This is a genomic window from Sinorhizobium sp. NG07B (genome assembly GCF_002532005.1).
Lineage (GTDB): Bacteria > Pseudomonadota > Alphaproteobacteria > Rhizobiales > Rhizobiaceae > Sinorhizobium > Sinorhizobium fredii_C.
Genome location: NZ_NWTD01000003.1, coordinates 398,605 through 456,275, shown reverse-complemented (window position 1 = coordinate 456,275; position 57,671 = coordinate 398,605). Strand labels below are relative to the sequence as shown.

The window sequence follows — 57,671 nt, the reverse complement described above, 5'->3', positions numbered from 1 at the left end:
GTCGCCGCGTGCCAGGCGAGAAGGGCTTCGAGCAGGTGCATGTGCGGGTTCGTGCGGCGCAGCTCGGTGCCGTCGGAGGTTTCCAGGAATCCAGTCAGCCGTTCGTCCTCCAGATGGGCGTCAAGGAAGGCGAAGGTCTCCTGGCCAAGGCGCAGCGCTTCCGGGTGTCCGGCCTGATGGGCATGAGCAAGCGCCAGGAGCACGCAGGCATGATCATAGGTGTCTTCGCAGCCATCGGCGATGGCGCCGTCTTCCTGGAGCACCCTTGCCCAGCCGCCCCGCTTCGTGCGGCCTTTCTCCATGAATGCGATGCCGTGCGCGATCAGCCGGTCGGCATCGCCGTCCCAACCGCGCAGCTTTGCCACGGAAAAGGCGTAGACCTGACGGGCCATGGTGCGCATGCGCTTCGGCTTGATCAGCGGCGCGCCATCGAAGCTCAGCGCTTCGTGAAATCCGCCATTCCGCTCGTCGACGCCCGCCGTCGACCACAGCGGCAGGGTCTCTTCGAACAGCCAATGGGCGACCCGCTGCCGCCAGGCCCCTGGCAGCAACACGCGGTCGTGCGCCGGCGTGAACTTGGTCTCCAGCCGCCCGCTCTTCTCCAGCTGTTCGACGATGCGTTTGACCTCCTGGCTCTTAGCCACCGGCGCTACGAAGGTCGCGTCGGCCGTCGCCACGATCGCGATATCCTTCAGCCCGATAACCGAGAGCAGGCGGCCCTGGCTGCGCAGGTAGGAGTGCTCGCAGTCGATGGCGACGACGTCGCCGATCGCAACATTGCCGGTCGCATCGGTCGCGCTGACGTCAAGCAGCGACTGCCAGGAGCCGAGGTCGCTCCAGCGGAAGCTTGCCGGCACCATGGCGATGTCGCCGGCATGCTCCATGATCGCGTAGTCGATCGACACCGAAGGAATTGCCGAATAAAGCCCCTGCGGCAGATACGCGCCCGACACCTCGCTCACTGCCGCAGCATGGGCGCGCTCCGCCTTCTCCCAAATCTCCGGCTGAAGCATGCGGAATGCCGCGCGCATGGCGCTCGCGCGAAACAGGAAGATGCCTGCGTTCCAGAAAAAGGTGCCGGCCGCGACATAGGCCTTTGCCGTTTCCAGGTCGGGCTTTTCGACGAAGCGCGCGACATCGCGGACATCGCCCTCCCCAGTCGCCTCGATGTAGCCGTAGCCGGTCTCCGGCTGGCTTGGCTGGATCCCGAAGATGACAAGCCTGCCCGCATCGGCAGCCGGCATTCCTCTTTCCACCGTTTTCCAGAATTGCTCCTCAGTTGAAATTTCGTGGTCCGAAGGCACGACCAGCACCAGCCCGTCACCGTGGGCAGCGATCGTCTCGAGCGCGGCCACCGCCACCGCGGCCGCCGTGTTGCGGGCGACGGGCTCGAAGACGGCGCGACCGCCCGCAAGATCGATGCCGGCCATGTCGGCGCGCACTCGCTCGGCATGGCGTTCGGAGGCGATCAGATGGATCGGCGTATCGCCCGCTGGGCGAGCTTTGAGCCGCCGGATGGTGCCGAGCAGCATCGAGCCATGGCCGGAAAGGTCATGGAATTGCTTGGGATTGTCCTCGCGCGATAGTGGCCAAAGCCGCGAGCCGACGCCGCCGCTCATCACGAAGCAGGAGATCCGTTCCGCCATTCTCTCGTCCCCTTCCCTTGCCCGCCAGCCGGGCGGAATGCCGCACACGTCTTGCCGCTCAGAACGTCTGGTTATAGGGGCCGACCTCCGCATGCTCCCTGAGAACACGGTCGACCGCCGCAAACATGGCCCGCTGCTGTGCTTCCGACACCGGGCTTTCCACCACGACGACAAGCTCCGGCTTGTTGGAGGAGGCCCTCACCAGACCCCAAGTGCCGTCCTCGATCACCACACGAACGCCGTTCACGGTGACCAGGTCGGCGATCCTCTGACCGGCAATCGGCAGACCGTCGCGCTGCATGGTCCTGAAGCGCTCCAGCACGCGCTCGACGACTGCGTATTTCACCTCGTCGCCGCAATGCGGCGACATCGTCGGCGATCCCCACGTCACGGGAAGAGCGCGATAGAGCTCGGCCATGCTGCTGTCGGGATTGCGGTCGAGCATTTCGCAGACAACGATCGCGGTGATCAGCCCGTCGTCATAGCCGCGCCCGAGAGGCGGGTTGAAGAAGAAGTGACCTGATTTTTCGAAACCCGCGATGGCGCCGAGTTCGGCGACCCTGCGCTTGATGTAGGAATGGCCGGTCTTCCAATAGTCGGCGCGAGCACCGTTCGCCTTCAACACCGGATCGGCCGCGAACAGCCCGGTAGACTTCACATCGACCACGAACACCGATTGGGAATGCAAGGCGGACAAATCCCGGGCCAGCATCACCCCGACCTTGTCGGCGAAGATCTCGCGGCCCTCATTGTCGATCACCCCGCAGCGGTCGCCGTCGCCGTCGAAGCCCAGCCCCACATCGGCGCCGCTTTCAAGCACCTTTTCCCGGATGGCATGGAGCATCGCCAGGTCCTCGGGATTGGGATTATAGCGCGGGAAGGAATGGTCGAGCTCGCAGTCGAGCGGGATTACCTCACAGCCGATCCGCTCCAGCACCTGCGGCGCGAAGGCGCCGGCGGTGCCATTTCCGCAAGCCACCACCACTTTCAGCTTCCGGGCGATCCGCTTTCCACGGGTCAGATCGTCGATGTAGCGCTGGCGGAAGTCCGGGACGAATTCATAGGAGCCGCCGCCGGCGAGGTCGAAGTCGGCCTCCAGCACTATCCTTTTCAACTCGGCCATCTCGTCCGGACCGAAAGTCAGCGGCCGGGCCGTGCCCATTTTGACGCCGGTCCAACCGTTCTCGTTGTGCGAGGCGGTCACCATCGCCACCGACGGCACGTCGAGCGCGAATTGCGCGAAATAGGCCATCGGCGACAGCGCCAGGCCGATGTCCCTGACCCGTGCGCCGGCGGCCATCAGCCCACTGACCAAGGCCAGCTTGATGGCAAGCGAATAGGAGCGGAAGTCATGCCCCGTCACAATGTCGGGGCCGGCGCCCGAGCGTCGGATGAAGGTGCCGAGCCCCATGCCCAGAGCCTGCACCCCCATCAGGTTCAGCTCCGGAGCCTTCCCGTCGTCCGGGCGCCCGAACCACCACCGCGCGTCGTACTCCCGAAAGCCTGTCGGCCTGATCAGCGCGCTCGTCTCGAGAGCAAACCGGTCGGATTCGGCCTCACGCGGGGAGCCTGGTTTGAAGGAAGCAAGATCCATCTGCATCATCTCGCATGCCGCTGGCTGTTGAAAACGGGAAGAGCGTCGCCGCGGCAACCACGGCTAACCTGCGGCACGAGGATACTGTTCGCCTGAACGGAAGATCCCCGGCCGAAATGTCGGGATCGGCAACTTCTACGCGTATTACTGACATAAAATCCAATGAATTACTTTGGTCTATCTGTCCAATAGATGCTAAGAGGAAGGTCTACTCTCTCCGATGCAGAAGTAGACTTTTGCTAAACATTTATACAGGCCTAAGCTACTCGAAATTAACAATAACAGATGCTGGACCGCGAATGAAGTATCACATTCTAGTAATCTATGTAGCGATTTAGTATTAACGCGATAGCATTACAGGCCAGCATGTTCGCCCGCCGCGCTTTTGGCAGCGCAAGAGCACACTGTTCCCCGGCTGGCAGTCAATGAAAGGGCGTCAGGGCTTCGGCATCATGCGTCGAGAACCCGGCGAGCGCATACTTGCCATCGGCGAAGGGTAGCGAGCGGCGATGCCGCAGTTCCTCATCGACGACAGATTGGATGCCGGACCTGAACCGCCTCACACTGAATTGCGCTGCATGCGTCCTGATGACATCTGCCCGGAAGGAATCCTCCCTGGCCTCAAAGGAATAGATGGCCTTGATCAACCCTTCGACTGTCTGGTTCTCGAACAGAATGCCTGTCAGTCCTGGCACGACCGTTTCGACCGCGCCGCCGCCGCCGTAGGCGACGACGGGACGGCCGCTCGCCATCGCCTCGACTGGAACGATGCCGAAGTCTTCCTCACCGGGAAAGACAAAGGCACGGCATTTCGCGAGCTTCTCCTTGAGCACGGCGAACGGCGCACGCCCCAGAAAGGTAACGGTCGGACCGGCCATGCGCTTCAGCCTGGCAATGTCCTGCTCCTTGCCGCCGCCGATCACCACCAGGTTCTTGCCCATTTTGGTGAACGCCTCGACGGCGAGGTCGATCCGCTTGTAGGAGACGATCTGCCCGGCGCAGAGATAGAAATCCTCGACCTCGGCCGAAGGCGAGAAGTCCTCGATGCCGACAGGCGGATACACCACGGTGGCAGGTCGGCGGTAATACTTGCCGATGCGGGCCGCCACATGGTGTGAATTGGCGATGAACCGGTCAACGCGAAGGCTGGTGTTGACGTCCCATGTGCGCAACATCGGCGCCAGCACCGGCATCATCATGCGCGACAGGATACCCGCACTCGAGCGGTAGGCGTGATAATGATCCCAAAGATAGCGCATCGGAGAATGGCAATAGCAGATATGGGCGGCATGCGGCGGCGGGATGATACCCTTGGCCGGACCGGATTCGCTTGAGATGATCAGGTCGTAGCCGCTGAGGTCGAGGCTTTCGAGCGCAAACGGCATCAGTGGCAGCAAGGATTGATAGTGGCCGATGGCCCCGGGGACTCGCTGCAGAAAGGATGAAGTCACCTTGTGCTTCTTGATCGTATCGGAAACCTGTGCCTCGTCGTAGACTAAGGTGAAGATATCCGCTTCCGGATAGAGATCACACAACGCCTCGATCACCTTCTCGCCACCGCGCATCGAAACCAGCCAATAATGTACGATTGCGACGCGCATAGCTGTCCCTCGCTTTCAATACCCCAGCTCAGCATGCGTCAGACGGGCATGTCGTTGATAGCGCCAAGAACGGTTCGTGCCCGCATCCGAGCGAACGATGTCCCTGATCGAAAGGGTTAGGTCGGGCTGGGGTCCGGCGCAGCGCTAGGGCATTGGGCAGGTGTCGCCTATACGATAGTTTCCCTGGTTTAGGCAGCTTCCCCAAAAGGGATTAGCCGCGTTTAGGCCGCAGTCAATTTTATCTCGAACGTTTTGAGCCGACAATCAGGGCGGGTTTTGCGTTCGGCCGCTCGGCGGATCGCGACCTTCTGAGAAATTTGCGAGGTCCCATGCGAACTGCCGGTCAGAGCCTGCCGAAGCTGATGCGTACCCTCGGACGCGCATCGACGTTTTGCTCCGCAATCGGTCTGGTGGCCTTCGGCGCCCTTGCGTCGGCCCATGCCGATTCCGCCTTTCGCCTGCAGCCGCAAACGAGAGTTAAGGTGGCGATCGTCGAGTGGATGGCGTCTACCGGCGAATACAAGGAATGGACCGCCCTCAACGGAGAATACAGCGTGTCGCCGTCCGGCACGATCTCCGTGCCCATGGTCGGGGAGATCACCGCCAAGGGCCGCACACCGGCCGAGCTGTCTTCAGCGATTGCCGATCTGCTGAAGCAGCGTACCGGGCTAATGACGGCACCGCAGACGACTGTAGAGGTCATCCGATATCCGATGATCTATGTCACCGGCCTGGTGGATCGCCCGAGCGAACTCGAATACAGGCCGGGCCTGATGGTCATGCAGGCCGTGACCATGGCAGGCGGGAGAGAGCGGCGGACAAACCCGGCCGGCGGATACTCCGACATGGAGCAGATCCGCTACACGGGCGAGCTCAATCGTGTGGAACTGGAGTTGCTTCAATTGGCGGCCCGCCGCGCGCGGCTGCGGGCCGAATTCGGCGAGAGCCCCAAGGTGGAGTTCCCCCCGGTGCTGACAGGCGCCAAGGGCGCCGCGATCCAACAGATGATCCGGGACGAAACCACGCTCTTCGATGCCCGGCGTGAGGCGTTGCGTCGACAGATCGAGTCTCTCAACGAACTCGCCACCCTGCTGAAGAACGAGATCGATGTCCTTGAGGAAAAAAGGGTTTTCAAGGAACGGCAGGTCGTGATCGCCCAGGATGAACTGAAGGGCGTGTCGAAGCTGCTTAGCGACCAGACAGTGACGAAGTCGAGGCAGACCTCGCTTGAACGGATACTTGCCGAACTCCAAAGCGACAACCTCGACCTGCAGATCGCCGCCATGCGTGCCAGGCAGAAGCTCAGCGAAACCGAACGTGATGTGGTCACGCTCCAGGGACAGCGCCGCACCGAGGCGGGACGCGACCTGCAGACGACGGAAGCTTCGATCGAGGATCTGAAGGTCAAACGTAATACCTATCTGCAACTCCTTCAGGTGAACGGCGCCTCGCTCTCGCGCATCGCCAGCCTCAAGACGTTCGATCAGCAACCCCTGGAATACTGGATCACGCGCGCCGGCCAGGACGCACCATTCAGGGTTACGGACTCAACACTGCTCGTGCCCGGCGACGTTCTGGACGTGCGCTCGCCGCTGCCGGAGGCGGTCGACATGCAACTCCTGTCATCCGTCGGAATCGAACAGTCACAATAACCACAAGCGCATGAGCGCCGCACCTTCGATAGGGAAGCACAATGGTCGTGCATGACATCTCGAAAATCGTACTGGACGAGAACTTCGAGGCGCGCCGCGCCGATCGGCAGGAGAATATATCCTTTCGTGACGTGACCGATTTCCTACGCCGGCATACGGCACTCATCGGGTCATTCGGGGCGATCGGGCTTGCACTCGGCGTGTTCTACATCCTAAACACCTCGCCCTCGTACACAGCCACGGCGCGGCTTGTCATCGATCCGGAGCAAGGACGCATCGCCTCACAGGACGCATCAACCGGCACGATCATCATCGAGGCGGCCGAAATCGCCAGCCAGGTGGAGATTGTCAAGTCCGAGGCGATCGCGCGCGCCGTCATCGAGCAACTGAACCTCACGAAAGACCCGGAAATCGTCAGCACCTCCTCCTGGATCTCCTCCATCAAGGAAACGGTGAAATCCGTCTTCACGCTCGGCGCCAAAGATGAAGCCGACAACGTGCCGGACGAGGAGTATCTCATGCGACGCACCATGGCGACGTTCCTGTCGCGCATGACGGTGCGCCGGGTTGGCCAGTCCTACGTGCTCGAAATAGGGTACACTTCGCTTGACCCTCAGAAGGCGGCAAAAACCACCAACGCCATCGCGATGGCTTATATTAAGACAGGCTTGAACGAGCGGGCAGAAGCGGCCCGCAGCGGCGCCCGCTGGCTCGAAAGCCGGCTGATGGAAATTGGCGAACAGGCGCGTGCCGCGGCAATGACCGTCGAAGATTTTCGTGCCATGAACGACATCACGACGATCGGCACGACTTCGACGCTCGAGCAGCAGCAGCTCTCAGAGCTCAGCAGCCAAATGCTAGCAGCGCGGGCAGCGACCGCGGCCGAATCCGCCAAGCTGATGACCTTCCAGGAGGTGATCGCGAGCGGTTCGATAATGGCGGATATCGACGAAGGCGCCGACAACCCGCAACTCCAGAAGCTGCGCGACGAGATGCGCGCCGCAACCAGCAAGCTCGAGAATCTCAAGGCCCGCTACCACGAAGGCAATCCGGCCATCGTCGCCGCCAAGGCCGAGATCGAACGGCTCGAAGCGGCCATGCGCGCCGAGTTCCAGCGGATCGAGCGGCTCTTGCGGTCGCATGTCGACATCGCCCAGACCCGCGAAAAGCTCCTGGAGACGGAGCTTGCCAAACTTACTGCGGCCGGCGCAGGCAAGAACGTTGCCCGCGTGGAACTCTCCGAAATGGAAAGCCGAGCCACGACCTACCGCAACATGTACGAGGGTGTCCTGCAACAACTCATCGGTGCGCTACAGACGCAATCCTTCCCGCTCGGCAAGGCTCGCATCGTGATGGCGGCTACCGCCCCCCTCGGCAAGACCTGGCCGAAACCCTCGACGGTCCTGCCGCTTTCGCTGGCCCTCGGTTTGGGAGCGGGACTGGTGATGGCCCTGATGCGCGATGGTCTCGACCGCCGCGTCAGTTCGAGCGAGCGCCTCCGCGCCGAACTCGGCATCGCATCGCTCGGACACGTTCCGGTCTACCGAGGCGGACCGCGGCCGCAGCAGCCGGCCATTGCGTCCACGATGCTGCCGCTGCGCTCGGTGCTTGACATGCCTTATTCGCGCTTCTCCGAGGCATTGCGCGGTGTCAAGAATTCCATTGATTCCGCCTTCCCGGCCAATGCCACAGCCGTGGTCGGCGTAACGTCTGTCGGCCCCGGGGAAGGCAAGACGACCATCGCTGCCAATCTTGCGCAGCTCTACATGAACGAAGGCACGTCCGTTCTACTGGTCGACGCGGATTTCATCGGCTCCCGTCTCAGCCGCGTCACGAGCGAGGACGGCGCGAACTTCGGCATGGAGAGCCTGCGGCTCATCGGCATATCGGGACAATATTCGAAACGGAGATCGAGCGGCGAGACACCGAACCCCGAGGACTTCGACGGCAAGGCGGTATGCTGCGTGCCGGTGCTGACGGTCGACCAGACCCGCAAGGCTGCGGTCGCGCATCAGCGCTACGGCCACCTGCCGGCGTTGAAGGCTGAGCTCGAACTCTTGCGGCAGCGCTACAAGGTGATCATCGTCGACATGTCCGGCTTCGAGGATTCTGCCGACACGCGGGTGATTTGCACCTATCTCGACGGTATCGTCGTCGTGCTCGGGCAATCCGACAAGATGACGGTCGAGCGTCTTGCCGAAGCACTTTCGACCTTTGGCAAGTCGCGCGTGGCGCTGCTCGGCGTCATCTCGAACCGCAGTGAAGGTCCGCGTCGTGCCAAGATGAAGGATCGGAAGCCATGGCGCCCGAGCAGCACGTGATTCCGTCCGCCGTTCGGCCCGAAAGCACCAAGGCGTCGCCTTCGACAGGCGACTCCACGACCAGGATCGCCATCGGCATCGCCAGCGCCGGGCGACGGGAGGTTCTTTCGGCGGTTCTGCCGCTGATTGCCCGTCAGACGCGCAGGCCAGATGAGGTGATCGTCTGCCTGTGCTCGACGGCCGACATCGACCAGCACAGCATCGACATGCTCGACTGTCCCGGCAAGGTCATCCTGTCACAGCGGGGTCTCTGCCGTCAGCGTAACGCGATCCTGACGGCCGTGACAGCGGACGTCGTGCTCTTTCTCGACGACGATTTCCTGATGGCGCCGGACTACCTCGGGGAACTCGAGCGCCTCTTCGAGGAGAACCCCGGCATCGCGATGTCCACGGGAACCGTGGTCGCCGACGGCATCATCGGACCAGGCATTTCGATCGAGGTCGGGCTCGAGACTATCGACGCGACCAAAGGCAAGCCGCGCCCGGCGGAAAGGCTGGAGCCGGTCTACAACGCCTATGGCTGCAACATGGCCATCCGGATGGCGGCCGTCAGGCGCGGGCAGCTGCGATTTGACGAGAACCTGCCGCTATACGGCTGGCTCGAAGACGTCGACTTCAGTCGGCTGGTTGCGGCCCACGGCAGCATCGTGCGCTCCAACCGCCTGCTCGGTGTTCACCTCGGCACCAAAATATCGCGGACCCCCGGCGTCAAGTTCGGTTATTCGCAGATCGCCAACCCCATTTACCTCGTGCGCAAGAAGACGATGAGTTTGCCAATCGCGGCGGTCCAGGTGGCACGTAACCTGATCGCCAATATCGTCAAGGTCTGGAAGCCGGAGCCCTGGGTCGATCGCAAGGGCCGGCTGCGGGGCAATGCACGCGCCTGTCTCGACCTTTTCTTGGGTCGCCTCGGGCCGCGAAATGTTGAAGGACTGGAGTAGGGTCCATGACCGGCATCGCGCCCGCCCGCATCGTCATCATCAATGACCGCTCCACCAGGGTCGGCGGAGCGACCAATCTCGCGATCCTTTCGGCCGAACTGCTGCGGCGGCGCGGACTTTCGGTCACGTTTTTTGCCGGCGACACCGCGCCGGGGGAGCCGCCCGCGGACGACATGATAAACCTGGGACAGGCTCCGTTGCTCGACCGGACGCGAAGCGACGCTCTGCGCCTGGGCCTCTACAATCCGCGGGCCCACGAGGCGTTGAGCGGACTGATCTCGACCCGCGATACGCCGACGACGATCTATCACGTGCACGGCTGGTCGAAGATCCTGTCGCCAGCCATTTTCCGCGCACTCGCCAAGGTGCGCGAGCGGGTTGTCCTGCATGCCCACGACTATTTCCTCGCCTGCCCCAACGGAGGCTTCGTGAACTACAGGACGCAACGCGTCTGCGAGCTTGAACCGATGTCGCGCCGATGTTTGGCGACGCAGTGCGACAAGCGCGGCCTGCATGAGAAGCTCTGGCGGATGGCGCGTCACCTCTTGCGCGAACATCTCTTTCCCACTCGCAGCGCACCTGCGCACATCGTCATCGTCCATGAGAGAATGCGCGAATACATGCTGCGCGCCGGAATCGGCGACGGGCGCATCTCGACGATCCGCAACCCCGTCTCTCCGCTCGCCGGACCGGGCCTGGCGCCCTGGACGCGCGAGAATTTCGTCTTCATCGGACGGCTGGAGGAAGAGAAGGGGTACAAGGACGCGGCGCGCGCGGCGCACCTCGCCGGTGTGCCGCTGCATTTCATTGGCGACGGCGCAGGCCGCGCCTTCCTCGAGCGGGAATTTCCGCAAGCGAGGGTTCACGGCTGGAAATCCAAGGAGGCGATGCATGATATCGTGTGCGGGGCACGGGCCGTCGTCGTCCCCTCGCGGGTGCCCGAACCCTTTGGCCTGGCTGCGCTTGAGGCCGCCGGCAGTGGATTGCCCGTCATCATCACCAATGCGGCTCTGCTTTCTCAGGAAATCGCGGCGTCCGGCTGTGGCTTGTCCTTCACCCCCGCGAATGTGGACGACCTTGCCGCAGCCATGCGCCGCATCGCATCCGACGACGATCTCGTTCACCGGATGAGCATGACCGGCGTGGCTGTGGCCGGGCAATTGTCACACACGCCCGAAAGTTGGGCCGACGCACTCATCGATCTCTACGAAAGCATTCTGCTGCGCGGCCGATCAGATCCACGGGCACCGGCCACACTGCCGGCCCCTCGCGCGGCAGGCTGGGGGACCCTGCGCGATCAGATCTGGTGATGCTCGCCACCATTGACATCGTGACGGCTAGCACGCCGTCCGTCGACCGGCCGAGCGTCATCCTGATTTTTCCTGCCGTGTACGTCCATTGGACTAGGTGTTGGCCATCATGATCGGATTGTCAATCAAGGTGGCCGCTGGCAGCCTGAAGGACATCGGACGACTTCGAGGAGCGAGAGATATGCTGTCTATTTCCGATGGCGCGGCAAGAGGGGAACGCTCCATTCCGGCGACGGTTGCGGCGCCGCGCGGCGACCGCGGTAAACGCATTTTCGACGTGACGGTTTCCGCTGCCGCGCTCCTGTTCTTCGCGCCGCTGCTGGCAGTCATCGCCGTCGCGCTGCTCGCCGTGGACGGCCGGCCGCTGATCTTCCGTCACGCACGCGTCGGCGCCCAGGGCCGGCTGTTCGATTGCCTCAAGTTTCGATCGATGCGGCGCGATGCCTCGGAACGGCTGACGGAACTGCTCGCGACGGATCCCGAGCGTCGACGGGAGTGGGCCGAGAAACGGAAGCTCAGCAGCGACCCCCGGGTCCACTGGCTTGGGAAGATTCTTCGAATGACCTGCCTCGACGAGCTGCCGCAATTCTACAACGTGCTGCGCGGCGACATGAGCCTCGTCGGACCCCGCCCCATACCTCCGGACGAGACCGAGAAATACGGCAGCAACCTGCACTACTACACATCGTTGAAGCCCGGAATGACGGGAATGTGGCAGGTAAACCGGCGGGCCGACACCACTTACGAGGAACGCGTCCAGTACGACATCAAGTATTGCCAATCCCGGTCGGCCTATCTCGACCTGGTGATCATCGTGAAAACGGTCGGCATCGTCCTGTTTGCAACGAACTATGCGTAATGGGGCGATTCACCAGATGAAGATGACGAGCGCAGCCCAAAAGATGAGGCAAAACGCGATTGCCAGCCAGCGAATGACCAATTGCGCGTTCCATGAAGTTCGGCTGGTCATGATGTCCATTCCGCCAAATGGTGCCTGCCTCGACATCTGCGGCGAGCCCTTCGTTCCTGCCGGGGGGCAAAATGTCCGCGGAGAGACGATCGCCTCCGCCTGCCCATCCATTCACAGGCGCAAGTCCCGGTTGCCCTACTCGTCATCCTGCGACCGACGGCAAATCGACCCACGCCTCTATGTCATAGGACACCCGTCATGTGGTGATATTTCGGCAACAGAGTGGTGTTTTCCAGTCCGTCGTGGCACACGTCCCGCGGCTCCCAACCGCGAGCGGGCGATGCCAGTCGGCAGGCCGGACGACCGGACGATCCGCGAGCGATGATGCGGCGCCATCTTTCCATCGCCGCCGTACACCTCGGAAACCTGTCCGCCGGTCTGCGGCGACTGGTCAGCCTTCCAGCCCTGGTCGGGGATGGCTTCATGGCCCTCTCCGCCAAAGTGGTCTCCCAGGCGGTTCAACTCGCTATTTTCATCGTCGCCGCGCATGTCCTGGAGGCTGCCGAGTTCGGATTCTTCGCTTTCAGTTCATCCTTCGCCATTTTCGTCCTCGTCATGGCCGAGGGCGGGTGGGGAGAATTTGTCATGAAGGCGGGAGCGGACAAGGTCGATCTAGACCAGCTCGCGACCATGTCGATCCTGTCGGGCGCGATCGCGACACTGCTCGGCCTGCTTGCAGCGCTGGCGGCCGTCTCGTGGTTCGCAGACGGCTGGTCGGCCGTCCTGATCCTCCTGTTCAGCGCCTGGTACTTGCCGGCGTCGCTCTCCACGGTCTACGACGGCATCCTCATCTCGCGCGGGCAATTGCGTGGCCAGTCCCTGATCCGCATCGCCGGCGAAGCCGTCGGACTTGTCGTTGCGATCGGCGGGCTGTGGATAGGCCAAGGCATCGCGGCCCTCATCTGCGGTCGGCTGGCGCAGCAGATAACCTTCCTTGGTGCATCGATGGTGCTCGTGCGCTGGCTTCCCTCCCTGCGCCTTTGCCGCGACTTCGCGCTCGAAGTGCTCGAGTTTTCCCGTCATATCGTCGCCAACCGCCTCGTCGTGTTCTTCCGCTCCTATGCGGGCACGCTGGTGGTCGGCAGCGTTTTGGGTCTTGCGGAGGCCGGTTACTATCGCGCCGCCGAGCGGATCGTCGCCGCGTTTTCCGAATTGATGGGCGAGCCGGCGCGCATGCTGGCCTGGATCGTCTTCGGCCGCGCCGGCGGCCAGGCCAAGGGTGAGCGCGACCGAGCCGCGATCGGTTCCACGGCAACCACGTTCATGACCGTGCTCATGGCAGTCTCCGCTCCGGTCTATCTCGGCCTCGCGCTGGTGTCGGGTGGACTGATCGACGTCCTGCTCGGCGAGAAGTGGGCGCCCGCCGCCATTCTCGTCGCCATTCTGGCAGCCAAGCAGACCCTGCTCATTCCCGGATACGTGACCGAGCCGCTGCTTTCGCTGAGCGGCACCATTCACAAGATGCCACGGGCCATAATGCTGAACGGGGCGATCTCCGTCGGTCTCATCGTGCTGCTGACCCCGTTCGGCGCGATCGCCACCGCGCTCGGACAGTGCCTTGCGGCCGTCATCTCATTCAACATCTCGATGCGCCTTCAAACCCAACAGGGCGGCCTCGTCTGGAGCCGTGTGCTCGGCAATTGCGGCCTGGTGGCCATCGCTGTCGTGGCGATGGCGGCAACCGTGCTGCTCCTTGGCAGGATTGCCGAGGTGTCGGCACTGAGGCAGATCTCGACGGTCGCTCTCCAGGTCGTCTCCGGCGCCTGCATCTATGTAGCAACGCTGGCCCTCCTGCAGCGGTGGGGCGGCGCGCTGAAGCCTATTTTCGCTTTCGGGCGGCATTGACGACTGATCCAGTGACGCCTGCCACGGGGGAACCACAGATGCTGGGCAACGATATCAGGAACACGGCCTATCCACTGTTGCGCCGCGCGGTTCGCAGCCTCAACCAGTCGCTCACGCCGCTGCGCGCTGCCGGCGGACGACTGCGTTATCTTTCTCCCTTCCCGCAGCGATTCACCGGCGCTTATGCCACGTTCGAGGAGGCGCTTGCCACCGCGCGGTCGAACGGTCTCGCCGGCTACGATCACGAGGAAATCGCCGAAGTCGCGTTCGAGCAGATGTGCAAGGTGGCACCCTGGGACTATCCGGTGCTGTTCTGGATGCACCAGATCGCCGGCGAGGTTAACGGGCTCGTCGATGCCGGCGGCCACATGGGCACGAAGTACCGGGCGTTCCGCAATCTCATGCAATTCGACGACACGTTCCGATGGGTCGTCTACGATCTGCCGTCGATCGTCCAGGCGGGCCGGCGCAGGGCCGAGCGAGAAAATCTCCCCGCGTTGCACTTCGTGGAGTGCATCGCGGATGCCGGGCCGGTTGAGCTCTTCCTAGGCTCCGGTCTACTGCAATACCTCGACGTCCCGTTGTCTCGGCTCCTCAACGAACTCCCTGTCCCCCCACGACATCTGATTTTGAACAAGGTGGCGCTACGAAAGGGAGGAGCAGTGGTCACGCTTGAGCGCATTGGACGCGCGACCGTTCCCTACCAGATGCGCGATGAAGGCGCGCTGCGCCAGGACATCGAACACCTCGGCTACACGCTCGTCGATCGCTGGACAATCCCCTCGCTCGCCCACGTGATCGAGACGCATCCGGAACTGGGCGCAAGCGAGAGCGCCGGCTTCTACTACCGGCTCGGATAACAGCATTACCCCGGCGTGCCGTTTGCGCCGCCGGGCGTCACCTCCCGGTTGCGGCGACCTGCCGCCGCAATTCCACGACGGAGCGGCGTTCGTTGCGGGCCTTCAGGTGATCGGCAAGCCGGATCGCCAGTGCAAGGGCCATCAAGGTCGGGTTGGCGTGGCCCGGCGTCGGAAAGACCGAACTGCCGGCGATGAACAGGCCGTCGACGCCATGGACCATGGCATCGGGGTCGACGACGCTGACTGATGGATCGGTGCCCATGCGCGTCGTGCAGGAGGGATGCGCCATGTCGGTGAAAACCGCCTTGCCGTCGTCGTTCTCGGCAATCCAGGCGGCCAAACGGAGCGCCGGCAGGCCGTTGCGGACGAACTGCGAGGACAGGGCGTGCGCCAGCCGCTTTATGCTCTCGACCTCCGCCTCGCCGATTTTCCAGTTCACGCGCGGCAACGGCGTCCCGAACAGATCCCGCTGCTCCGAGAGAGTTACGCGGCTGTCCGCATCGAGCCTCTGCTCGGCCATCACGTCGAAGCGAAGCTCGTCGGAACGGTGCAGCATTCCGCGCTTTTGGACGAGGCGGCGGAAAGCGCCCTGGGCCAGCAGGCCGGGCGATCGGAGAGCCGTCGCGAGATCGCCGAAAAGCCGCGTGCTGCCGCCCTGCATCAACCGTTTCACCGCTGCCCAGGGATCGCCGGCGGCATGGACCTGCACCGGATAGGCCGCACAGTTCACCAGCCCGTCGCGCCGCTGCACATGAGGACTGAGACGCATGCCGTGGAGATAGAAATGCGGCCGCCCCTGATGTGACAGGCCGTAGAAATTGAAGTGCCCGGCCAGCTTGTCGATATCAGGACCGACGAAGCGCGCGATCGCTGCGCGAGGATGGTCGGCGAGATAGCGACCGACCACGTCTCTGGAATTGCCGACGCCCGATTTCATCACCGCGTTGGAGGCGAGCAGCAAGCGGGCGTTCTCGATGCCGCCTGCGCAAAGCACCACGGTCGCCGCCTGCACGGTCGCGTGGACGCCCTCGACAGCGCGTATATCGAGCGAGATCACCCGTCGGGCGTCTCGGTCGAGATTGATGGCCGTCACCGTGGCGCGCGACAGCACGTCGACATTCGGCGCATCGAGATCCCGCGCCATTCGGCCAAATCGCATCGGCTCACCGCGTCGGTCGCGTTCATGGCTGAACTGCCAGAAAAAGGGCCGAAGGAGATCGGCGTCGAAATCGAAGCCGCGCGGCGGCGTCCGCAGCAGGCGATACAGGCTCTCGTCATAGACATTCGGACCAAGGTTGAGCAGGTCGGCGGCCTTGGCCAACGCGGGCGACAGGTTCTCGCGCGTCATCGGCCAGCCGGACACCGGCAGCCACGGCCGGCGCTCGAAGTCGATCTCGTCGAAACTCGCGCACTTGCCGATCCAGGTATGCGAACTGCCCCCGAGCGTGCGATTGCGCAACTCGAAGGGAGCCACATCATTCAACCAGGCGAGCCCGCCGTTATAGCCGCGGCCAAGTGGTTCGGCGCCGGCGCGGGCGATCGGCTCCCCCACATTTTCGACAGCGTTCAGAACTTGATGCTCCTGGCAGAAATCGGGGCCGCCGCTTTCGATCAGCAGGACACGACAGCGGCTCTTGGACAACTCGCGAGCAATCGTGATGCCCACCGGGCCGCCGCCGATGAGAGCGATGTCCGCCCGAAAGTTGGTTCCCGACGGGAAGGTGCGGAGATCGTGGATCGACATGCGCCTCTCCTGCGCGTTGGATTCCGGTGGTACCAGAAGCACTCTCGGGCCGAAATCCGCCAATATGGATAGGAGTTTAGGTGCACTACTGATTTCGGATAGGCGGGGCCTGCACACTTTGAGCAGGCCATGACCGTATGTCCATTTTGAAACGCGGCGAGCACGCGACTAACCTTACACTGCGCCGGTATGCGGCAGCGGTCCCTCTTGCCTGGAACGCCGGTGGTCGGCGACGACGGGACCGGCGCGGATCGGAGAACAAGCGATGACTCGCGTAGGATTGAGGGAATGGCTGGCACTTGCGCCTGTCTTCGCGTCGGGAAAGCTGGCGCGATTCAGCGGCGACGGCACGGGTCCGCTGACGCGGTTCGAAGCTAACTTTTCGGAGAAATTCGGCGTCAAGCACACGCTAACTGTCAGCAGTGGAACGGGCGCGCTCATCGCCGCGCTCGCGGCCTGCGGCGTGGGCCCCGGCGACGAGGTGCTCGTTCCGGCCTATACCTGGATTGCGACAGCCGCAGCGGCGATCGCCGTGGGCGCGGTTCCGGTCATTGTCGATATCGACGAAACCCTGACGATGGATCCGGCGGACATTCTTCGCAAGCTCACCCCGCAGACCAGGGCGATAGTTCCTGTGCATATGGCGAACATGGTTTGCAACATGAGCGCGATCCTGGCGATCGCGCGAAAGCACGATCTCATCGTAGTTGAGGATGCCTGCCAGGCGGTGGGGCTCACATACAGGGGCGTGCGTGTGGGAACGATCGGTCATGCAGGCGCCTACAGTTTCAATCAGTTCAAGAACATCAACATCGGCGAGGGAGGCGCGATCGTTACAAATGACGACCGTCTCTTCGCTCGCGCACGCATGTATCACGATATCGGAGCGCTGTTCCGCGGCCATCTCGACAATTACAACGAACCATCGATGGTCGGTGTAAATCTCAAGGCCAGTCAGATACAGGGCGCCATGCTCAACGTCCAACTGAAGAAGCTCGATCCGATGATCCGGCGGATGCGGGTGCGTTACGATGCGATGGCGGAGATTCTCGACAGCGCGGGGTTCACGCTGGGCCCGCACAATGACCAGGAAAGCGCGGCCGGGCTGCACCTCCTCTTCGACACTGCCAAGGAAGCAGAAAGCTTTGCCGCAGAGAACAAGCGGGGCGTCTACCGTCTCTTCGATTCCAGCCGGCACGTCTATACCAACTGGCTGCCGATCATCGAGCAACGCACCGCCAATCCCAGAATGAACCCCTATTCATGGGCTGCGCGGAGGATCGAATATGCGCCCGACAGCTGCTCGAGGTCGCTCGACATTCTCAAGCGGACCTGCCGAGTGAGTCTTGGCGAAAACTACCCCTTGGCGCTGATGACCTATCTCGCCAGACGCATGCGGCGCCAGCGCGAGGCATCGAAGGGGGGATTGGCCTATGCGACGTAGTCTCGAGCGCATCGGCCCGAACACCATCGACATATGGCAGTGGAGCATCGCGGCCGAGGCGGCGCAAGCCGAGGCACATCTTCCGCTGCTCAGCGCCGCCGATCGTGCCCGCGCGTCACGGTTCATCCACGCCCGGGACCGGCATCGCTTCATCGTCGGCCGTGCGGGGCTGCGTCTGGTGCTCAGCCGCTACCTTCATATTCCGCCAGCACGCATCGGGCTCGCCTACAATGTCTTCGGCAAGCCGCGCATCGCCGCGGCGATGATCCCGGAGTTGCACTTCAATCTAAGCCACAGTGCCGATGTCGCCATGCTCGCGGTGTCGGATCACTATCCCGTCGGCCTCGACATCGAAGAAATCAAACCGCTGAAGGAAGATGTCGCCACCCATTTCTTCTCGCCTCGCGAATGCGCCGAACTGGCCGCCTTGCCGGAGCAAGATTATCTCGCGGCCTTTTATCGCTGCTGGACACGCAAGGAGGCTTTCGTGAAGGCGCACGGCGCGGGCCTCTCCCTGCCGCTCGACACTTTCGACGTGACGATCAGCGCTACCGAGCCGCCACGACTCAAGCGGCTGGACGGCGACGTGGACGCACCATCGAACTGGAGCCTGCTGGAACTGATGGCGCCGGAGAACTTTCACGGCGCCGTGGCGGCCCTGACGATCGGCAATGCCGTGCGCCTGCGCTATCGCAGGGAGGACGTCTTCCGGATCAAGACATCAATCGCGCATCCAGGACATAGCGATCTCCAGCAGCATCGAAATGGTGGCAGCCGACCAATCCAGGCTTGAAGTCGGGCTCGATCGTGCGCACGCATTTCTCCCTGTAGGTGTCGAGATCCAGTTGCTCGATTTCCATGATATTCAGCCCGTAGCCATAGATGCCGTGCGCATTGCGCTGCGAGGGGCGGAACACACGATCGTCGCGCGCGAAGATCCGCCCGGCGTTCCGGGCGAAGGTGCTGCCGATCACCACCGGATTGCGCCGGTGCGGAGTGATGCGCGATAGGGCCGGCCCGTCGACTTCGAATATGTGCAACTCGCTGCAGTGATCTTCGAAGGCGTGGTATTCCGACAAGTTGGTGAAGAGCCACCAGCGATCGGCGTGGCGGGTCAGCACGCTGTCGGCGGCCGACATGCCGTTGAGCGCGGTCGAATGAAGCTCCCATTTCAACGGAAACTCCACGCAGCGCCAGATCTCGATCCGCTTCGACTGATGCGTTTCCGGCATCATGAAGATATCTTCGCCATCGCGAAAGACGAAGGGATATGAAAGGTGATAGTGGCAATCGAGAGCAATGCCGATAGGCTGCAAACGGTCGCCGTCGAGCCGTCCCACGGCGATATGCGCCTTGCGGTCGCCATCGGCATAGGCTTCGTAGAACAGGTAGCAGGCGCCCTCGTGTTCGAGCAGGAAAGGATCGGCCCTGATGTTGTCGCGGGTGGGGGGAATTTCGACCGAGCCGCACGGCTCAAAGTTGTCGATCCCGCCGCTTCCGGTGTAAAGCGTCCAGACCGCCGATCCGGATCCCGTCTTCTTCTTGAGCGCCTTGAACGCACGCCCGGCAAGTTGTTTGGTGAGGCCGGCCACGTATTTGGCGAGTTCCCCGGTCGTCGGCGGCGCCGCATCGGGTGGTGAGTGCGACGTCGACGGCAGCTCGGCCGAATCCGCCAGGCGCGACAGTTCGCGCATCAGCAGGGTGGCCGCGCGCTCCTTGACGAAATTGATGTTCCGGAGCGCACTGAACTTGATGTTGAAGGACGAGGCGGCGATGTCGCCCACGCTGGAGCCAGACCGGACATAGAGGGAGAGATCAACGCAAGGCGCATTGCGGGCAACCTCACGATAGCTGAACCATTCGCAGCCCCTCGCCTTCTGGTCCGAAAACGAAAACGCCCATTCGCCGTAGCGCAAGTGCCCGACGGCATCGTCGGGCATTCCGTTCGGAGACATGCGGATGACGAGGTCAAGCCCGAGTTCGGCGATTTGCGCCTGTACGGCACCCGGCGTCGACTGTGCAAGTGGCACGATGCGCTGCTTGCGCGCCTCGAAATTGCAGGGGCTGTACGGCGCCTGCCTTCCCAGCGTCTTCTCCTCGAAGCCATAGGCCAACTTCAGGAGTGCCGAGGGAGCGGTCCGGAATCCCCGGGGCCTGTCGATCAAGATCGCGGTCAGGGCATAGCGGCGGTCCGCTATGATGCGGTCGAAGACCATAAGTTGCCAGTTCTCGAAGTCTACGGCATCCGCGAGGATTCCAATGCGCAGCGGGCGGCTCAGATCGCGCATGGTCGTGCTCTCCACGTCGGTGATCAATTGGTGCTACGGCCGCCGAAGCGATGTGTGGCAATGGCGGCAAGTGCCTTGATACTGTTGCTGTTGAGACTGTCTTCATGCCACCCCTCGAGGTCGAAGACCTCCGTGTCGGGGGCAACGGCCTCGCCCCAGCCGAACAGGAGCTTGCGCGCCCGCGGATGGTTCGCCTCGCTGCGGAAAAGCAGAACCGGATTGCCGTCGGCGTGCGCAGGACGATAGCTGCGAGCCGCGTCGACGAGCAGGTCGGTCACCCTTGCATTGATCTCTTCCTCGTCCGAGTAGGCGCCTGCCTGCAAACCGATGCGTTTCATCAGGCCGAGGCTGAAATTGAACTCCCGGAGGAAGTCGACCAGGCGGATGCGCCCGGCCAACAGCTTGCGGGTGAAATAGCCGAGCCGCTTCAGGCGCCGCTCGCCATTCCAGCGCAGCCGGCGCAGCTTCGGCTGGGAGCGCACGAAGCCGGGGGCCCAGGCGTCTATGACCGCAGTGAAGCGCAAGTCCGCTCCGCGCTCGCGAAGCTGCCGGCCCACTTCCATGGCCAGCACGCCGTTGACGCAGAGCCCCATGATGGCGATCGGCCCCTTGAGAATGTCGGCGCCCATCCTCTCGACGACGCGCCGTGCAATGTCTTCGAACGACATTGACGCAAGTCTTCCGTCGAGATCCGCGCTGAACATGTTGGCGTTGTAGACGGACACAGTGCTGTCGAGCTCGTTGGCGAGCCGATAGTAGAGAAACGGGTGGTTCAGAGTGTAGAGCGAGCACGGGCCCGTGCCCTCTCGGCAGACGCTGACGGACCAGGGATTGTCGTCTTTCGCTGCCGCATCCCCGTCGGCAACGCCGAAGATCGCACCGGCGAAACCGCTAAAGGTCGGTTGCTTGAACAGCAGCTCCAGATCCGCTTTCCCGCCGAGCTTGGAGCGGACCGCGGACAACATTCGCAAGGCGAGCAGAGAGTGGCCGCCGAGCGAAAAGAAATTGTCGCCGGGCGCGATTTCTCGGACATCGAGCACATCGGACCAGATGGCTGCGAGCGCCTTCGTCCTTTCGTCAATCGGCATGCTGGTCTTGCCCGCGGCAGGTGTGACCTGCACCGCCGGCGCGGTTTTGACGGGGACAGTCAGCGCATCGCGATCAACCGTGCCATCGAATTTGCGCGGCAGGTTCAGGAGCACACTGACGCCTTGCGGCATCGCCGGGGTCGCCAGCTGCGACCGGAGATAGGTCATGAGCGTCTCGGGCAGTCGGTCGAGCGGCTCGATCATATTGGGGACAGGCGTCACGAAGCCGTAGCTGCCCATGCCGCCATCGGTAGGTACCACCGCCGCTGCAGCAACCGAGGGGTGGCCGGAAAGGACTTGCTCCGCGACCGGGACAGACCGAAGAATTTCCGGCTGCTGGAATATCTCCCGTTCGGGCACGATCAACGAGGACAGCAACGCGGATGGCCGTTCCAGCACGATCTCGTAGATCTGTTGCCAAAGATCGAGCAAGCCCTCGATGGTGCGCCGCTCGAACAGGTCGGCATTGTACTCGATCGACATGCGCCAGCCGCTCGGGCGGCCAATCATCATGAAGCTGAGGTCGTAGATTACACCCGGCGATTGCGACGGCGCACTGATAAGTTCGAGGCCGCCATATCGCTGGTCCTCGAGAAACGCCTTCTGGAGATTGAAGTTGACGGAGATCAGTGGATTGCGCGAGGGATCGCGCATCGGGTTGACCACCTCGACAAGCTTGTTGAACGGCATGCGGTGATGATTGAGCGCTGCCGTGACAATCTCGCTTGCCGAGCGCAGGTGGTCGGCAAAAGTCATGTCACTGGGGAAGTCGAACCGCAACACGATGTTGTTAATGAAAACGCCGATCAGATTCTCCAGATCGGTGTCGTCGCGCCCGGCCACCTGGGACCCGAAGAGGACCTTTTCGGCAGCGGCGTAGCGATGGAGCAGCGCGCTCACCACGGCAGCGCCGAAACTGTAGAGGGAAACGCGATGCTGCCGGGAGGCGGCATCGATGCGCTCGCCGAACTCGACAGGTTTGGCAACCGACAGGATGGAGCCGCGTGTCGTCTTGACAGGTCCCCTCGGATGGTCCGGGACGACCTCGAAATAGGGAGCGCCTTTGAGACGCTCACGCCAGAACGCCTTCTCCGCCTCGAACCCATAGCTTTCCAGATACTCGCTCTGCCAGAGCGAGAAGTCGCCATACTGCAAAGGCAGTTCCGGGAGGGCAGGCGTCCGCCCGGCCTCGATCGCCGCAGAAATTTCGCCGACCTCCCGTCCAAGCACGCGTATCGACCAACCGTCGAAACAACTCTGGTGGGCGGTGATCAGCAGGAAGCCGCGGTCGTTCTCCACCATCAGCAGCGAGACGCGGAAAAGGCAGGGCTGGCTGAGGTCGAACGGCGCGCGCGCCGTCTCCTCGCCGATCGAAAGGATGCGGGCCTCGCGCTGGTCGGCCGGCACGTTCCTGAGATCGATCACCGACATGCGGAAGTCGACCTGGTCGACGACCTGTTGGCATGGACGGCCGCCAACTTCGACGAAACGGGTGCGCAGGATCTCGTGACGCTGGATGACGGTGCGGAACGCCGCCTCGATCGCCGACGAGCGGATCGCGCCGCGCACCTCCCAACGCACTGCGACGTTGAGCGCGGGATTTCCGGGTTTCATCTGGTCGAGAATCCAGCAGCGCAGTTGCGTCTGCGAGCAGGGAAATTCGGCGACGACCGTCGGTGCGGTTGTCGGAACTGCCTGGTTCGTTTCCTTCATGCCCGTGTCACCTGTTCGATGCGGCGGCGCGCGCCATTGCGGAAATCCCTCAGCGAGGGAACAGAGGGATGGGGAAGCGTCCCATTCGTCTCATTGCGAGCCTCGGCGAAGGCCGCGAGTTCGGCCACCGAGGGATGCATCATCAGATGCTTCGCCTCGAGTTCGAGGCCGCTGTCCAGCATACGTGCCGCGATGCGGAAGATGACGAGCGAGTCGGCGCCCAGCGCGTAGAGATTGTCCTCCACGCCGATATCGTCGGAATTCAGCACCTCGCGCCAGATGGTGCAGAGTCGCTCCTCCATCGGCGTGCGGGGCGGCACCCGGATCACGGTCGCCGCGCGCTGCGGCAAGCCCCGTTGTTCGAGGGCCTTCCGATCCAGCTTGCCGTTGGCCGTCTGCGGGAGCGTCTCCTCGAATGCCCAGAAGGTCGGAACCATGTGGGCAGGAAGGTTAGCTTCCGCGTGGGCAGAGAGTTGCGCGTTGCTGGGGCGGCTGCCGCCTTCCTCGACCACCAGGTAGCAGACGAGGTGCTTTTCGCCCCGACCGTTATGCGCCGCGACGACGGCGCATTGGCGAATGCCGGGTGCGCGGGCCATGACGGCTTCGATGTCGCCGAGTTCGATGCGGAAGCCACGCAGTTTGATCTGTTGGTCGCGGCGGCCGAGCAATTGCAGGGAGCCATCGACAAGCCGTCTGCCGACGTCACCCGTCCGATAGAAGCGCTGTGGCGTGCCGGTGCCGATGTCGATCTCGACGAAGGCTTTTTCGGTGAGGTCGGGACGATCGAAGTAGCCGTTCGCCAATCCCTCGCCGCCGATGTGGAGCTCACCGGTAACACCGATCGCCGCAATACTGCCGGTCCGGTCAAGAATATGAAGCTGCGTATTGGCAATCGGGTGACCGATCGTGATCGGCCCGTCGGCTGCATCAATCTTCCCGACGGAGGACCAGATCGTCGTTTCCGTCGGTCCGTACATGTTCCAGAGTTCGCCGCCGGTGGCGAGCAAGGTTTCGGCCAGCGCCTTCGGCAACGGTTCGCCGCCACAGAGCATCTTGAGCCCGGGGCGCTTGAGGCCCGCTTCCACGAGCATCTGCCACAGCGTCGGCGTCGCCTGCAGCACGGTGGCATTGCACTGCTCGACGAGGCGCACGAGCGCAAAGCCGTCCCGTACCGCCTGGCGGCCCGCCAGTACGACGCGTCCCCCCGTGATCAGCGGCAGATACAGCTCCAGGCCTGCGATATCGAAGGAGATCGTGGTGACGGCGACGATGGTGTCGCGATCGGTCAGACCCGGTTCCTTCGCCATCGACACCAGGAAGTTGACGAGCGCCCTGTGCGACACTTCCACGCCTTTGGGTGCCCCTGTAGAACCCGACGTGAAGATGACGTAGGCGGCCGATGTTGTGTCGGTGGGCAGCTTTGGTGCACTTCGGACGGCCGCGATGGCGTCGGCGTCCCTGTCCAGTCGAATGGCCTGGAGCTGCGATCCTGCAAGCCCCGCGGATTTTTCGCTATCGCAGATGACGGCCGCCACGCGTGCGATCTCTAGCGTCTGGGCGAGTCGGTTTTCCGGGTGCGCTGGATCGAGCGGCACGTAAGCATGCCCGGATTTCATGATGGCGATCAACGCAACGACCATGTCGAGCGAGCGCTCGACCAGCACCGCAATCCTCAGCCCAGGATCGGGCACCACCTCCTGGATATAGGTGGCGAGTTGGTCGGAACGGCGATCGAGTTCCGCGTAGGTTAGCACTTGCCCGTCGTGCTCGACGGCCGCTGCATCGGGCTGGGCCTTAACCTTTTCCGCAAAAAGCCTGAACACGAAGGCGTCGCGATCATAGTCCGCCGCGCTGTCGTTGAGCGTGTGGACCAGCCAGTTCTTCTCGCTTGCGCGCATCAGCGGAAGCTGGCCGATCGGCCTGGTTATGTCCTCGGCAAGCGCACCGGCGAGGGTTACAAGATGGCCGATCCAGCGTTCGACCGTGCCTCTATCGAAGACCTCGGCATTATAATCGACGTCGATGCGCACGCCCTGCGGGCCCTCGGTCAGGTTGAAGAACATGTCGAAGTTGGAGAAAGCCTTGCCGTTCGAGGCGATCCGCGTCTCGAGGCCTCCGAAGTCCAGATTTTCCGGCACTCTCTCCAGGTTGAATTGAATCTCGGTCAACGGCAGGCGGTGCATGTCGCGCTTGATGCCGAGCTTCCGCACCAGGGTGCCATAGGTGTAGTCCTGATGCTCGAAGGCATTGATCACGAGTTGCTGCGTGGCTTTCAGATGTGCGTCGAACCGCATGCTTGCATCCACCTGCTGGCGCAGTGGCAGCAGGTTGACGCAATGGCCGACGAGCGTCTGGCCGTCGAGCAGGCTCTGGCCGGCCGAGGGTACGGCGACGACGATGTCGTCCTGCCCGGAAAGACGGGAGATCACCACCTGAAGCGCTGCAAGCAGTGTGGAGAACAACGTCGCACCAGCCTTGGCACCGGCTTTCTTCAGAGCCTTGTAGTCATCGGCTTCAATCTGCCCGTGCACGGTCCCGCCGGCAAAATTCCGGCGCTCCGGGCGGGGGTGGTCGAGCGGCAGGTCCGGCAGGTCCGGGACCTCCGCGAATTGATCGAGCCAGAAGCGCTCGGTCGCGTTCGACATTTCCGCCTTTGGCGCAAGATCCGTGGCATAGGTCGCGAAGGACAGGGCCGCGGGCAGGTCTGGCGTCGCGCCATCGACCAGGGTGGAATAGGCCTTCGCCAGTTCCTCGACGAGAACATTGACGGACCAGCCGTCGCACACGATGTGGTGGGCGGTGAACACCAGCCGGTGGCTCTGGGGTTCCATGTGCAGGATGCATGCCCGGGCGAGCGGGCCTTCTGCCAGATCGAAGGGCGTGTGCGCATCGTCTTCAAGAAACCGGGCGAACAGCGCTTCACGATCGGCATCCCCGACGAGATCGACGTGACCGATATCGAGATCGAAGTCGGGAATGAACTCGAAATGATCTCCCGCTCTGCCGAACCGGATCTGCAGGGCGTCGTGCCGCGCGATGACGGTCTTGAGGGCCTGGCGAAGCTTCTCTTCGTCAAGCTGCCCGTCGATCGTCATCGTGAAGGATTCGTTGAACGCGCATGACGCACCGTCCCCGGCTTGCGCCGCCAGCCAGATCTCCTTCTGCGCCTCCGTCAAAGGAGCCGCCGAAGGACGGGCCGCCCGCGGGGTCGACGTCTGCGGTGGGGAGGCAAACTCCGCAGGCGGCGTACCGAGAATGCCGACCGCCTGAAATGCATCAAGGCTTTCACGGAACGCGGCAGCGATCGCCTGGAAATCCGCTTCGCTATGGGCCGTCGTGAGGAAGCAGGGGTAGCCGTCCTGGATGTGGATGCCGAGCATGCGCATCTTCGCATAGAGCAGCGTGCCCAACGGATCGTCCCTGCCGAAATCGGTGACGAACCAACTCTTGTAGCTTTGGACGACATTGGGAATGCCGCGCCGCGCGAGATCGGCGTTGACCTCAGCCACCAGCGCCTCAGTGCGTTCGGCCACCCGTCCATACAGAGCGGCGCCGTCGCCCTTAATATGCTGCAGCACGGCACGGGCCGCAGCGAGAACCACCGGATGGCGAACGAACGTGCCCGCGCAGAAGGTCGGCGCGGTCATCGGCACGGAATCGTCGCCATAGCTCCAGTGGCCGCCGTCGAGCGCATCCATGAACCGGCTGTCGCCGACCAGCAGGCCGATCGGCATGCCGCCGCCGACGACCTTGCCGTAGGTCGCCATGTCGCCCTTGATTCCCCAGATCGCCTGCATGCCGCCCGGATCGACCCGGAAACCGGTGACGACCTCGTCGAAGACGAGCGCGAATTCGGACGCCGTTGCGATCTCGCGCAAAGACCGCACGAACGCCTGCGGACGCAGCTCCGGATGCCGGCTCTGCACGGGTTCGATGATGACCGCGGCAATCTCTCCGGCATTGGCGCGGATCCAGTCGAGACTCTCGGCGTCGCCGTAGCGAAGCACGGTCATGTTGGTGACGGAGGCCGCCGGAATCCCCGCCGCGACCGGCAGCGCGACCGGTGTGCCTCCACGGTTCCTTCCCTTCACCAGAACCTCGTCGAACTGGCCGTGATAATCGTTGCCGAAGACGACGATCCTGTCTCGGCCGGTCACTGTGCGGGCGACGCGCATCGCGGCCATCACCGCTTCCGATCCGGTGTTGCAGAAGGTCACGCGCTCATGTCCGGTCATCGCCGCAACCAGCTCGGCGACTTCGCCGGCGAGCGGCGTCTGCGGACCGATGGCGAAGCCCGCATCCACCTGGGACTTTATCGCCTCGGTCACGAAATCGGGCGCATGGCCGAAGGCGGTCTGCCCCATGCCGTTGACCAGGTCGATGTATTCGTTGCCGTCGATGTCCCAGATACGGGAGCCCTTCGACCGATCGGACACGACCGGGAAGACGATCTCTTTCCAGTCCTGCCGGAAGCCGGCGGCCGTGCGCGGATCGGCGAGCCACCGCCTGTTGCGGTCCGTGAAGCTCTTGGATTTCGGATTGCGCGCCTCGTAGGCAGTGATCAGCTCGGCTACGAAGGCGTGCTTCTCGGGTGTCATCTCGGAAGCCGCGTTCTTGGCGCCGGGGCTGTAGAGCTTGATCCGCTGCGCGCCGACATCGCCATCGCCCACGGCCCGTGCCGCTTCCGCCGTCACAGGCATAGGCATGGGCTGTACCGTCGTCGCAACGGGCGCTGCCGCGGACAGCGCGCGCTCCGCGGTACCCGCCTGCAAGACCTGGAGCTGCTGCGAGAGAATCGACTGCACCATCAGAAGTTGAGACTGCAAGATCCCTTCAAGACCGCTGGCGCTCGCGGGCGGCGCGCTCGCCGTCGGTGCGCTGAAGGCGGCGGTCGGAGCGGGCGCAGATGGCGCCGGCGGCACGGCGACCCGAGCCGCACTGGCGGGTTCCGCGGCCACCGCTTCGGCCGAGTTTGCCGGTTCCGGCGGCAGTTGCTGGTCAAGGTGGCGCGCCAGATCCCGGACGGTCGGGATATTGCTCAGCAATTCGCGGAAGGAGAGCTTGATCTTGTAATCCTTTTCGATCCGCTGCGCGAACTGTCCGATGAACAGGGAATCGAAACCCAGCTCCAGGAAGGTCGCCGTCGAGTCCCCTGCCCCGAGTGCCTCGCCGGACATATCGGCCAAGACGTTCAACAACGAGGCCTCAAGCTTGGGAGCGCGGCTGGCCACGGGTATTGGTTTGACGACTTCCATGGTGGGACTTCCCTCGATCGATGGGGCTGACGCAATGGATGCAGGTCTCTCGGCAGTCAGTGCCGGTGCCGCCGAGGCGTGGTCGCCGGCGCGCCGGACCGATTGCGGCGCATCGATCCAGTGCCGCTGACGCTGGAATGGATAGGTCGGCAGGAGCAGCTTTGACGGCTGCGGCCCGGGTTTCTCCGGCCAGTCGAGATCGCAACCCGCCGTCCAGAGCTTGCCATGCGCCTCTGCAAGCGTCTCGCTCGCGGCATGGGCGCGATCGTGTTCCGGCAGCGACTGAACGATAGCATGGGTGGCATCACGGCTCAGTGTCTGAGCGGCAAAGACCGAGAGCGTGCGCCCTGGGCCGACCTCGAGCAGCACCGGCTTCTGCTCCCGGCTGAGAGTTTCGAGCCCCTGCGAAAATCGCACCGCCGCCCGGCAATGACGCGCCCAGTAGTCCGGCGACATGCCCTGCTCGACCGTTTGCCAGCTGCCGCTGACACAGGAGACATACGGCAGGTTCGCCGTTCCGTAGGTGACCCTGGCGGTTTCCTCGCGCAGCGCGTCGGTCACTCCGTCCATCATCGCGGAATGGAAGGCATGTGACGTGTGCAAGCGGCTGAAGGCGATTCCGGATGCCTCGAGGGCCGCGCAGGTCGCGTCGACGCCGGCGAAAGTCCCCGAAATGACGCAGAGCTTGGGGGCGTTGATCGCCGCGATCTCCACATCCGCGCGCAGGTGCGGTGTCACGGTCTCGACATCCGCGCGCACGGAGACCATCGCGCCCTGCGGCTGCGCCTGCATGAGGCGGCCGCGGGCGGCCACCAGGCGCAGGCCATCCTCGAAGGAGATGACATTGGCGAGCGTCGCGGCAACAAACTCCCCGACGCTATGGCCGATCATCGCGCTCGGCTCGAGCCCCCTGCTCATCCACAACCGCGCCAGAGCGTATTCGACCAGATAGAGACAGGGCTGGGCAATCCGCGTCTCGCGCTGCTCGTCCGCCATCGCCTGCGAGACTGCGCCGGCATGACAGATGAAATCGCGAAGGTCGATCTTGAGGGACGCGCGCAGGATTTCGGTGCCGCGATCGATCCAGCGTGTGAATTCCGGCTCGCGGTTGTAAAGCACGGCGCCCATTCCGACATATTGCGAGCCCTGGCCCGGAAACATGAAGACGACGGGCGGGCGATCGGCGGCGACGGCGCTCGCCACGCGCTCGGACCCTAGACGCTCAACAGCCTGACCCACGCTGTCGGCCACGATCGCGGAGCGATGCGCGAATGCCCGGCGGCCGGTCTGCAGCGTATGGGCGACGGCCGCCAATGTGTCATCGGGCATCTTCGCAAGATGGTCTCTCAGGTTGAGGCGCATCGCCGCCAGCGCCGCTTCATTGCGCGCCGACAGGGGGAGAATGAATGGGCCGCGGGGGGGATCGCCCGCCGCCTCCCCGCGGACCGGTGCCTCCTCGACGACGACATGGACATTGGTCCCGCCGACCCCGAAGGAGCTCACGCCCGCCCGTCTCGGACCCTCCCCCTCTGGCCAGTCGGTCATTTCCGTGGGGATGTAGAACTGGCTCCCGTCGAGGTCGATGCGCGGATTGGGGCGCGTGAAGTTGGGTAAACCGGGGATCTTTGCGTGCTGGAGTGCCAACGCCGCCTTGATGAGGCTCGTGACGCCGGCCGCCGCATCAAGATGGCCGACCGTACCCTTCACCGACCCGAGTGCGCATGATCCCCGCCGCTCGTTCGTGTCGGCAAAGGCGGCGCGCAAGCCTCCGAATTCGATGGGATCGCCGAGTGGCGTCGCCGTGCCGTGGCATTCGACATAGCCGATGGTCGCAGGATCGACGTCGGCGCCCGCCAGCGCTGCAGCAATGGCCCCGGCCTGGCCAGCGACGCTCGGCGCTGTGAACCCGACCTTCTCCGACCCGTCGTTGTTGACGCCATAGCCGCGGATCACCGCGAAGATGTGGTCGCCGTCACGAAGCGCATCCTCCACCCGCTTCAGGAGGACGACAGCCGCGCCGCTGGCAAAGACCGTTCCGGCGGCCTGTTCGTCGAAGGGACGGCAAAGCCCATCGGGCGAGACCATGCCGCCCTCCTGATAGAAATAACCGCGCCGCTGCGGCACGGTGATCGACACGCCACCGGCGAGCGCCATGTCGCAACTGTAGGTAAGCAGGTTATGACAGGCCTGCGATACCGCCAGCAGCGACGTCGAGCAGGCCGACTGAATGGTGAAGGCGGGCCCTCGCAGATCAAACTTGTAGGCAATCCGCGTCGCCAGTGCATCCGTCAAGGAGCCGACGATCTGCTGGAAGCAACCGATCTGGTAGTTGGACGTGAACTCCTCCGCCTTCGCCCGCTCTCCAAGTACGTTGTTGATGAGATAGGTCGGCATCGAAGCGCCGGCGAAAACGCCGACAAGTCCGGGATATTTCTGTGGGTCGTAGCCGGCGCGTTCCAGCGCTTCCCAGCAGATCTCCAGAAAGACCCGATGCTGCGGGTCGGTGACTGCGGCCTCCCGCGGAAACATGCCGAAAAACTCGGCGTCGAACAGTTCGATGTCGGGCAGGTGCGGCCGGGCGGGCACGTAGTTGGCGCTGCCGCGCTCCTCGTCGGTGAAAGCGTCTTCGAGCTCATCCGGTTTCAGCTTGGAAAAGGCATCCCGCCCTTCGCAGATCATCTGCCACAGGGCTTCCACCGAAGGAGCTCCGGGAAAGCGGCCGGACATGCCGATGATGGCGATGCCGGAAAGATTGCTGTCTGCTTCGCCAATCGCCGTCATGGAGCACTCCTGCGGAATTGAGACATGGTCTTGCGCTGCAGCGCGGCTCGCTCCGCCGCCGACATTGCCCGTGCGCCAGCAATGGCTCTGCCATCGAGAAAGCCCGCCAGTTCCCTGATCGTCGGATGCTCGAAGAGCGCCACGACGTCGACCGGCCGGCCGAGATTGCTTTCGAGTGCTGCATGGATGCGCATCAGTTGAAGCGACGTCCCTCCGAGGTCGAAGAAATTCCGATCGAGTTCCACCGCCTGGATACCGAGGACAGCCTGCCAGAGGCCGAGCAGGACCGCCTCGGTCTGGCTCGTGATCGGTGCCGTTGCCGTTGGCGCCGCATTGACAGGCAGGGGCAGCTTGGATCGGTCCACTTTCCCCGATTGATGCAGCGGAAGCTGGCGGAGCACAGTGACGACGCTCGGGATCATGTAGGCCGGCAAGGCGTTGCGCAGCCGCTCCATAACACCCCGTATCAACTCGGCGTCATCTGCGGTGGCGCTGGCCTGTGGGCAGATATAGCCGAGGATTCGCTTGTTCTGCGGACCGAGCGTCTGGCAGATGACGACGCCGTCTGAAAGGCGCGGGTCGCGCCGGAGCGCGGCCTCGATCTCGTCGAGCTCGATGCGCTTGCCGTTGAGCTTAATCTGTCGATCAACTCTGCCCTTGAACCGGGCCGACCCGTTTTCATCCAGGACGGCCAGGTCGCCGGTCAGATAACCTCGAAGGGGCGCCTCCGGCGTTTCGATCGTGACAAACCGCTCCGCCGTCAGTTCGGGCCGCTTGAAATAGCCGATGGCCACGCCGTCACCCGTCAGCACCAGTTCGCCCTCGACGCCAGCCGGAACCGGACGACGCTCTTCGTCAACGATCAGAATGCCGGTATGCTCCACCGCCTGACCGATCGGCACGTCGCTACCGTCGAAGCCTGCCGGTATGTCGTAGGCGGTGGCGAGAACGGTGATCTCGGTCGGCCCGTAAGCGTTGGTTACCCGGCAATCGGGAAAAGTCTTCTGAAAGCGCCGCACATGTTCGACAGAGGCGACTTCGCCGCCGAAAAACATGTGGCGCAACGACGGCAGGGCCGAACCGGGGTAGTCGGCGAGCAGGTTGAAGAGCCCCGTTGTTAGCAGCGCGACCGTGACGCCATTGCCGCCCACGACATCGCGCAGGCGGGCGACCGAAAAGTTGCCGTCCGGCAAGATCGCCAGCTTGCAACCGTTTGTCAGGGCGCACCAGACCTCGAAGGTGGAGGCGTCGAATGCGATCGTCGCGGCGTGCAGCATGACGTCGTTGCTTGTGAGCTTGAGGTAATTCTGGTCCAGCGACAGCCGCGCAATGCCGCGATGGGCGATGGCAACGCCTTTCGGTCGGCCGGTAGAGCCAGACGTGAACATCACATAGGCCAGATCGCCGCCACCGACTGCGATGTCAGGCCGGATCTCGTCTGCGCCGCCAGTGAGTTTCTGGAGCAGCGCGAACAGATCGACGTTCGATCCCTTTGCGTTCGGGACCGAACGGATCGTCCGCGCCGTCTCGGGGTCGACGAAGACGACCTTCGGCTCGCATTCGCCGATGACATAGTCGAGGTGCTCAATGGGAAAAGTCGTGTCCAGCGGCAGGTAAGCGGCCCCGGCCTTCAGGATCGCCAGCATGGCCACAATTGCTTCCGGCGACCGCGGCACGAACAAGCAGACGATGTCGCCTTTCTGGACCCCTTCCCGGATGAGATAGGCCGCTAGGCGGTCCGAAACTCGTTCAAGCTCGTCATAGGTGATCGTGCGCCCCTCACAAACTAGTGCTACCGACTTCGGACTGGCTGCAGCGTGCTGTGCAACGATCGAGGGAATGGAGCGATCCCGGTCATAATGTATGATGACATCCGAGCGCGGCTCCGCCGATCGGGCGACGCCGGATTTCTCCTCCGTCGCGGAAACACGGAAGTCCATCATTGCCGATCTCCTGTCCCTTTCCCGTCCCCACAGAGCGCCGAATGCGGTCGTCCGACGCGACTGGCAACGGCGACACAACTTTCAAGCCGTGCCGCCGGTCGTCAGAATTTCATGGTGAGGAAAAATAAACAGTTGATCATTGGGATAGCTTCAGCTTTGCCCGCGGCCAAAAGGGTTAGACTGCTTAGTCCTTCGGCGGAAGCTCTCACCGGACGGCCGCGGTCGCACCTAGAAACGAGGTCGAACAAGCTCCGAGCGCGTGAAATGCGCACGCGCTCCGTGGAGGTGAAATTATCTCGAGATATCAACGGAAACGGTAGGCGCGGACGTAGTCCACATACATGTGGGAAGGGTCGGGTGCATCGTCTGCGGTCGACTCGACGAGGGCGAGGTTGAGCAAGATGAACATCGGCTGGCGATGCTCGGGACGCGTGCTTGCCTTCCAGACCAGGCGACGGTCGAAGTACATTCGGATGAACTCGGCGTCGACCTTGACGCCATAAGTATGGAATTCTCCCGGATCGCCGGCAGCAAAAGCATCGATGCGCTTGAACTGGGAATCGTGACGCCCATCGCGATGCCACACATGCACGACGGAGGAGTAGCCGTCCGGCTTGTCCCCGTAGAACTCCAGCACGTCGATCTCGGCCGTCGCCTTGGACCGGTCCTTGCCGATCAGCCAGAAAGCTGGCCAGACTCCGGCGCCGGTCGGCAGCCGCGCCCGCATCTCGAAATATCCGTATTGCTGAGCAAAGCCTTTGCCCTTGGGGTCGACCGAGGCAAGCAGGCCGGAGGTCCATTTGCCCTCGTCGTCGCGCCTGGCCTCGATGCGCAGGATGCCGTCCTCGGTGGTGAACGGATATCCGGCTTCAGGATTGGCAAAGCGCGCACCGCCGAAATCGCCCGACCAGGGCGTATGCGCGATCCAGCGCGTGTCGGGCCCCCAGGCGGATACGCTGAGGGTGTCGAAACTCTCGTCGAAAGACGTCTCCATCCTGTCGAGTGAGAGCTCGTCGCCGGTATCGCTGCCGGCAACGCCTTCTGCCGGCACCGGGCCGGGGAAGGTCGATGCCAGCGCGCATGCCAGAAGCCCGGAAGCGAGCCTCCTGATCAGGAACCGGCGGTTCAATCCAAACCCGAGATCGCGAGGGTGCGAGAACATCGGAACAAACTAGCGCAAGCCCGTCGCGGCCATCCACTACCAAATCGGGTCGAGCGGCTATACGAAAGGCGTAACCGCGGGCGTAAATACGCGCGTAACAGCCTTTGCTACGATCCTGGCACAACCGGATCTTGGCAATGAACTTTGAACTGATCGGCGTCATCACGGTGATTGTAGGACTGGGCGTCTTGTTCGCACCGGTCCATTGGGCCTTTACGTTCATGGTCATATCGACGGCACTCGGTTCCGCGGCTGCGTTCAACCTGCCTGCCCTTGGCGGCGCGTCCGTGCTTGTGCCCAACGTCTTTCTGCTCTTCTTTTGCGCCAGGATCTTCATGGCCTATGGCGAAGGGCCGGTGCTTGCGGCCTACGCCCCACCAAAGGCGGGGTTCTGGCTCTTGGTGCTGACGATGTTCGGGCTGATGACCGCGATCCTCCTGCCGCGCCTGTTCCAGGGTACGATCGATGTACTGACCGTCGAGCGTTCGGTCGGCGCGCGCAGCATCGTCGCCCACGTGCCCCTTCGCTTTTCGTCCAGCAACATAACGCAAGCAATCTACGCGCTCGGCGGTGCTGTCTGTTTTGGCCTTTGCTACGCGTATATCCGCCGGACCGCTGCGTCCGCGCATCTGGTCAACGTTCTCTTGATCGTTGCCGCCGTCAATCTCGGCTTTGCCGTCGCCGACGTCCTGACCTATTTCACCGGCACGGAGCAACTCCTGGAGTTCGTCCGGACGGCCAACTACGCGCTGTTGACGGCCTCCGAGAAGGGTGGCTTCAAGCGGATTTCCGGAGCCTTTCCCGAGGCGTCGGCCTTCGCCGACTACACACTGGTTCTCTTCGCGGCCATTGCCAGCCTCTGGCTCGACCGTATCCGCTCGCGCGTGACCGGACCGATGGCGGCGGCGTTGCTTGTCGCATTGGTGCTGTCCACGTCCGCGACGGCCCTCGTGGGCCTCGCCGTCGTCGTCCCGTTTCTCTGGTCGCGCTCGGTCGCATCCGCGCTCGGTTCCCGGCGAGCGGGGCGCACCGGCTTCCTCCTCGCCGTGGCCGCCTTGATGCCCCTCGCCCTTATGATGACCATAACCCTCTTCCCGGCCACCGCCGAGTCCATCAATCAGTTCCTCGACGAGATCCTGCTGTCCAAGGCAGACAGTCAGTCTGGTCGGGAGCGCATGGCCTGGAACGCCGCCGCCTACCAGACATTTCTGGACACTTCCGGGCTTGGCGCCGGGCTCGGAAGCGCCCGCGCATCGAGCTATCTGCTCGTGCTCCTCTCGAACGTCGGGGTCCCGGGGACGGCGGCATTCTGCCTCTTTGTCGCCGCCACTCTCCGGTCCAGAATGCCGAAGGCGCCGAACGGCGACGGGGAAACGGCGTCGGTGGTGCGTGCGGCAAAGGCCGGGTTGGTCGCAGGGCTGACGACATCGCTCATTTCAGGCACGGTTTACGATCTCGGCCTGACATTCTACATCCTTGCCGGCAGCATCTCGGCCCTCACCTATCCTCGCGTCACGATGACGCAGCCCGCTCGGGCGCACCTAGCCGGCGCGTCGGGACGGCGACATTCGGGAAGCCTGTCATGAAGGTCCTCGTCTTCAACGTCAAATACAGTGCGAACCTCGGAGATGGCCTGTTGGCACAATGCCTCGAGGGCGAACTGATGCGCGGATCCGATGAACTCACCGTCGAGACGATAGACCTTGCAGGGCGGAGCGCTTTTGGAGAGAGCAACAATGCCAGGCGGCGTCTGTTCCTTCGGGCTCTCCAGACGCTTCCCTCCTTTCTCCGGCGCGCCGCGGTTTCGCGCGGGCTTGCCGGAAAGCTCGGCAACTTGCGCGATCGTTGGCAGGCGTTGATAGACGACGCCGACGCCGTGGTGATCGGCGGAGGCAATCTCTTTCAGGACGATGACCTGAACTTTCCCCTGAAGGTCGCAACCGTTCTCGATTGCGTGCGGCGCAGCGCAAAGCCGCTCGCGATCTATGCGGTCGGGGTCGGACGCCAATGGTCGCCGCGCGCCGACGAGCTGTTTCGCAGGCTTGAACTAGCGCGTGTGGTTCATGTCTCCGTTCGCGACCGCATCGCGGCCAGGAACTGGGCGCAACATTTTCCCGCCGGCCCGCACGCCGAGATCGTCCCCGATCCCGGCCTCCTGGCCATCGATCTTCTGGCAAGACACTACGGACGTGAACCGGCGCGGACCATGACCATTGGCGTCTGTGTGACCGACCCGCTCATCCTCCACAGGCACGCGACACATGGCCGGTCGACCATACCTTTCCGCGGTCGGGGTGAATATCAGGAACTCATCAAGCTGCTGCTCGATGACGGCTACAATGTCCGCCTCTTCAGCAATGGCGCCGAGGAAGACCAGGCGTTTGCAAGGCGACTCCTCGGCGCGCCGGACCTCGCCCGCTGTGTCGCCCAAGACAGGCTCAGCCTGGCGCCGCGTCCGACCCGACCCGAGGAGCTCGTCGATACGATTGCCGCGATGCAGGTGATTATGGCGCATCGACTTCACGCATGCATTGCCGCCTATTCGCTGGGCGTGCCGCAGATCGGGCTCGCATGGGACGAAAAGGTCGAGGGCTTCTTCAGCTTTACAGGGCAACCGGACCGCTTCGCTGCCGGTGACATGCCGGTCCGGCAGATGGCAGTCGCCTTGGCGGAAGCTGCACGCCAGGGGATCGATCCGACGGCGCGGGATGAGATCGTCTCGCAAGCGCGATCTGGCGTGCGCGGGCTCGAAACTGCCCTGCTAGGCGCGCAGCCGGTCAAGACTGCTGGTGGAAGCATCATCCAGCGCCACGACCGACGCGCCGCACTCACCGCTTCCGCATCACTGAGACCGTGAGACTTTCATCCCGGATCTGGATCCAATGCTTGGAAATCCCGGCATTGGCATTGATTTTGTTCGCCTTTCACAGCACCTGAGCGCGAGAATCCCCCACGCGGGCTAGGCAACACTCCCCCGATTTATCACCAGCCTAACTATCTTGGGTAATATTCCCAACCATCGGTTGCCTGATATATTCTAAAGTACAATCGTGCAGACCGAAGAGAGAGTGTGCGCGATGGTGGGGCGACTTGAGGCATTATCAGGTGCATCCATCCGGCGCACCCCCTTGAGCACCCAGACATGAGCTGATCGCGAAGCAGCCGAAAAGACTGACGAATCGATAGTAATATTGAGCGACGATACCCGTTAATTGTTGAATTATTCTTATATTTAAGAACGAATTGGAGTACTATATATGTATATTCTCTCAGCGACTGTCGGAAGAACCGTAACGAACAGCCGTGCAACCTTTCAAGTGCCGCTCGACCGTCAATCGCCTCCAGGTTTGACTGACCCGGACGTGACTGACCATCCGGAGGATGCGGACTACATCCTGCTCATCGATCCACGCGCCCTGGACAGGGAGTGCCTAGCCAAGAGCTTGTTGGGCTATGATCCGACGCTCAGCATCGTGACGGTCGGTTCGTTCGACGAGTGGCGCGCCCGCAAGTTGCACGCCGATCCGTCCGCCGTGCTGCTGATCGTTGGCGGCAGCAAGATCGGCGAACAGGAAGTCTGCGAGAAGATCGAGAACCTCGCCGAGAAGTTCAAGTTCAGCCCGGTGATCGTCGTTGCCGAAACCGACGAACTCGGCCAAATCCTCAAGGCGCTGGAGTGCGGTGCCCGCGGATACATTCCAAGCAATGTCGGTATCAATGTCGCGGCGGAGGCGATTGCGCTCGCACGCGCCGGCGGTGTCTTCGTTCCGGCGAGCAGCATCCTGACGATGCGCGAAACGATCAACTCCGCCGTCAACGGCGCGCGTTGTTCCGACACCTTCTTCACGCCCCGCGAGATTGAAGTCGCCGAGGCATTGCAACGTGGCAAGCCCAACAAGATCATCGCCTATGAAATGGACCTGTGCGAAAGCACGGTTAAGGTCCACATTCGCAACATCATGAAGAAACTGAACGCGACCAATCGTACCGAGGTCGCCTACAAAATCCGCGAATTCATGAAGTAGGACGGGGCGGCTTCACCGCGAAGGGCAATCCGTATCGTCTCGGCCCGCACGGACGCGGGCCTGACCTGCGGTGGATGTTTCCACCATCGCTCAAGTCGGCGCGAGTCGAACTCGCGCCGAGGCGCTGCATGTCTCCTTGAATCGACCTCGATTTGGTGCATGTCGCCCAGAAGTGTGCAGCGGTTTTGGGATGACGACATGCACAAAAACAAAGACCTGAAGCGCGCCGCGTGAACACGTTTAAACGCGACGCGCTTTAGGGACAAAGACATGCAGGGATTCAAAGTGCTGCAGCGAGCTTTGCGCATCTGATAAGACGCACGGCGCTGTCGTGATCTCCGACCGGAACCTTGCGGCAATTTGCGTCGCCCAGGACGAACCGTCAGACCGTCGCCTGCTCACACGTTGAAGGCGGCGCCGATCAGCGTCTTGGTATAAGGCTCTCTCGGCGCTTCGAAGATCGCGTCCGTTTCCCCCTCTTCGACAATGCGACCGTTTTTCATGACGATCACATAGTCCGACATCGCCTTCACCACGGAAAGATCGTGGCTGATGAAGATGTAGGAAAGGCCGTGCTTGCGCTGCAGGTCGCGCAGCAGCTCGATCACTTGGCCCTGTACCGAGCGGTCGAGCGCCGAGGTGGGCTCGTCGAGGATCACCACCTTCGGCTTCAGGATCATCGCCCGGGCGATGGCGATGCGCTGGCGCTGGCCGCCGGAGAATTCGTGCGGGTAGCGATTGCGCGAGGCGGGATCGAGGCCCACCTCCTTCAAGGCGGCAATGGCGCGCCGGTCGCGCTCCGCACGGCCGAGCCCCGGCTCATGCACATAGAGGCCCTCGGTGATGATCTCGCCGATCGTCAGGCGCGGCGAGAGCGAGCCGTAGGGATCCTGGAAGACGAGCTGGAGCTCGCGGCGCAGGGGCCGCATCGTGCTGCGGTCGAAACCGGAAATGTCGGTCGCGCCGAAGCGGTAGGAGCCGTTGCTCGGCAGCAATCGCAGCAGCGCCCGCCCGAGCGTCGATTTTCCCGAACCGGACTCGCCGACGATGCCGATCGTCTGGCCCTGCCTCAGGCGCAGGTTGACGCCGTCGACCGCCCGGAAGACGGAGGACGAGCCGCCGAACAGGCCTTTGCCGATAGCGTATTCGACCGCCACGTTGCGGCCCTCGAGAATGATCGGCGCGTGGCCCGGCGGCGCCGGCTTGCGGCCGCTCGGCTCGGCGGCGAGCAACATCTTCGTGTAGTCCGCCTTGGGTCGCTCGAAAATCTCAGTCGTACTCCCCTGCTCGACCACCTCGCCGCGCCGCATCACGGCGACGCGCTCGGCGAAGTGCTTGACGATGCCGAGGTCGTGGGTGATCAGCACGATTGCCATGCCGAAGCGCTTCTGCAGCGATTTCAGCAGTTGAAGGATTTGCGCCTGGATGGTGACGTCGAGTGCGGTCGTCGGTTCGTCGGCGACCAGGATGTCCGGCTCGTTGGCAAGCGCCATGGCGATCATCACCCGCTGACGCTGGCCGCCGGAAAGCTCGTGCGGATAGCTGTCGATGCGACGCCCGGGCTCGGGAATGCCGACCAACTCCAGAAGTTCCAGCACGCGCTTCTTCGCCTCTTTGAACGTGCCGCCGCGGTGATGGACGATCGGTTCGGCGATCTGCCGGCCGATCGTATAGAGCGGGTCGAGCGAGGTCATCGGCTCCTGGAAGATCATGGTGATCTTCGAGCCGCGCACGTCGTTGAGGGCCTTCGGCGGCAGCCCGATGAGTTCCTGCCCGCGGTAGCGCGCCGATCCGGCAACCGTGCCGTTCTTCGCCAGGAGCCCCATGATGCCCATCATCGTCTGGCTCTTGCCCGAGCCGGATTCGCCGACGACCGCCAGCGTTTCGCCGGCATTGACCTCGAGATCGATGCCCTTGACCGCTTCGACCGTGCCGTCCGGGGTAGAGAAATCCACCTTGAGGCCGCGGACGGCGAGAATGGAATCCTTGGTGTCTGCCATGTCAGCGGTCCTTGGGATCGAGCGCATCGCGCAGGCCGTCGCCGACGAAGTTCAGCGAAAACAGCGTGACGACGAAGAAGATGGCCGGGAATATCAGCAGCCAGGGCGCCGATTGGATGTTGTTTGCCCCTTCGGAAATCAGCGCGCCCCAGCTCGTCAGCGGCGCCTGCACGCCGAGGCCGAGGAACGACAGGAAGCTCTCGAGCAGGATCACCTTCGGCACCACGACGGTGACGAAGACGATCACCGGGCCGATGGTGTTCGGAATAATGTGCCGGCGGATGATCTGCCAGTCGGTCAGTCCGAGCGCCTGCGCCGCACCCACGAATTCGCGGCGCTTCAGGGCAAGCGTCTGGCCGCGCACGATACGGGCCATGTCCAGCCACTCGACGGCGCCGATCACCAGGAAGATCAGGATGAAACTGCGGCCGAAGAAGACGACCAGAACGACGACGAGAAAGACGAAGGGCAGCGAATAGAGAATCTCGACGAAGCGCATCATGACGTTGTCGACGCGCCCGCCGATATAGCCGGAGGTCGCCCCGTAGACGACGCCGATGCCGAGCGAGACGAGGCTGGCGAGCAGGCCGACCGCAATCGAGATCTGGCCGCCCAGCATGACGCGGACAAGGAGGTCGCGGCCGTTGGAGTCCGTGCCGAACGGGAAATATTCGCGATCGACCTGGCCCTCGACCTTCAGCCTGCGACCATCGTCCTCGGTCGCGACGACCTTGGTGTTTTCGAACTCGTTGGCCCTATCGAAGTAGCGCGTGGCGCGCGGATCGATCGGTTGCTCGGAGGTGACCGTGGCAGTGAAGGCTTCGCCCTCGACGTGGAACTCCTCGAGCGTCACGCGGGCGCGCGCCGCGACATTCTCCATGACTTCCTGCAGCGTCGAGGTATCCGGACGCGGCTCGAGGCTTGGGCCGATCGACACATAAGAGGGGAAGACCTGATCGTAGCTGTGCGGCGAGAAGAACGGCCCGACGAAGGAGAAGAGCGCGATCAGTGCCAGCATGACGCAGCCCGCCATGGCGGCGCGGTTGCGGCGGAAGCGCAGCGCCGCGAGTTGGAAGAGGCTGCGCCCTTTTGTCTCCGGCGAGACCGCCGGGACCTGAACGATATCAGTCATGGCGAACCCTCGGATCGAGCAGGCCGTAGAGAATATCGACCAGAAGATTGAAGACGATGACGAAGATGGCGATGAGGACCACCGTGCCCATGACGAGCGTATAGTCGCGATTGATCGCGCCGAGCACGAAGTAGCGGCCGACGCCAGGAATGGTGAAGATCGTCTCGACGACCGCGGAACCGGTGAGCAATGCCGCCGCGCAAGGGGCCAGATAGGAAACAACCGGCAGCATGGCGCCGCGCATCGCATGGGTGACGACGACGACGCGGGACGGCAACCCGTAGGCCTTGGCCGTTCGAATGTGATCCGTGTGAAGCGCCTCGATCATCGAGCCGCGCGTAAGCCGTGCGAAGACGGCGAGCTGCGGCAGGGCCAATGCGATCATCGGCAGGATTAGGAAGCGGAACGACCCGTCGCCCCAGCCCCCGGCCGGGAGCCACGACAGCATGATCGCAAAGATGAGGGTCAGGACGGGACCGACAACGAAATTCGGCACGGTGACGCCGACGGTCGAAATCGACATCACGGCGAAATCGAGAAAACTGTTCTGCCTCAGCGCGGCGATGGTGCCGGCGATTACGCCGCCGACGACGGCAAGTATCAGCGCGTAGAAGCCGAGCTCCATCGAATAGGGCAGGCCCTTGCCGATTAGCTGCGCGACATTGTTGTCATGGTAGATATAGCTCGGGCCGAAGTCGCCGGTTACCGCATTGCTGAGATAGATCAGGTATTGGCGCCAAAGCGGCTGGTCGAGATGATAGGTCCTCATCAGGTTCTCCATCGTCGATGGAGGAAGAGGACGCTCGAGATTGAAGGGGCCACCGGGGGCAAACCGCATCAGGAAGAAGGATATCGTGACGACGATGAACAGCGTCGGCACCGCACTCGCCAGCCGGCGAAGGACGAAGGAGATCATGGACGTGGCTCCGGAGGCGACGCGCGGGCTCCCGCGCGTCGCCTCATTTCGTTACTCGGCGATCGAGAGGAACTTGCTCAAATGCGCATTCGGCGCATTGTCCTGCCAGCCCTTGACGCGGCTCGACACGAGCCACAGGTCCGCCTGGGTGAGGAACGGCGCAATCGGCTGCTCCTTCATCAGCAGGGTCTCGGCTTCGTGGAGAATCTTCGAGCGCGCCGCCGGATCCTGTTCTTCATAGGACTTCTTCATCAACGCGTCGAACTCGGCGTTTTCGAAGTGGCCATAGTTGAAGGTCTTGTTGGTGCTGAGGCTCAGCGCCAGGAAGTTCTCGGCGTCCGCATAGTCGGCGACCCAGCCGGCGCGGGCGACGTTGAACTTGCCGCCTTCCTGCAGGTAGGCGTAGTGCGACGAGACGTCGAGGTTCACCAGCGAGACCTTGGCGCCGAAAGTGTTCTTCCACATGTCGGCGACCGCCGTCGCCACGCGTTCGTGGTTCGGGTTAGTGTTGTAGCGGATCTCGATGTTCAGCGGCTTGCCGCCCTCGCCGTAGCCGGCCTCCTTCATCAGCTCGATCGCCTTGTCCTCGCGGTCGAGCTGCGACATTTCCGCAAAGTCTGCCTTGGCCGGTTCGCCGTATCCTTCGATGCCCGGCGGTACCATCGAGTAGGAAGGAATTTGCGAGCCGCTGTAGATCTCCTTGGCGAGGAAGTCGCGGTCGACCGCCATCGACAGCGCTCGGCGGACGCGGACGTCGTTATAGGGCTCCTGCCGCGTGTCGAAGGCGTAGTAATAGGTCGCAAGCGTCGGCGAGACATGCACCTGGTCGCCATAAGACTTGCGCAGCCGCTCGATCTGATCGGCCGAGAAGTTGTAGGCGAGGTCCATTTCCTTCGCCTCGAAGCGACGCACCGAGGCCGCCTGATCGTCGATCGGGTAGAAGATCACCTTGTCGAGCTTGACGTTGGCGGCATCCCAATAGCTCGCATTCTTCTCGACGGTCAGGCTGTCGTTCGGCACGTGCGCCGTCAAGCGGAAGGCGCCGTTCGAGACCATCACGCCCGGCTTGACGAAGTCGGCACCGTTCTTCTCCACGCTCGCCTTGCTGACCGGCAGCGCCGTCTGGTGCGCCAGCAGCTCCAGGAAGAAGGGCGTCGGCCGCTCAAGCGTGATTTCGAGCGTCTTTTCGTCGACGGCCTTCACGCCGAGCTGGTCGACCGGCACCTCGCCCTTGTTGACCTTTTCCGCGTTCTTGATCGGGAAGAGAATGTTGGCGTACTCGGCGGCCGTCTTCGGATCCTCGACGCGGCGGAACGAGAAGGCGAAGTCCTCGGCAGTCACCTGCGAGCCGTCGGACCACTTGGCATCGGCGCGCAGCTTGAACGTATAGACGACGCCGTCATCGGAAAGCTCCCAGCTTTCGGCGGCACCCGGCACGATCTTGCCGGCGGCATCGTAGATCGTCAGGCCTTCATAGAGATCCTTGAGGATGAATTCCTCGATGTTGATGGAGGTGTGCGCTTGGTCAAGCGTCTGCGGCTCGCCGGCATTTCCGCGATGCAACACAGCTTCAGCGAGCGCCGGGCTTGCACCGATAAGCAGCGAGCCGATGAGCGCGGCAGCGCTGAGGTTGAGTTTCAATGAAGCCATTTTTCTTCTCCTTCCCCTCGTTTTGAGTGTGGTTGATCGCAGGAGAGAAGTGCAAATCCTCACCAAAGGCAAGGCGATTTTGCATCCTCCTTTATAAAACGAAACTCTGATAATCGCTTTAGTTGCATCGCGCCCTTGCGGCGGATTCCATCGCCTGTTCGAGATGTCCAGCCCAGCGAATTATGCGCCGGAAACCCGCAACTGCAACGATTTAGATCAGAAGGAGAGCACCAGCCCCCGCTCTGTTGACAGGGCGAAATAACGGCTCCGTGCAAACTTTATGAATAGATATGGCACTTTACGTAATATGCGGAAAAATTCTGGACGCCTTTCGCAATCTTTTTGCGGCGCGCGCGCATTGCGTGCTGCCGGCCGGAGACCCCGCAACCAGGCGACAGGTCGAGACAAGGGGGAGAATAGGCATCACGAAAGCGTCGTTCCCAGCGGATTTCTCCGCGGACGCCACCAGCAACCAGAAAGCGAATGCCCCGATTTTTCGCGGGACGGCTTTTCATCCACAGCAAATTCCCCTGACGCACGTCAATCAACTGTCCGCCCCGCCCATCGTGCCGGTTGCCAAAAGGTCCTCATCAACTATTGTGCCTCTGACTTGGGCCGCTAAGCCGGTTCCGGAGGCATCGGAGAGCGCGCACGCTTCCGCGTCGCCGGCGAACGAGCCCGCACCGTGGCGGCGCGTGGGCCGCTTAGTTCACGGCGCCTGGAGTGAGGCGCACCAGAATCAGGGAGATTTCGAATGGCATTGATCACATTGCGGCAACTGCTCGACCATGCGGCGGAGAACGACTACGCGCTGCCGGCCTTCAATGTGAACAATCTCGAATATATTCAGGCGGTCATGCGCGCCGCCGATGCGACCGACTCCCCGGTGATCCTTCAGGCAAGCCGCGGCGCGCGTGCCTATGCGGGCGACGCCTTCCTGCGTCACCTGATCCTCGGCGCGGCGGAAGAATATCCGCATATCCCGGTCTGTCTGCATCTCGACCACGGCGACCAGCCTTCGACCTGCATTTCGGCGATCACCAACGGCTTCACATCGGTGATGATGGACGGCTCGCTGGAAAAGGACGGCAAGACCGTCGCCAGCTACGATTACAATGTGGCGGTCACGGCCGAAGTGGTGAAGATCGCTCATGCGGCGGGCGTTTCGGTCGAAGGCGAACTCGGCTGCCTCGGCAACCTCGAAACCGGCGCCGGCGACAAGGAAGACGGACACGGATTCGAAGGCAAGCTTTCGCGTGAAGAATTGCTGACCGACCCCGACCAGGCCCTCGACTTCGTCTCCAAGACCGGCGTGGATGCTCTGGCGGTGGCGATCGGCACCAGCCACGGCGCCTACAAGTTCACGCGCGAGCCGGATGGCGAAATCCTTTCGATCGAGACGATCGCCAAGATCAACAAGCGGCTTCCGAACACCCACCTCGTCATGCACGGATCATCCTCGGTGCCCGCCGACCTGCAGGAATTGTTCAACGCCTATGGCGGCAAGATGAAGAAGACCTGGGGCGTGCCGGTATCCGAGATCCAGAAGGCCATCCCGCTCGGCGTCCGCAAGGTCAATATCGACACGGACCTCCGGCTCGCCTTCACCGGCGAGATCCGCAAGCACCATATCGAACATCCGGACAATTTCGATCCGCGCAACTACCTGAAGCCGGCCATCGCGCATATGACCGAAGTCTGCAAGGGGCGCTTCGAGGCCTTCCGTGCGGCCGGCCAGGCATCGAAGATCCGGGTGCTGCGGCTCCCGGAAATGGCCAAGCGCTACGCCAAGGCGGCCTGACGCCGCCATTCGAGGCTGGCTAGGCGAAAGCCGCGCACCCGGACGGAGGGCGCGCGGCTTTGGTCGTCTTAGTCCAGTCGCTCCAGCGGCGCCTCATGCTCGTAGAGCTGATCCATGCTGAGCGAGGCGACGTCGGCGAGCCGCGTCTGGCTTTTCACGCGGCCGCTTCCGAGAACCACGACGTCGTCGCAAAAGGAAATCGTGCTTCTGTGATGGCTGATGACGATGGTCGTGCGCCGGCCGGCGCGCAGCTTGAGCGTCTCGACGATTGCCGCCTCCGACAGTCCATCCACGGCGTTCGTCGCCTCATCGAGAATCAGGATCGCTGGATCGCGCACCAGCGCCCTCGCAAGCGCGATGCGTTGGCGTTGCCCGGCCGAAAGACTCGCTCCCCGATAGCCGACCACAGTCTCGTAGCCTTGCGGCAGCATTTCGATGAAGCTGTGCGCTTCGGCCAGTTTGGCCGCTCGCTCGACTTCCGCGGCCGTCGCCTCCTGACCGTAGGTGATGTTTTCATGAATACTGCCATCGACGAGTTCCAGATCCTGGCTAGCGACGGCGATCTGGCGCCGCCATTGCGCCGGATCGATCTGATCGAGCGGCACGCCGTCGACGAGGATCCGGCCTTCGTCCGGGTCGACGAAGCGGCACAGGAGGTTGACGATCGTCGTCTTGCCGGCGCCCGATCGACCTATGAGAGCCGTCGAACGGCCCATGCGGATCGTAAAGGTGGCGGCGCGCAACACGACGGGGCGGGCTTCCAAGCCTGGATATCTAAAGGTCACCCGATCGAATGCAATGTCCCGGTGCAGGCCCTCAACCGGTTCGCTGCCGGCCGGGGGCTTCGGCTTGTCAGACGAATCCAAGAGCCAGCGCACTTCTTCGAGCGATCCGCTCCAGCCCTGGATTTGGCTCCAGGACATTTGCAAGGCTCGCACATGCGGTTGCAGCCGGTAGAGCAGCACGACGAAGGCAACGATTACCGGGAAGCTCACGCCGACGGACCAGGCGCTCACGACCGCCCCCAGGAAAAGCGCGGAATGCAGTACTTCCGTCAGCGGCGGCAGGATGCCCTGTCGCGTTTGCAAGACCAAACCCGCATGGCGCACGGAATCGGAAGCCGTGTCGAACGCCACCTTCTCGCGACCTTCCTGCCCGAAAACGCGGATCAACCGTCCCGCATGAACGAGATGCAGCATCCGCGCCGCAAGCTCGCTGTTGAAGGAGGTCACATTGCGGCTAGGGCCCCTCAGGGTCGCCGATAGTGCCGCATGCGCTACCTGGACAAGGACCAGACCAAGCGCGACGAAAAGCGTCATCTGCCAGGAAAGAAGCAGCAGGAAGGCCAACAGGATCACCGCGGCGGACGCGTTCACCACGGCCGCGAGCACGGTCTGGATCGCGTCCGAGGCCCGCCAGGATTCATTCGAGATGATGTTGAGCAGCCGGCCGGGGTTCTGTTGCAGGAAGAACGGGTAGCCTATACGCAAGAGCTGATTGGCCAATGCGCTGCGGATCGAATGGCTCGCCTTTCCGTAGATAAAATTGGTGAGTACGGTGTTCGCGAAGGCGAGGAGGTTCTTAAGGACGATCAGCGCAAGGATCGCAGCCGCGAGTGCCAGCAGCCTGTCGCCTTTGTCCAGCTCCGATCCCACCTGCTGGAAGATCGCCGAGATACCGCTCAGAGCGGGGGAATCGTCGCTGCCGGCGATAATCCCGAGCATCGGGATGATGAGACCGATGCCGGCTCCTTCGAGCGCCGCGCTTGCGAGTCCGAGCACCACGACTAATGGAAGCAGGTGCAATTGGCGCCCGAGCGCGTCACGCAGAAACTGCAGGCCGGGCATGAGGAAGCGCACAATCATCGGCTCCGCTCCAGCTCAGCTGTCCTCTCCTCGACCGGCTGCAGCTCGGTCGGCGCGGCCCGGCTTGCCACAACGAGATAGGCGAATTTCGCGGCGCCCAACAGGTTCATGGACACGATCGGCCAATGGGACAGTTGGAGTTCAGGATCGAAACGGGGACCGCCAAAGACCTGGCCACATGCCGATCTGACCGTCCAACAGAAATGCCGGAGAAGCCACGGCGCTTTGAAGAGATGTTTCAGGCAAAGCGCTCCGTTGCCCAGGCTGTAGCTTCGGTGGAGCTTTTCGATCGCAGCGCGGGACGTTCGTCCGTGGTGATGAAAAACCGTCATGTCCGGGACGTATTCGACGGGGATGCCGAGTTGAAAGGCACGCACGAGATAGTCGGTATCCTCGGCGGAATGGAGCGGCGTGCCCGCGCCGAAGCGTTCGTCGAAGTGGCCGATAAGAGCAGCGACCTCGCGGTGCATGGTCATGTTGCAGCCGAGGACGAAGCCGCCGGGATGGACATCGCGGGTCAGGCGGGCAGCGATCTTCGACCGCTTGATTGTGAAAGGCTGGTCGCAGGCGTTGCCGAGCTCGACGCGGCCGCCGCGAACAACGCGCCGGTCGCCGCTTGCGTAATGCCGTTCCAGGTCACGCAAATAGGCTCGATCAATTTCGCAGTCATCATCTACGAACACCAGAATCCGTCCGCCGGCCCGCTCCAATCCCGCATTGCGCGCGGCCGCAAGGCCCAGGCGCGGCTCGGTGACGAGCGTGATCGTCATATTTGAAGACGCGGCGATGCGGCGCAGCTCGAGCGGTGTGTCGTCCGTCGATCCGTTGTCGACCACCACGAGTTCGCTAGTGACGGCGGGGTAAGCGCTGCGAGCCGCCTCTATCGAACGGATACAGGCCTTAAGCGCCCGTACGCGGTTCCGCGTACAGACGATGAAGCTCGCGTAAGGCCTCGTCCGCGCCCGAGCAGCGCAAAGGTTCGTCCTCGGTTCCAGCGTACGTTCAAGCGCCATTTCACACCGCGCCATGTTGAGGAAGGATCGTCGCCGCTGGAACGGATTGCATATAACGCGCCAGCCAATCCACTTTCCTGGTCGCGGCCATGGAGAGTCGGCTGCACCAGGGTGCACGCGCGCCGGCGAGCAGGCCGTACCGCTCCCGGCGCCGAATGAGCTGCCATTTCCCCGTCCGTGTCAGGAAATCGTGCGTCAGTTCCGGCCGTTCTTCATCGACGATCATCTGATAGAGGAAGTAGAAGAAGCACAGGATGCCGTCTTCGTAGGCCTTGCGTGTCTCGGCCGGGCAGGTGGAAATCCTGCGTTCCAGCGAGAGCATGAATTCGGAAACGGCCGCGATCGTCTGCCTCGTCACCGCGGCTCCGATCTCGCGAAGCGGGCTGGCATCATCGAAAAGACCATCCCGTTCAAGGTTTTCAGCGACGATCTTCAAGTGCGTCTGACGCATGCGCCGCTGGTGCTTGCTCGTCACGCTGTTGCCATGGATGCGGTAGGCAACCAGTGGCTCGTCGATCATCGCGGCCGGACAACAGTCGGCGATCCGACGGAACAGATCGAAGTCTTCCGCATGCGGATAGTCCGGATCATAGACGAGCAAACTTTCGGGGATTGCTTTCCGATTGTAGACGACGGTCGAGTGGAGGAAGAGGGTGAAGAACATCGACAGGATGCGCATGCTTTCCCGCCGGTATATCGGGCTAGGCTTCCCGCGGATGATGCGTGTGCCGATAAGCGTATCGACGCCTGAGCCGCACAAGGCAAGCCGAGGCTCTTCGGCAAAGAGCGCGACCTGTCGGGAGATGCGCGACGGATAGGCAACGTCATCGGCATCCATCCGCGCCACGAGCTCGCCGTTTGCGAGCGCCAGTCCCTCGTTCAAGGTCGCGATCAGGCCGCGGTTCTCCCGCGAAAGAATGGAAAGGCGGCCATCCTCCTTGCGATGTGTCTCCAGGATTTCGAGCGAACGATCCGTCGATCCATCGTCGATCGCGACGACCTCAAGGTGTTTGTAGTCCTGGTACAGAATGCTCTCGAGCGCTGCAGCGAGGTAGGGTTCGCCATTGTAGACGGGCAGCAGGACGGACACCAATGGGCTGGGCATGGTTCGGCTCATGTTTATTGGACCTCCGAGCCCTGGAAGGCTCCAGTGTGCTCACCCGGCGCGCGCCGATACGCGGCGCCTTCCGAATTCCCGCTTCCGCGGCGAACATAGGGGAAGTGGCGTTTTAGCGCGTTGAGCGGCTGCTCGAAGGCGATCCAGGAAATCGAAGCAAGGATCAGCGTACCGGCGCCGGCGACCAGGAGCCGCCCCGGCCCCTGCTCCGAAACATTGACGGGAATGATGGGTTGCGCCTTGACGACAAGGGCAAGCACGATCGCATGGTAAAGATAGATGCCGTAGCTGATGCGGCCGAGGGCGACCATCGGCCCCCATCCGAGAAGGCGGCCAAGAGTGCCTCCGATCCCGCGCGGGCAATTGCCGACGAGCAGCGCCAGCGGCAGGAGCGGAAGGATCTCGAGCCCCATCCAGGCCAGCCACTCCAGGAGCGGCGGCTTCGACGTCGGGCGAAACCATAGGAGGATCAGGGAAATGGCCATAAGCGGCACCCAGCTTCGCTCAACCCATCGAGGCCAAGCTTCTCTGCTTGATCGTCTGGTGGCCAGAAGCGCGCCGACCGCCAGCGCGTCCATCGAGGCCGGCGGCAACAAGTCGCGCGCGAGCGACGGCGTCCCGGTCAAGGGCCAATAGAAGCGGTAGGCGAGCGAGAGGGCGATTACGCCGAGACAGATAGCGGCGACCGAGCGTCTGGGCGCCATAAGCACGGCCAGCGGCCAGACAATGTAGAATTGCTCCTCGATGCTCAGGCTCCAGGTATGACAGAGCACCCAAGGGTTCCACTCGTTCTGCAGCGCATACCAGAAGTTCGAAAGATAGAGCGCGTGCCAGGCAAGCACTTGCTTGGACCCTTCCAAACCGATCAGCCAAACGAAGCCTAGCACCCCGAAGTAAGGAGGAAAGATGCGCAGCGCCCGGCGCACGTAGAAGGATTTGAGGGCCGCAGCAGTTTCGAAGCGAGCATCAGCGCGCGCTTCGAGCAGCAACCGGGTGATCAGGAAACCGCTCAGAACGAAGAACAATCGAACCCCGATATGTCCCAGATGGGATCCGTCGGCGAAGAAGTGCGCGTAGAGAACCAATGAAACGGAGATGGCTCTTAGGCCGTCCAGCTGCCGGTCGCGCGCAATCTGCATGAACATCCCCAGAGTAAAACCTTGCGGGATTCTCCTTGGCGGCATCCCTCGCCGGTATGATTTTTTGCCCGCAGCTTCGCCAGATGCTCCTCGGAAGAGCGGTGAGTTCAGGTGTATGAAAAATAGTTAAGGCGGTGGTCGGCGACTGTATAGCCGAATAGGGCCAAACTTTGGCACGCGTCGCGCAAGCATTCCGGTGGAGGCATCGGAACGCGCAGAAGTGTGTTTCGCCTGCAACGAGAGACGAGATCTGAGTTGCCGACGCGAAAGCATCACTACATATGGCTTCGGTTGCAAGAATCTTGGCACTACGCCAAATAAGATGCAGCAGCGGTACGCCTACTTACCTGAAGTCGCCGCCGTAAGTCTTTGCCAAGCCGCCTAAAAAGTCGGCGGCGTGTTGATCCAGAGCAGCACGGTCTCGCCGTCGTGGCGGTTCGACCAGGCATGGCGGCGGCGGCTCTCGAAATAGAGGGAGTCGCCCGGATGAAGGTCGTAGAACTGATCCGAATCCAGCACGAACTCGACGCGGCCGGAAAGCACATAGACGAACTCCTCGCCTTCGTGCCGATAGGCACCCTCGCTCGAGGCGCCGGGTGCCAGCACGAAGCGGTGGCAGTCCATCTGGTTCTTACCCTCGGCAAGCAGTTGCACCGTCACGCCCGGCGTCGTACGGGGCCAATTGCGCCATTCGCCGGCGCGGACAAGCGCGCGTGCCTGCGGCTCCTCTTCGCCCGAGAGGCTCGAGACCGTGGTGCCAAAATATTCGGCGAGATTGTGCAAGACGGCAATCGAGACGCCCTGGGAGGTTCGTTCGAGCGTCGAGAGTACCGATGGCGCGATGCCGACCTCGCCGGCCACCTGTTCCAGCGTCTTGCCCGCCGCATGCCTGAGGCTTCTCAATTTGCGCCCGACCTGCAGGTCGGCATTGGCTTCCGTCGACGGCCCGGGCCCGGCGTCGTCGTTCGCCGGGCCTTCGGCCTCTAGCGCCTCGCGAATTGCCGCCGGGTTGAGGCCGCGTTCGGCGCGAAACCAGGAAATGCGCTTCAACCGCGCCAGGTCGGCCTCGGTATATTGCCGATGGCCGGTCGCCGAACGGCCGGGCACCACGAGCCCTTGGGTTTCCCAAAGACGCAGCGTCGAAGCCGAGACGCCGGCGAGCCTTGCCGCTTCGGCCACCTTGTAGCGAATATTGTCCGGCCCACTCATCAAGATGCGTCCTTCCGACGCCGAAGACGGCGCGATTCCCCGTCGTGCACAGTTTTCGGCAATCTAGCGGCGCGCCCCGCGGATTTACAAGAAGCGGCCATCACTAGGCCTGCTCGCTCCATCACCAAATTTGATTTGCTTTCCATGTCAAAAGATGTACCACTTCCGGAGGAAAATTGCAGAAAAAATGCAATATATCTCTGAATTCAGACAGGACAGTGACGATGACCAGCCTGACCGAACGCAAGAACGCCGCCATTTCCCGCGGCGTGGGGATGACAACGCAGATCTATGCCGAGCGCGCCGAAAATGCCGAGATCTGGGATAAGGAAGGCAATCGCTTTATCGATTTCGCTTCCGGCATCGCCGTGGTCAATACCGGACACCGCCATCCGAAGGTGATCGCTGCCGTCAAGGCGCAGCTCGATCGCTTCACCCACACCTGCCATCAGGTCGTTCCCTATGAGAACTACGTTCACTTGGCAGAGCGGCTGAATGCGCTCACCCCCGGCACGTTCGCCAAAAAGACGATCTTCGTCACCACCGGCGCCGAGGCGGTCGAAAACGCGGTGAAGATCGCCCGCGCCGCAACCGGACGCCAGGCCATCATCGCCTTCGGCGGCGGCTTCCACGGCCGCACCTTCATGGGCATGGCGCTGACCGGCAAGGTCGTGCCCTACAAGGTCGGCTTCGGCGCGATGCCGGGCGACGTGTTCCATGCCCCCTTCCCGATCGAGTTGCACGGCGTCAGCGTCGAGCAGTCGATCGCAGCGCTGAAGAAGCTCTTTGCCGCCGACGTCGATCCGGGCCGCGTCGCGGCTATCATCCTCGAACCGGTTCAGGGCGAAGGCGGCTTCTATCCGGCCCCGACCGCGTTCCTGAAGGCACTCCGCGAGATTTGCGATCAGCACGGCATCCTGTTGATCGCCGACGAAGTCCAGACCGGCTTTGCCCGCACCGGCAAGCTCTTCGCTATGCAGCATCATGACGTTGCTCCGGATCTGACGACGATGGCGAAGAGCCTCGCCGGCGGCTTTCCGCTCGCGGCGGTGACGGGCCGCGCCGAGATCATGGACGCGCCGGGCCCGGGGGGCCTTGGCGGCACCTATGGCGGCAATCCGATCGGCATCGCAGCCGCCCACGCCGTGCTCGACGTCATCGTGGAAGAGCAGCTTTGCGAGCGGGCAAACCAGCTCGGCAACCGGCTCAAGCAGCGCCTTGCCGAGATCCGCGAAAAGGCGCCGGAGATCGCCGACATCCGCGGCCCCGGCTTCATGAACGCCGTCGAATTCAATGACGCGAAAACGAACCTGCCGAGCGCGGAGTTCGCCAACAAGGTCCGCCTCGTCGCCCTCGAAAAGGGATTGATCCTGCTGACCTGCGGCGTCCACGGCAATGTCATCCGCTTCCTGGCGCCGATCACCATCCAGGAAGAAGTCTTCGCCGAAGCGCTCGATATCCTCGAAGCATCGATCGTCGAAGCGCGCGGTTGACGGCACGCCGGCCGACCGCTATCGCGCTCGTCCGACACCGGCTTGGGGCGCGCGGACGCGTGCCCCGCAACAAAACAAAGAGCGAGGCTTGCTGAGCCGTGGCCCGCCTCGCCGGAGGACGCGCCATGGCCCTCACACCCGCACTCACCAAGCACCTTCGCGCAGCGGACCAATTCGCAACGCTCGATCGGGTGACCCGGGCCGCCTCCGAGTGGAACGGCCCGACCTTCGATGTCTTCAATCCTTCGACCGGCGAATTGCTGGCGACGCTGCCCGACATGGAGATCGAGGACGCCCATGCCGCAATCGATGCGGCCGCCTGCGCCCAGCCGCTCTGGGCGGGAAAGCCTGCCAAGGACCGAAGCGCGATCCTGCGCCGCTGGCACGACCTGATCGTCGAGCATGTCGACGATCTCGCTGCCATTCTCACGGCCGAGATGGGCAAGCCGCTCGGCGAGGCGAAGGGCGAAGTGCTGCACGCCGCTTCCTATGTCGAGTGGTATGCGGAGGAGGCGAAACGCGTCTATGGCGAAACCTTTCCTGCCCCTGCCAACGACCGTCGCATGCTCGTCATCAAGCAGCCGGTCGGCGTCGTTGGCACAATCACGCCCTGGAATTTCCCGGCATCGATGGTCGCCCGCAAGATTTCACCGGCGCTTGCCGCCGGCTGCGCCGTCGTCCTGAAGCCTGCGGAACAGACGCCGCTCGTCGCCGGTGCGATGTTCGTGCTCGCCGAGAAGGCCGGCTTTCCAGAAGGCGTGCTCAATTTGCTCTACGCTTCGGAGGGGGCGCCGATCGGGCGCGAACTCTGCAGCAATCCCAAGGTCCGCAAGATCAGCTTCACCGGTTCGACCGAAGTCGGCCGCCTGCTGATGCGGCAATGCTCCGACCAGATCAAGAAGGTCAGCCTCGAACTCGGCGGCAACGCCCCTTTCATCGTCTTTGACGACGCCGACATAGACGAGGCGGTTGACGGCGCGGTTCAGGCGAAGTTCCGCAATGCCGGGCAGACCTGCGTTTCGGCAAACCGCATCTATGTGCAATCGGCGGTGCACGACGCCTTCGCCGCGAAATTTGTCGCGCGGGTACGCGAGCTCAGCGTCGGCGACGGCTTTTCGCCCGGCATCACCATCGGTCCGATGATCGATGGCCATGCGATCGAGAAGATCGAGGCGCATGTCGCCGACGCCCTCGCCAAGGGTGCCGAACTGCGCTGCGGCGGCGAGCGGATCGGCACGAACGGGACCTTCTTCGCGCCCACGGTTCTCACCGGCATCTCGCACGACATGCGCGTCGCCCAGGAGGAGACATTCGGGCCGATCGCCCCGATCATCCGCTTCGAGACCGCCGAGCAGGTGGTGGCCGAGGCGAACGACACGATCTACGGTCTCGCCGCCTATTTCTATGCGGAGAATCTCAAGCGGGTCTGGCATGTGGCCGAGGCGCTGGAATACGGCATGGTCGGCATCAATACCGGTCGCATGTCCTCCGAGGCAGCCCCCTTCGGCGGAATAAAGCAGTCCGGGATCGGCCGCGAGGGTTCGCGCCACGGCCTCGAAGACTATCTCGAGATGAAATATCTCTGCATGGGCAATATCTGACCTTTCGAGCTGCACCTCTCGGTTCATCGCATTGCCGGAACCTTCCGGCTCTTGAAATTCACGCTGCGCCTTGCCAATTGGGGCGAAAACCGAAGCAGGATGAATATCCGTCGGCTCGCTTCGGCCCGTCGAAGTCAGCTAATCCCAGGAGGCCCGCAGCACGATGAGTGACGTCGAAATGTCCGTCGAGAAACATGTCTTCGAAGCCGATGTGGCGAAACTGCTGCATCTGATGGTGCACTCGGTCTATTCCGACAAGAACGTCTTTCTCCGCGAACTGATTTCGAATGCCGCGGACGCCTGCGAGAAGCTGCGCTACGAGGCGATCGTCGCGCCGGAACTGCTTGGCAGCGATCCCGCTCCGCGCATCACGCTAACGCTGGACGAGGAGAACGGCCGCCTGGTCGTCGAGGACAACGGCATCGGCATGAGCCGCGACGAGCTGGTCGAATCGCTCGGCACGATCGCCCGCTCCGGCACCCGCGCCTTCATGGAGCGGATCGAGGCGGCACAGGGCAGGGACGGCGCGCAGCTGATCGGCCAGTTCGGCGTCGGCTTCTATTCGGCCTTCATGGTGGCCGACAATGTTGACGTCGTTTCCCGCCGCGCCGGCGCCGACAAGGCCTGGCATTGGGCGTCGGACGGCAAGGGCAGCTACACGGTCTCCGCCGTCGAGCTCGCCGATGCGCCGGCGCGCGGCACCCGCATCACGCTGCATCTTATGGAGGACGCAAGAACCTACACCTCGCGCTGGACCGTGGAGCGGATCGTCAAGGATCAGTCCGGGCACGTGCCGGTACCGATCTCGATCGTCGAGAAGCCAGGCGCCGAGCCTGCACAGGTTGCCGACGGTACGGCGCTGTGGACCAAGCAGAAGAGCGACATCAGCAAGGAAGACTACACGGACTTCTACCGCGGCGTTGCCGGGCAGTACGACGAGCCGGCGGTGACCGTCCACTTCCGCGCAGAGGGGCGCCACGAATATACGGCGCTCGCCTTCGTTCCCGGCTCGAAGCCTTTCGACCTGTTCGACCCGGACCGCAAGGGCCGCATGAAGCTCTATGTGAAGCGTGTCTTCATCACCGACGAGGCGGAGTTGCTGCCGCGCTACCTGCGCTTCGTGCGCGGCCTCGTCGACACCGCCGATCTGCCGCTCAACGTGTCGCGCGAGATGATCCAGGAAAGCCCGCTGCTTGCGAGCATCCGCAAGGGCCTGACGAATCGCGTGCTGACGAGCATTGAAAAGCTCGCGGAGGGCGAGCCGGAGACCTTCACCACGCTTTGGGAGAACTTCGGCAGCGTCATCAAGGAAGGCATCTACGAGGATTTCGAGCGGCGGAGCCAGCTGCTGGCTCTTTCCCGATTCCGTACGACTGCCGGCGATGAAAAGCCGCGCGCCTTGAGCGACTACGTCAAGGATATGAAGGAAGGCCAGTCGGCGATCTACTACCTCACCGGCGACAACCTCGCCCAGCTTAAGGCGTCTCCGCAGCTCGAGGGATTTCGCGCCCGCGGTATCGACGTGCTGCTCTTGACGGATCCGGTTGACAGCTTCTGGGTGACGACGGCGCCTGATTTCGAGGGAAAGCCGTTCAAGTCGATCACCCAGGGCGCCGCGGACCTCGCCGGAATCGCGAGGCAGAACTCAGAAGCCGCCTCGTCCGAGGCGAATCCCGCCGTCACCGAGTTCGTGAACTTTGCCAAGGCGACGCTCGGCGAAGCGGTTTCGGATGTGAGAGCTTCCGACCGCCTGACGGAAAGCGCCGTCTGCCTCGTGGCGCCGGAACACGGTCCGGACCGTCAGCTGCAGAAGATGCTGCAAGGTGCGGGGCGTATCGAAGGAGCGGCAAAGCCTGTGCTCGAAATCAATCCCGGGCATCACCTGATCGCCGCCCTAGCTGACTGCCCGGCGGAAGAAGGCTCGTTCCGAGAGGACGCAGTGAAACTGCTTCTCGATCAGGCGCGGGTTTTGGACGGCGACAAGCCGGAGGATCCGCGCGCTTTTGCGGAGCGGCTGTCGCGCGTTTTTGATAGGGCGTTGAAGGGCTAAAATTCTGCCCCTCATCCGGCCTGCCGGCCACCTTCTCCCCGCACGCGGGGCGAAGGAGACTCGCGGCGCCTCTCAAGCTCCCTCTCCCCGCAAGACGGGGAGAGGGCTAGTACCCCGGTTAAACCCGAGGAGAGGGGCAAATCAAGACACGCGCGTGCAAAATCAGGGCAAGTCTGTACGACCTCATCCCTTCTCCGGGCCGCGCGCGCCCATTCCAATTCCCGCCAGCACTTCAGCCGTATGCTCGCCTAGACGCGGCACGCCGCGCTCCAGGGCCAGCGCTGCGCCGGAAAACCGGACCGGTGCTCTGACACCCGGCGACGTGCCGGTCGCCGCACCCGTATGCGGCGTCTCGACCCGCATCTGCCGATGGACGATCTGAGGATCGGCAAAGACGTCGGCAACCGTGTTGATCGGCCCGCCCGGCACGCCGGCCGCTTCTAGCTTGGCGAGCAGGGCGTCCCGGGTAAAGTCTTGGGTTCTCGCGGCGAGTTCCGGCGTC

The 57,671-nt window shown here is 63.0% G+C and carries 35 protein-coding genes (2 of these 35 only partly in view); 16 read left to right on the top strand and 19 right to left on the bottom strand.

Translation table 11 applies throughout. The features are described 5' to 3' along the window. The 3 genes from CO664_RS12015 to CO664_RS12005 form a co-directional block, all read right to left on the bottom strand. Positions 1-1,646, bottom strand: the 5' portion of a protein-coding gene (locus CO664_RS12015; protein ID WP_097538877.1) for an AGE family epimerase/isomerase. 664 nt of this gene lie to the left of the window's left edge; only the first 1,646 of its 2,310 coding nucleotides appear in the window; its start codon is at positions 1,644-1,646; its stop codon lies off the left edge, out of view. Between the two features lie 58 nt (positions 1,647-1,704). Further along, positions 1,705-3,249 carry a phosphomannomutase/phosphoglucomutase gene (locus tag CO664_RS12010; RefSeq protein ID WP_097538876.1) on the bottom strand — a complete coding sequence of 515 codons (1,545 nt, stop codon included), beginning with the start codon at positions 3,247-3,249 and terminating at the stop codon, positions 1,705-1,707. 413 nt (positions 3,250-3,662) lie between these two features. Continuing rightward, a complete protein-coding gene (locus tag CO664_RS12005) occupies positions 3,663-4,841 on the bottom strand; it encodes a glycosyltransferase (protein WP_083853960.1) in 1,179 nt (392 codons plus the stop codon). Between the two features lie 329 nt (positions 4,842-5,170). Between CO664_RS12005 and CO664_RS12000 the strand changes: the two genes are divergently transcribed. The 7 genes from CO664_RS12000 to CO664_RS11965 all read left to right on the top strand — a co-directional run bounded on the left by CO664_RS12000 (position 5,171) and on the right by CO664_RS11965 (position 14,740). After that, positions 5,171-6,493: a polysaccharide biosynthesis/export family protein gene (locus CO664_RS12000; protein WP_097538875.1), complete on the top strand. Its 1,323-nt coding sequence runs from the start codon at positions 5,171-5,173 to the stop codon at positions 6,491-6,493. 41 nt (positions 6,494-6,534) lie between these two features. After that, on the top strand, positions 6,535-8,814 hold the full coding sequence (locus tag CO664_RS11995) for an exopolysaccharide transport family protein (RefSeq protein WP_097538874.1): 2,280 nt from the start codon (positions 6,535-6,537) through the stop codon (positions 8,812-8,814). After that, a complete protein-coding gene (locus CO664_RS11990) occupies positions 8,793-9,755 on the top strand; it encodes a glycosyltransferase family 2 protein (protein ID WP_097538873.1) in 963 nt (320 codons plus the stop codon). Before CO664_RS11995 ends, CO664_RS11990 begins: the two co-directional genes overlap by 22 nt. Before the next feature lie 5 nt (positions 9,756-9,760). After that, entirely contained in the window at positions 9,761-11,065 is a 1,305-nt protein-coding gene (locus CO664_RS11985; protein WP_234820236.1) for a glycosyltransferase family 4 protein, read from the top strand. Positions 11,066-11,246: 181 nt separating this feature from the next. Further along, complete coding sequence (locus CO664_RS11980; protein ID WP_037417248.1) at positions 11,247-11,924, top strand: sugar transferase; 678 nt, start codon at positions 11,247-11,249, stop codon at positions 11,922-11,924. A gap of 435 nt (positions 11,925-12,359) precedes the next feature. Beyond that, entirely contained in the window at positions 12,360-13,880 is a 1,521-nt protein-coding gene (locus tag CO664_RS11970; RefSeq protein WP_037417336.1) for an oligosaccharide flippase family protein, read from the top strand. Between the two features lie 38 nt (positions 13,881-13,918). Next, positions 13,919-14,740, top strand: a complete 822-nt coding sequence (locus tag CO664_RS11965) for a methyltransferase, TIGR04325 family (RefSeq protein ID WP_037417245.1) — start codon at positions 13,919-13,921, stop codon at positions 14,738-14,740. Positions 14,741-14,777: 37 nt separating this feature from the next. Here the strand turns inward: CO664_RS11965 and CO664_RS11960 are convergent, their stop codons facing one another. After that, the gene (locus CO664_RS11960; RefSeq protein ID WP_097538872.1) at positions 14,778-16,484 is read right to left on the bottom strand and encodes a GMC family oxidoreductase; all 1,707 of its coding nucleotides are present in this window, start codon (positions 16,482-16,484) and stop codon (positions 14,778-14,780) included. A 265-nt stretch (positions 16,485-16,749) separates the two neighbouring features. On the opposite strand from CO664_RS11960, the gene CO664_RS11955 reads away from it, so the two are divergent. Together CO664_RS11955 and CO664_RS11950 are read left to right on the top strand one after the other, a co-directional pair. Continuing rightward, positions 16,750-17,928 carry an aminotransferase class I/II-fold pyridoxal phosphate-dependent enzyme gene (locus tag CO664_RS11955; protein ID WP_097538871.1) on the top strand — a complete coding sequence of 393 codons (1,179 nt, stop codon included), beginning with the start codon at positions 16,750-16,752 and terminating at the stop codon, positions 17,926-17,928. Further along, positions 17,918-18,721 (top strand): 4'-phosphopantetheinyl transferase superfamily protein, encoded by an 804-nt coding sequence (locus CO664_RS11950; protein WP_097538870.1) that lies wholly within the window; start codon positions 17,918-17,920, stop codon positions 18,719-18,721. Before CO664_RS11955 ends, CO664_RS11950 begins: the two co-directional genes overlap by 11 nt. Here the strand turns inward: CO664_RS11950 and CO664_RS11945 are convergent. The 5 genes from CO664_RS11945 to CO664_RS11925 form a co-directional block, all read right to left on the bottom strand. Beyond that, positions 18,642-20,216, bottom strand: a complete 1,575-nt coding sequence (locus CO664_RS11945; protein ID WP_050988222.1) for a hypothetical protein — start codon at positions 20,214-20,216, stop codon at positions 18,642-18,644. The two genes, CO664_RS11950 and CO664_RS11945, sit on opposite strands and share 80 nt — an antisense overlap. A 23-nt stretch (positions 20,217-20,239) precedes the next feature. After that, positions 20,240-23,017: a condensation domain-containing protein gene (locus CO664_RS11940; protein ID WP_097538869.1), complete on the bottom strand. Its 2,778-nt coding sequence runs from the start codon at positions 23,015-23,017 to the stop codon at positions 20,240-20,242. Beyond that, complete coding sequence (locus tag CO664_RS11935) at positions 23,014-31,053, bottom strand: hybrid non-ribosomal peptide synthetase/type I polyketide synthase (protein WP_097538868.1); 8,040 nt, start codon at positions 31,051-31,053, stop codon at positions 23,014-23,016. The genes CO664_RS11940 and CO664_RS11935 overlap by 4 nt, the downstream gene beginning before the upstream one ends. After that, positions 31,050-32,996 carry a non-ribosomal peptide synthetase gene (locus tag CO664_RS11930; protein WP_037417227.1) on the bottom strand — a complete coding sequence of 649 codons (1,947 nt, stop codon included), beginning with the start codon at positions 32,994-32,996 and terminating at the stop codon, positions 31,050-31,052. Before CO664_RS11930 ends, CO664_RS11935 begins: the two co-directional genes overlap by 4 nt. Positions 32,997-33,300: 304 nt before the next feature. After that, entirely contained in the window at positions 33,301-34,125 is an 825-nt protein-coding gene (locus CO664_RS11925) for a glycoside hydrolase family 16 protein (RefSeq protein WP_234819626.1), read from the bottom strand. 170 nt (positions 34,126-34,295) lie between these two features. On the opposite strand from CO664_RS11925, the gene CO664_RS11920 reads away from it, so the two are divergent. The 3 genes from CO664_RS11920 (at position 34,296) to CO664_RS11910 (ending at position 38,183) form a co-directional block, all read left to right on the top strand. Then, complete coding sequence (locus tag CO664_RS11920; RefSeq protein ID WP_176536568.1) at positions 34,296-35,744, top strand: hypothetical protein; 1,449 nt, start codon at positions 34,296-34,298, stop codon at positions 35,742-35,744. Next, the gene (locus CO664_RS11915; protein WP_097538867.1) at positions 35,741-37,015 is read left to right on the top strand and encodes a polysaccharide pyruvyl transferase family protein; all 1,275 of its coding nucleotides are present in this window, start codon (positions 35,741-35,743) and stop codon (positions 37,013-37,015) included. Before CO664_RS11920 ends, CO664_RS11915 begins: the two co-directional genes overlap by 4 nt. 505 nt (positions 37,016-37,520) lie before the next feature. Beyond that, complete coding sequence (locus CO664_RS11910; protein WP_234820234.1) at positions 37,521-38,183, top strand: response regulator transcription factor; 663 nt, start codon at positions 37,521-37,523, stop codon at positions 38,181-38,183. A 398-nt stretch (positions 38,184-38,581) separates the two neighbouring features. Here CO664_RS11910 and CO664_RS11900 read toward each other — a convergent pair whose 3' ends face one another. From CO664_RS11900 to CO664_RS11885, 4 genes are read right to left on the bottom strand one after another with little or no spacing between them, the layout of a single operon-like run. Continuing rightward, the gene (locus CO664_RS11900; RefSeq protein ID WP_097538865.1) at positions 38,582-40,183 is read right to left on the bottom strand and encodes an ABC transporter ATP-binding protein; all 1,602 of its coding nucleotides are present in this window, start codon (positions 40,181-40,183) and stop codon (positions 38,582-38,584) included. A gap of 1 nt (position 40,184) precedes the next feature. Beyond that, a complete protein-coding gene (locus CO664_RS11895; RefSeq protein ID WP_037417216.1) occupies positions 40,185-41,315 on the bottom strand; it encodes an ABC transporter permease subunit in 1,131 nt (376 codons plus the stop codon). Then, entirely contained in the window at positions 41,308-42,231 is a 924-nt protein-coding gene (oppB, locus tag CO664_RS11890; RefSeq protein ID WP_037384901.1) for an oligopeptide ABC transporter permease OppB, read from the bottom strand. Before oppB ends, CO664_RS11895 begins: the two co-directional genes overlap by 8 nt. A 51-nt stretch (positions 42,232-42,282) precedes the next feature. Continuing rightward, on the bottom strand, positions 42,283-43,881 hold the full coding sequence (locus tag CO664_RS11885; protein ID WP_097538864.1) for a peptide ABC transporter substrate-binding protein: 1,599 nt from the start codon (positions 43,879-43,881) through the stop codon (positions 42,283-42,285). Between the two features lie 754 nt (positions 43,882-44,635). On the opposite strand from CO664_RS11885, the gene fba reads away from it, so the two are divergent. Then, on the top strand, positions 44,636-45,682 hold the full coding sequence (fba, locus tag CO664_RS11875) for a class II fructose-bisphosphate aldolase (RefSeq protein WP_097538862.1): 1,047 nt from the start codon (positions 44,636-44,638) through the stop codon (positions 45,680-45,682). A 68-nt stretch (positions 45,683-45,750) separates the two neighbouring features. Here the strand turns inward: fba and CO664_RS11870 are convergent, their stop codons facing one another. The 5 genes from CO664_RS11870 to CO664_RS11850 all read right to left on the bottom strand — a co-directional run bounded on the left by CO664_RS11870 (position 45,751) and on the right by CO664_RS11850 (position 52,025). Further along, on the bottom strand, positions 45,751-47,544 hold the full coding sequence (locus tag CO664_RS11870) for an ABC transporter ATP-binding protein (protein ID WP_097539183.1): 1,794 nt from the start codon (positions 47,542-47,544) through the stop codon (positions 45,751-45,753). Continuing rightward, the gene (locus CO664_RS11865; protein ID WP_097538861.1) at positions 47,544-48,560 is read right to left on the bottom strand and encodes a glycosyltransferase; all 1,017 of its coding nucleotides are present in this window, start codon (positions 48,558-48,560) and stop codon (positions 47,544-47,546) included. Before CO664_RS11865 ends, CO664_RS11870 begins: the two co-directional genes overlap by 1 nt. Position 48,561: 1 nt before the next feature. Next, a complete protein-coding gene (locus CO664_RS11860; RefSeq protein WP_176536567.1) occupies positions 48,562-49,665 on the bottom strand; it encodes a glycosyltransferase in 1,104 nt (367 codons plus the stop codon). Between the two features lie 14 nt (positions 49,666-49,679). Continuing rightward, positions 49,680-50,816: an acyltransferase gene (locus CO664_RS11855; protein ID WP_097539182.1), complete on the bottom strand. Its 1,137-nt coding sequence runs from the start codon at positions 50,814-50,816 to the stop codon at positions 49,680-49,682. A 381-nt stretch (positions 50,817-51,197) separates the two neighbouring features. Continuing rightward, a complete protein-coding gene (locus CO664_RS11850) occupies positions 51,198-52,025 on the bottom strand; it encodes a MerR family transcriptional regulator (protein ID WP_097538859.1) in 828 nt (275 codons plus the stop codon). A gap of 224 nt (positions 52,026-52,249) precedes the next feature. On the opposite strand from CO664_RS11850, the gene CO664_RS11845 reads away from it, so the two are divergent. The 3 genes from CO664_RS11845 to htpG all read left to right on the top strand — a co-directional run bounded on the left by CO664_RS11845 (position 52,250) and on the right by htpG (position 57,169). Continuing rightward, positions 52,250-53,518, top strand: a complete 1,269-nt coding sequence (locus tag CO664_RS11845) for a 4-aminobutyrate--2-oxoglutarate transaminase (RefSeq protein ID WP_097538858.1) — start codon at positions 52,250-52,252, stop codon at positions 53,516-53,518. Between the two features lie 125 nt (positions 53,519-53,643). Then, positions 53,644-55,119 carry an NAD-dependent succinate-semialdehyde dehydrogenase gene (locus CO664_RS11840; RefSeq protein ID WP_037417203.1) on the top strand — a complete coding sequence of 492 codons (1,476 nt, stop codon included), beginning with the start codon at positions 53,644-53,646 and terminating at the stop codon, positions 55,117-55,119. A gap of 163 nt (positions 55,120-55,282) precedes the next feature. Continuing rightward, positions 55,283-57,169: a molecular chaperone HtpG gene (gene htpG, locus CO664_RS11835; protein ID WP_097538857.1), complete on the top strand. Its 1,887-nt coding sequence runs from the start codon at positions 55,283-55,285 to the stop codon at positions 57,167-57,169. Between the two features lie 183 nt (positions 57,170-57,352). Here the strand turns inward: htpG and CO664_RS11830 are convergent, their stop codons facing one another. Then, positions 57,353-57,671, bottom strand: partial view of a CaiB/BaiF CoA-transferase family protein gene (locus CO664_RS11830; RefSeq protein WP_097538856.1) — the 3' end only. 872 nt of this gene lie beyond the right edge of the window; the window shows 319 of its 1,191 coding nt (coding positions 873-1,191); its start codon lies off the right edge, out of view; it ends in the stop codon at positions 57,353-57,355.

Excerpts from the sequence above, each read along its gene's own strand:
- CO664_RS12010 (WP_097538876.1), bottom strand. The coding sequence starts at position 3,249 with ATGATGCAGATGGATCTTGCTTCCTTCAAACCAGGCTCCCCGCGTGAG.
- CO664_RS12005 (WP_083853960.1), bottom strand. The coding sequence starts at position 4,841 with ATGCGCGTCGCAATCGTACATTATTGGCTGGTTTCGATGCGCGGTGGC.
- CO664_RS12000 (WP_097538875.1), top strand. The coding sequence starts at position 5,171 with ATGCGAACTGCCGGTCAGAGCCTGCCGAAGCTGATGCGTACCCTCGGA.
- CO664_RS11995 (WP_097538874.1), top strand. The coding sequence starts at position 6,535 with ATGGTCGTGCATGACATCTCGAAAATCGTACTGGACGAGAACTTCGAG.
- CO664_RS11990 (WP_097538873.1), top strand. The coding sequence starts at position 8,793 with ATGGCGCCCGAGCAGCACGTGATTCCGTCCGCCGTTCGGCCCGAAAGC.
- CO664_RS11985 (WP_234820236.1), top strand. The coding sequence starts at position 9,761 with ATGACCGGCATCGCGCCCGCCCGCATCGTCATCATCAATGACCGCTCC.
- CO664_RS11980 (WP_037417248.1), top strand. The coding sequence starts at position 11,247 with ATGCTGTCTATTTCCGATGGCGCGGCAAGAGGGGAACGCTCCATTCCG.
- CO664_RS11970 (WP_037417336.1), top strand. The coding sequence starts at position 12,360 with ATGCGGCGCCATCTTTCCATCGCCGCCGTACACCTCGGAAACCTGTCC.
- CO664_RS11965 (WP_037417245.1), top strand. The coding sequence starts at position 13,919 with ATGCTGGGCAACGATATCAGGAACACGGCCTATCCACTGTTGCGCCGC.
- CO664_RS11960 (WP_097538872.1), bottom strand. The coding sequence starts at position 16,484 with ATGTCGATCCACGATCTCCGCACCTTCCCGTCGGGAACCAACTTTCGG.
- CO664_RS11955 (WP_097538871.1), top strand. The coding sequence starts at position 16,750 with ATGACTCGCGTAGGATTGAGGGAATGGCTGGCACTTGCGCCTGTCTTC.
- CO664_RS11950 (WP_097538870.1), top strand. The coding sequence starts at position 17,918 with ATGCGACGTAGTCTCGAGCGCATCGGCCCGAACACCATCGACATATGG.
- CO664_RS11945 (WP_050988222.1), bottom strand. The coding sequence starts at position 20,216 with ATGCGCGATCTGAGCCGCCCGCTGCGCATTGGAATCCTCGCGGATGCC.
- CO664_RS11940 (WP_097538869.1), bottom strand. The coding sequence starts at position 23,017 with ATGAAGGAAACGAACCAGGCAGTTCCGACAACCGCACCGACGGTCGTC.
- CO664_RS11935 (WP_097538868.1), bottom strand. The coding sequence starts at position 31,053 with ATGACGGCGATTGGCGAAGCAGACAGCAATCTTTCCGGCATCGCCATC.
- CO664_RS11930 (WP_037417227.1), bottom strand. The coding sequence starts at position 32,996 with ATGATGGACTTCCGTGTTTCCGCGACGGAGGAGAAATCCGGCGTCGCC.
- CO664_RS11920 (WP_176536568.1), top strand. The coding sequence starts at position 34,296 with ATGAACTTTGAACTGATCGGCGTCATCACGGTGATTGTAGGACTGGGC.
- CO664_RS11915 (WP_097538867.1), top strand. The coding sequence starts at position 35,741 with ATGAAGGTCCTCGTCTTCAACGTCAAATACAGTGCGAACCTCGGAGAT.
- CO664_RS11900 (WP_097538865.1), bottom strand. The coding sequence starts at position 40,183 with ATGGCAGACACCAAGGATTCCATTCTCGCCGTCCGCGGCCTCAAGGTG.
- CO664_RS11895 (WP_037417216.1), bottom strand. The coding sequence starts at position 41,315 with ATGACTGATATCGTTCAGGTCCCGGCGGTCTCGCCGGAGACAAAAGGG.
- oppB (WP_037384901.1), bottom strand. The coding sequence starts at position 42,231 with ATGATCTCCTTCGTCCTTCGCCGGCTGGCGAGTGCGGTGCCGACGCTG.
- CO664_RS11885 (WP_097538864.1), bottom strand. The coding sequence starts at position 43,881 with ATGGCTTCATTGAAACTCAACCTCAGCGCTGCCGCGCTCATCGGCTCG.
- fba (WP_097538862.1), top strand. The coding sequence starts at position 44,636 with ATGGCATTGATCACATTGCGGCAACTGCTCGACCATGCGGCGGAGAAC.
- CO664_RS11865 (WP_097538861.1), bottom strand. The coding sequence starts at position 48,560 with ATGGCGCTTGAACGTACGCTGGAACCGAGGACGAACCTTTGCGCTGCT.
- CO664_RS11860 (WP_176536567.1), bottom strand. The coding sequence starts at position 49,665 with ATGCCCAGCCCATTGGTGTCCGTCCTGCTGCCCGTCTACAATGGCGAA.
- CO664_RS11855 (WP_097539182.1), bottom strand. The coding sequence starts at position 50,816 with ATGCAGATTGCGCGCGACCGGCAGCTGGACGGCCTAAGAGCCATCTCC.
- CO664_RS11850 (WP_097538859.1), bottom strand. The coding sequence starts at position 52,025 with ATGAGTGGGCCGGACAATATTCGCTACAAGGTGGCCGAAGCGGCAAGG.
- CO664_RS11845 (WP_097538858.1), top strand. The coding sequence starts at position 52,250 with ATGACCAGCCTGACCGAACGCAAGAACGCCGCCATTTCCCGCGGCGTG.
- CO664_RS11840 (WP_037417203.1), top strand. The coding sequence starts at position 53,644 with ATGGCCCTCACACCCGCACTCACCAAGCACCTTCGCGCAGCGGACCAA.
- htpG (WP_097538857.1), top strand. The coding sequence starts at position 55,283 with ATGAGTGACGTCGAAATGTCCGTCGAGAAACATGTCTTCGAAGCCGAT.